The sequence below is a fragment of the Roseobacter sp. MED193 genome (assembly GCF_000152965.1).
Classification (GTDB): Bacteria; Pseudomonadota; Alphaproteobacteria; order Rhodobacterales; family Rhodobacteraceae; genus Pseudophaeobacter.
Genome location: NZ_AANB01000005.1, coordinates 57,672 through 114,274, shown reverse-complemented (window position 1 = coordinate 114,274; position 56,603 = coordinate 57,672). Strand labels below are relative to the sequence as shown.

Annotated in this window: 55 protein-coding genes (2 of these 55 cut by a window edge); 33 read left to right on the top strand and 22 right to left on the bottom strand. The window is 57.1% G+C overall.

Annotation, left to right across the window (positions count from 1 at the left end; genetic code table 11):
* The 6 genes in view from MED193_RS00515 to nqrF are tightly spaced (at most 13 nt apart) and all read left to right on the top strand, a layout consistent with a single transcriptional unit that may run on beyond the window.
* Nucleotides 1-611, top strand: partial view of a Na(+)-translocating NADH-quinone reductase subunit A gene (locus tag MED193_RS00515; protein ID WP_009807654.1) — the 3' portion only. The gene continues 727 nt to the left of window position 1, outside the view; 611 of the gene's 1,338 nt are visible here — the last part of the coding sequence; the start codon falls outside the window, past its left edge; it ends in the stop codon at nucleotides 609-611.
* Between the two features lie 4 nt (nucleotides 612-615).
* Nucleotides 616-1,815 (top strand): NADH:ubiquinone reductase (Na(+)-transporting) subunit B, encoded by a 1,200-nt coding sequence (locus MED193_RS00510; protein ID WP_009807653.1) that lies wholly within the window; start codon nucleotides 616-618, stop codon nucleotides 1,813-1,815.
* Nucleotides 1,808-2,614: a Na(+)-translocating NADH-quinone reductase subunit C gene (locus MED193_RS00505; protein ID WP_009807652.1), complete on the top strand. Its 807-nt coding sequence runs from the start codon at nucleotides 1,808-1,810 to the stop codon at nucleotides 2,612-2,614. Before MED193_RS00510 ends, MED193_RS00505 begins: the two co-directional genes overlap by 8 nt.
* On the top strand, nucleotides 2,614-3,267 hold the full coding sequence (locus tag MED193_RS00500; RefSeq protein ID WP_009807651.1) for an NADH:ubiquinone reductase (Na(+)-transporting) subunit D: 654 nt from the start codon (nucleotides 2,614-2,616) through the stop codon (nucleotides 3,265-3,267). The genes MED193_RS00505 and MED193_RS00500 overlap by 1 nt, the downstream gene beginning before the upstream one ends.
* Entirely contained in the window at nucleotides 3,267-3,875 is a 609-nt protein-coding gene (gene nqrE / locus MED193_RS00495) for an NADH:ubiquinone reductase (Na(+)-transporting) subunit E (RefSeq protein ID WP_009807650.1), read from the top strand. The genes MED193_RS00500 and nqrE overlap by 1 nt, the downstream gene beginning before the upstream one ends.
* Nucleotides 3,876-3,888: 13 nt before the next feature.
* Nucleotides 3,889-5,112 (top strand): NADH:ubiquinone reductase (Na(+)-transporting) subunit F, encoded by a 1,224-nt coding sequence (nqrF, locus tag MED193_RS00490; protein WP_009807649.1) that lies wholly within the window; start codon nucleotides 3,889-3,891, stop codon nucleotides 5,110-5,112.
* Nucleotides 5,113-5,200: 88 nt separating this feature from the next.
* Here nqrF and MED193_RS00485 read toward each other — a convergent pair whose 3' ends face one another.
* From MED193_RS00485 to MED193_RS00475, 3 genes are read right to left on the bottom strand one after another with little or no spacing between them, the layout of a single operon-like run.
* Nucleotides 5,201-5,878, bottom strand: a complete 678-nt coding sequence (locus tag MED193_RS00485; protein ID WP_009807648.1) for a GntR family transcriptional regulator — start codon at nucleotides 5,876-5,878, stop codon at nucleotides 5,201-5,203.
* Complete coding sequence (locus MED193_RS00480; RefSeq protein WP_009807647.1) at nucleotides 5,875-6,906, bottom strand: Gfo/Idh/MocA family protein; 1,032 nt, start codon at nucleotides 6,904-6,906, stop codon at nucleotides 5,875-5,877. The genes MED193_RS00485 and MED193_RS00480 overlap by 4 nt, the downstream gene beginning before the upstream one ends.
* Nucleotides 6,903-8,000, bottom strand: a complete 1,098-nt coding sequence (locus MED193_RS00475; protein WP_009807646.1) for an isocitrate/isopropylmalate dehydrogenase family protein — start codon at nucleotides 7,998-8,000, stop codon at nucleotides 6,903-6,905. Before MED193_RS00475 ends, MED193_RS00480 begins: the two co-directional genes overlap by 4 nt.
* Nucleotides 8,001-8,132: 132 nt before the next feature.
* On the opposite strand from MED193_RS00475, the gene MED193_RS00470 reads away from it, so the two are divergent.
* The 7 genes from MED193_RS00470 (at nucleotide 8,133) to MED193_RS00440 (ending at nucleotide 14,571) form a co-directional block, all read left to right on the top strand.
* Nucleotides 8,133-9,152 (top strand): tripartite tricarboxylate transporter substrate binding protein, encoded by a 1,020-nt coding sequence (locus tag MED193_RS00470; RefSeq protein ID WP_009807645.1) that lies wholly within the window; start codon nucleotides 8,133-8,135, stop codon nucleotides 9,150-9,152.
* A gap of 66 nt (nucleotides 9,153-9,218) precedes the next feature.
* Nucleotides 9,219-10,097, top strand: a complete 879-nt coding sequence (locus MED193_RS00465) for a hypothetical protein (RefSeq protein WP_009807644.1) — start codon at nucleotides 9,219-9,221, stop codon at nucleotides 10,095-10,097.
* Nucleotides 10,097-11,608: a tripartite tricarboxylate transporter permease gene (locus tag MED193_RS00460; protein WP_009807643.1), complete on the top strand. Its 1,512-nt coding sequence runs from the start codon at nucleotides 10,097-10,099 to the stop codon at nucleotides 11,606-11,608. Before MED193_RS00465 ends, MED193_RS00460 begins: the two co-directional genes overlap by 1 nt.
* On the top strand, nucleotides 11,608-11,889 hold the full coding sequence (locus tag MED193_RS00455; RefSeq protein ID WP_009807642.1) for a putative quinol monooxygenase: 282 nt from the start codon (nucleotides 11,608-11,610) through the stop codon (nucleotides 11,887-11,889). Before MED193_RS00460 ends, MED193_RS00455 begins: the two co-directional genes overlap by 1 nt.
* On the top strand, nucleotides 11,886-12,704 hold the full coding sequence (locus MED193_RS00450) for an N-acyl homoserine lactonase family protein (RefSeq protein WP_009807641.1): 819 nt from the start codon (nucleotides 11,886-11,888) through the stop codon (nucleotides 12,702-12,704). Before MED193_RS00455 ends, MED193_RS00450 begins: the two co-directional genes overlap by 4 nt.
* Nucleotides 12,701-13,930, top strand: coding sequence for a 3-oxo-tetronate kinase (gene otnK / locus MED193_RS00445; RefSeq protein ID WP_009807640.1), 1,230 nt, complete (start codon nucleotides 12,701-12,703; stop codon nucleotides 13,928-13,930). The genes MED193_RS00450 and otnK overlap by 4 nt, the downstream gene beginning before the upstream one ends.
* A complete protein-coding gene (locus MED193_RS00440) occupies nucleotides 13,927-14,571 on the top strand; it encodes an aldolase (protein ID WP_009807639.1) in 645 nt (214 codons plus the stop codon). The genes otnK and MED193_RS00440 overlap by 4 nt, the downstream gene beginning before the upstream one ends.
* Nucleotides 14,572-14,607: 36 nt before the next feature.
* Here MED193_RS00440 and MED193_RS00435 read toward each other — a convergent pair whose 3' ends face one another.
* Entirely contained in the window at nucleotides 14,608-15,048 is a 441-nt protein-coding gene (locus MED193_RS00435) for a MarR family winged helix-turn-helix transcriptional regulator (protein ID WP_009807638.1), read from the bottom strand.
* Between the two features lie 168 nt (nucleotides 15,049-15,216).
* On the opposite strand from MED193_RS00435, the gene MED193_RS00430 reads away from it, so the two are divergent.
* Nucleotides 15,217-17,130, top strand: coding sequence for an FAD-dependent monooxygenase (locus tag MED193_RS00430; RefSeq protein WP_009807637.1), 1,914 nt, complete (start codon nucleotides 15,217-15,219; stop codon nucleotides 17,128-17,130).
* Nucleotides 17,131-17,178: 48 nt separating this feature from the next.
* Here MED193_RS00430 and MED193_RS00425 read toward each other — a convergent pair whose 3' ends face one another.
* The 6 genes from MED193_RS00425 to MED193_RS00400 all read right to left on the bottom strand — a co-directional run bounded on the left by MED193_RS00425 (nucleotide 17,179) and on the right by MED193_RS00400 (nucleotide 24,262).
* The gene (locus MED193_RS00425) at nucleotides 17,179-18,153 is read right to left on the bottom strand and encodes a GDP-L-fucose synthase (RefSeq protein ID WP_009807636.1); all 975 of its coding nucleotides are present in this window, start codon (nucleotides 18,151-18,153) and stop codon (nucleotides 17,179-17,181) included.
* Between the two features lie 5 nt (nucleotides 18,154-18,158).
* The gene (gmd, locus tag MED193_RS00420; RefSeq protein ID WP_009807635.1) at nucleotides 18,159-19,277 is read right to left on the bottom strand and encodes a GDP-mannose 4,6-dehydratase; all 1,119 of its coding nucleotides are present in this window, start codon (nucleotides 19,275-19,277) and stop codon (nucleotides 18,159-18,161) included.
* Nucleotides 19,278-19,298: 21 nt separating this feature from the next.
* Nucleotides 19,299-20,525 carry a glycosyltransferase family 4 protein gene (locus tag MED193_RS00415; RefSeq protein WP_009807634.1) on the bottom strand — a complete coding sequence of 409 codons (1,227 nt, stop codon included), beginning with the start codon at nucleotides 20,523-20,525 and terminating at the stop codon, nucleotides 19,299-19,301.
* Between the two features lie 77 nt (nucleotides 20,526-20,602).
* Nucleotides 20,603-21,769, bottom strand: coding sequence for a nucleotide sugar dehydrogenase (locus tag MED193_RS00410; RefSeq protein WP_009807633.1), 1,167 nt, complete (start codon nucleotides 21,767-21,769; stop codon nucleotides 20,603-20,605).
* Between the two features lie 163 nt (nucleotides 21,770-21,932).
* A complete protein-coding gene (locus MED193_RS00405; RefSeq protein ID WP_009807632.1) occupies nucleotides 21,933-23,369 on the bottom strand; it encodes a mannose-1-phosphate guanylyltransferase/mannose-6-phosphate isomerase in 1,437 nt (478 codons plus the stop codon).
* 407 nt (nucleotides 23,370-23,776) lie between these two features.
* The gene (locus tag MED193_RS00400) at nucleotides 23,777-24,262 is read right to left on the bottom strand and encodes a hypothetical protein (RefSeq protein WP_009807631.1); all 486 of its coding nucleotides are present in this window, start codon (nucleotides 24,260-24,262) and stop codon (nucleotides 23,777-23,779) included.
* A gap of 375 nt (nucleotides 24,263-24,637) precedes the next feature.
* On the opposite strand from MED193_RS00400, the gene MED193_RS00395 reads away from it, so the two are divergent.
* Both MED193_RS00395 and MED193_RS00390 read left to right on the top strand, forming a co-directional pair.
* Complete coding sequence (locus MED193_RS00395) at nucleotides 24,638-25,687, top strand: UDP binding domain-containing protein (RefSeq protein ID WP_009807630.1); 1,050 nt, start codon at nucleotides 24,638-24,640, stop codon at nucleotides 25,685-25,687.
* Between the two features lie 172 nt (nucleotides 25,688-25,859).
* The gene (locus MED193_RS00390; protein ID WP_039965602.1) at nucleotides 25,860-26,729 is read left to right on the top strand and encodes an aldose 1-epimerase family protein; all 870 of its coding nucleotides are present in this window, start codon (nucleotides 25,860-25,862) and stop codon (nucleotides 26,727-26,729) included.
* Nucleotides 26,730-26,818: 89 nt separating this feature from the next.
* Here the strand turns inward: MED193_RS00390 and MED193_RS00385 are convergent, their stop codons facing one another.
* Complete coding sequence (locus MED193_RS00385; RefSeq protein ID WP_009807628.1) at nucleotides 26,819-28,171, bottom strand: hypothetical protein; 1,353 nt, start codon at nucleotides 28,169-28,171, stop codon at nucleotides 26,819-26,821.
* Nucleotides 28,171-28,434, bottom strand: a complete 264-nt coding sequence (locus MED193_RS00380) for a hypothetical protein (protein ID WP_009807627.1) — start codon at nucleotides 28,432-28,434, stop codon at nucleotides 28,171-28,173. Before MED193_RS00380 ends, MED193_RS00385 begins: the two co-directional genes overlap by 1 nt.
* Before the next feature lie 412 nt (nucleotides 28,435-28,846).
* Between MED193_RS00380 and MED193_RS00375 the strand changes: the two genes are divergently transcribed.
* Genes MED193_RS00375 through MED193_RS00355 form a run of 5 tightly spaced genes read left to right on the top strand, consistent with a single transcriptional unit; the run spans nucleotide 28,847 to nucleotide 33,986 of the window.
* Nucleotides 28,847-29,833: a 3-oxoacyl-[acyl-carrier-protein] synthase III C-terminal domain-containing protein gene (locus MED193_RS00375; protein WP_009807626.1), complete on the top strand. Its 987-nt coding sequence runs from the start codon at nucleotides 28,847-28,849 to the stop codon at nucleotides 29,831-29,833.
* 1 nt (nucleotide 29,834) lies between these two features.
* Nucleotides 29,835-30,809: an NAD(P)-dependent oxidoreductase gene (locus MED193_RS00370; protein WP_009807625.1), complete on the top strand. Its 975-nt coding sequence runs from the start codon at nucleotides 29,835-29,837 to the stop codon at nucleotides 30,807-30,809.
* Nucleotides 30,806-31,630 carry an MBL fold metallo-hydrolase gene (locus MED193_RS00365; protein ID WP_009807624.1) on the top strand — a complete coding sequence of 275 codons (825 nt, stop codon included), beginning with the start codon at nucleotides 30,806-30,808 and terminating at the stop codon, nucleotides 31,628-31,630. Before MED193_RS00370 ends, MED193_RS00365 begins: the two co-directional genes overlap by 4 nt.
* Nucleotides 31,627-32,892 (top strand): F390 synthetase-related protein, encoded by a 1,266-nt coding sequence (locus MED193_RS00360; RefSeq protein ID WP_009807623.1) that lies wholly within the window; start codon nucleotides 31,627-31,629, stop codon nucleotides 32,890-32,892. Before MED193_RS00365 ends, MED193_RS00360 begins: the two co-directional genes overlap by 4 nt.
* The gene (locus tag MED193_RS00355) at nucleotides 32,865-33,986 is read left to right on the top strand and encodes a GNAT family N-acetyltransferase (protein WP_009807622.1); all 1,122 of its coding nucleotides are present in this window, start codon (nucleotides 32,865-32,867) and stop codon (nucleotides 33,984-33,986) included. Before MED193_RS00360 ends, MED193_RS00355 begins: the two co-directional genes overlap by 28 nt.
* A gap of 17 nt (nucleotides 33,987-34,003) precedes the next feature.
* On the opposite strand, the gene MED193_RS00350 is transcribed toward MED193_RS00355, so the two are convergent.
* Nucleotides 34,004-35,173, bottom strand: a complete 1,170-nt coding sequence (locus tag MED193_RS00350) for an ATP-grasp domain-containing protein (RefSeq protein WP_009807621.1) — start codon at nucleotides 35,171-35,173, stop codon at nucleotides 34,004-34,006.
* Nucleotides 35,174-35,417: 244 nt separating this feature from the next.
* The gene (locus tag MED193_RS00345) at nucleotides 35,418-36,293 is read right to left on the bottom strand and encodes a LysR family transcriptional regulator (protein WP_009807620.1); all 876 of its coding nucleotides are present in this window, start codon (nucleotides 36,291-36,293) and stop codon (nucleotides 35,418-35,420) included.
* Nucleotides 36,294-36,416: 123 nt separating this feature from the next.
* Here MED193_RS00345 and MED193_RS00340 point away from each other — a divergent pair, with 123 nt between their 5' ends.
* A complete protein-coding gene (locus tag MED193_RS00340) occupies nucleotides 36,417-37,103 on the top strand; it encodes a type 1 glutamine amidotransferase domain-containing protein (protein WP_009807619.1) in 687 nt (228 codons plus the stop codon).
* 55 nt (nucleotides 37,104-37,158) lie between these two features.
* Here MED193_RS00340 and MED193_RS00335 read toward each other — a convergent pair whose 3' ends face one another.
* The gene (locus MED193_RS00335; protein WP_039965655.1) at nucleotides 37,159-39,036 is read right to left on the bottom strand and encodes an acyl-CoA synthetase; all 1,878 of its coding nucleotides are present in this window, start codon (nucleotides 39,034-39,036) and stop codon (nucleotides 37,159-37,161) included.
* 325 nt (nucleotides 39,037-39,361) lie between these two features.
* On the opposite strand from MED193_RS00335, the gene MED193_RS00330 reads away from it, so the two are divergent.
* The 5 genes from MED193_RS00330 (at nucleotide 39,362) to glnT (ending at nucleotide 44,507) form a co-directional block, all read left to right on the top strand.
* Nucleotides 39,362-40,027: an XRE family transcriptional regulator gene (locus MED193_RS00330; RefSeq protein WP_009807617.1), complete on the top strand. Its 666-nt coding sequence runs from the start codon at nucleotides 39,362-39,364 to the stop codon at nucleotides 40,025-40,027.
* 184 nt (nucleotides 40,028-40,211) lie between these two features.
* Nucleotides 40,212-41,102: a glutamine amidotransferase family protein gene (locus MED193_RS00325; protein ID WP_009807616.1), complete on the top strand. Its 891-nt coding sequence runs from the start codon at nucleotides 40,212-40,214 to the stop codon at nucleotides 41,100-41,102.
* A 3-nt stretch (nucleotides 41,103-41,105) separates the two neighbouring features.
* Nucleotides 41,106-41,792, top strand: coding sequence for a protein GlxC (locus tag MED193_RS00320; protein ID WP_198133838.1), 687 nt, complete (start codon nucleotides 41,106-41,108; stop codon nucleotides 41,790-41,792).
* 12 nt (nucleotides 41,793-41,804) lie between these two features.
* On the top strand, nucleotides 41,805-43,130 hold the full coding sequence (locus tag MED193_RS00315; protein WP_009807614.1) for an FMN-binding glutamate synthase family protein: 1,326 nt from the start codon (nucleotides 41,805-41,807) through the stop codon (nucleotides 43,128-43,130).
* Between the two features lie 57 nt (nucleotides 43,131-43,187).
* Nucleotides 43,188-44,507: a type III glutamate--ammonia ligase gene (glnT, locus tag MED193_RS00310; protein ID WP_009807613.1), complete on the top strand. Its 1,320-nt coding sequence runs from the start codon at nucleotides 43,188-43,190 to the stop codon at nucleotides 44,505-44,507.
* Between the two features lie 154 nt (nucleotides 44,508-44,661).
* Here the strand turns inward: glnT and MED193_RS00305 are convergent, their stop codons facing one another.
* Nucleotides 44,662-45,705 (bottom strand): OmpA family protein, encoded by a 1,044-nt coding sequence (locus tag MED193_RS00305; RefSeq protein ID WP_009807612.1) that lies wholly within the window; start codon nucleotides 45,703-45,705, stop codon nucleotides 44,662-44,664.
* 181 nt (nucleotides 45,706-45,886) lie between these two features.
* Here MED193_RS00305 and MED193_RS00300 point away from each other — a divergent pair, with 181 nt between their 5' ends.
* Entirely contained in the window at nucleotides 45,887-47,398 is a 1,512-nt protein-coding gene (locus MED193_RS00300) for a caspase family protein (protein WP_009807611.1), read from the top strand.
* A 154-nt stretch (nucleotides 47,399-47,552) separates the two neighbouring features.
* Here the strand turns inward: MED193_RS00300 and MED193_RS00295 are convergent, their stop codons facing one another.
* The 6 genes from MED193_RS00295 to MED193_RS00270 form a co-directional block, all read right to left on the bottom strand.
* On the bottom strand, nucleotides 47,553-49,151 hold the full coding sequence (locus MED193_RS00295; protein ID WP_009807610.1) for a DUF4384 domain-containing protein: 1,599 nt from the start codon (nucleotides 49,149-49,151) through the stop codon (nucleotides 47,553-47,555).
* Nucleotides 49,148-49,573 (bottom strand): biopolymer transporter ExbD, encoded by a 426-nt coding sequence (locus MED193_RS00290; protein WP_009807609.1) that lies wholly within the window; start codon nucleotides 49,571-49,573, stop codon nucleotides 49,148-49,150. Before MED193_RS00290 ends, MED193_RS00295 begins: the two co-directional genes overlap by 4 nt.
* A complete protein-coding gene (locus MED193_RS00285) occupies nucleotides 49,570-49,980 on the bottom strand; it encodes a biopolymer transporter ExbD (protein ID WP_009807608.1) in 411 nt (136 codons plus the stop codon). Before MED193_RS00285 ends, MED193_RS00290 begins: the two co-directional genes overlap by 4 nt.
* Nucleotides 49,981-49,998: 18 nt before the next feature.
* Nucleotides 49,999-50,616 (bottom strand): MotA/TolQ/ExbB proton channel family protein, encoded by a 618-nt coding sequence (locus tag MED193_RS00280; RefSeq protein WP_009807607.1) that lies wholly within the window; start codon nucleotides 50,614-50,616, stop codon nucleotides 49,999-50,001.
* Between the two features lie 2 nt (nucleotides 50,617-50,618).
* Nucleotides 50,619-51,062, bottom strand: a complete 444-nt coding sequence (locus tag MED193_RS00275; RefSeq protein ID WP_009807606.1) for a hypothetical protein — start codon at nucleotides 51,060-51,062, stop codon at nucleotides 50,619-50,621.
* An 80-nt stretch (nucleotides 51,063-51,142) separates the two neighbouring features.
* Nucleotides 51,143-51,991 (bottom strand): hypothetical protein, encoded by an 849-nt coding sequence (locus MED193_RS00270; protein WP_039965595.1) that lies wholly within the window; start codon nucleotides 51,989-51,991, stop codon nucleotides 51,143-51,145.
* Nucleotides 51,992-52,167: 176 nt separating this feature from the next.
* On the opposite strand from MED193_RS00270, the gene tssA reads away from it, so the two are divergent.
* The 5 genes from tssA to MED193_RS00245 form a co-directional block, all read left to right on the top strand.
* Nucleotides 52,168-53,211, top strand: a complete 1,044-nt coding sequence (gene tssA / locus MED193_RS00265) for a type VI secretion system protein TssA (protein WP_009807604.1) — start codon at nucleotides 52,168-52,170, stop codon at nucleotides 53,209-53,211.
* Nucleotides 53,212-53,294: 83 nt separating this feature from the next.
* Nucleotides 53,295-53,813, top strand: coding sequence for a type VI secretion system contractile sheath small subunit (gene tssB, locus MED193_RS00260; RefSeq protein WP_009807603.1), 519 nt, complete (start codon nucleotides 53,295-53,297; stop codon nucleotides 53,811-53,813).
* A gap of 11 nt (nucleotides 53,814-53,824) precedes the next feature.
* Nucleotides 53,825-55,321, top strand: coding sequence for a type VI secretion system contractile sheath large subunit (gene tssC / locus MED193_RS00255; RefSeq protein ID WP_009807602.1), 1,497 nt, complete (start codon nucleotides 53,825-53,827; stop codon nucleotides 55,319-55,321).
* A 55-nt stretch (nucleotides 55,322-55,376) separates the two neighbouring features.
* On the top strand, nucleotides 55,377-55,880 hold the full coding sequence (locus MED193_RS00250) for a type VI secretion system tube protein Hcp (RefSeq protein ID WP_039965592.1): 504 nt from the start codon (nucleotides 55,377-55,379) through the stop codon (nucleotides 55,878-55,880).
* An 82-nt stretch (nucleotides 55,881-55,962) separates the two neighbouring features.
* Nucleotides 55,963-56,603: the 5' portion of a type VI secretion system accessory protein TagJ gene (locus tag MED193_RS00245; protein ID WP_009807600.1), read on the top strand. It continues 163 nt past the right edge of the window; the window shows 641 of its 804 coding nt (coding positions 1-641); it begins with the start codon at nucleotides 55,963-55,965; its stop codon lies off the right edge, out of view.

The window sequence follows — 56,603 nt, the reverse complement described above, 5'->3', positions numbered from 1 at the left end:
TGATCGCCATTGGCCGTCTGCTGAAAACGGGTGTGGTGAGTGGCGAACGTATTGTGGCCCTCACGGGCCCATTGGTGAGCAAGCCACGTCTGGTCCGCACCAGCGTTGGGGCGTCGATGGCGGAGCTGCTGGCTGGTGAGCTCGACAGTGCTGCGGCACCACGGATGATTTCCGGTTCGATCCTGTCGGGACGTGCAGGCGAAGGGGCCGATGGCTACCTGGGTCGCTACGCGCGTCAGATCACCGTGATCGAAGAAGATCACAAGCAAATCCCCATGGGCTGGATCCGCCCCATGGCGAGCAAATATGCGGTGCAGCCGGTGCTTGGCTCATTGTTCTCCAAAAAGCTCTATGCGCTGACATCGAACCTCAACGGCGGGCGTCGCGCCATGGTGCCTACCGGCACCTTTGAGCAGCTGATGCCGCAGGACTATCTGCCAACGCAGCTTTTGCGTGCGTTGCTGGTAATGGATACCGATCAGGCCCAAGCGCTGGGTGCGCTGGAACTGGACGAAGAAGATCTCGGGCTGGTCGGCTTTGCCTGCCCGGCAAAATACGAATACGGACTGGCGCTGCGCGACAGTCTGACGAAGATCGAAAAGGAGGGATAGTCTCTTGGGTCTCCGTAACTTTTTTGACCGCATCGAGCCGAACTTTACCAAGGGCGGCAAGTGGGAGAAACTGTTCCCCATCTATGAGATGGTGGAAAGCTTCCTCTACACACCAAAGACGGTCACTACCGCTGCACCTCATGCGCGGTCCTATATCGATATGAAGCGGATCATGACCTATGTGGTCATCGCGACGATCCCCTGTATTCTGTTTGGCCTGTATAACACGGGGCTTCAGGTTAACACCGCCATTGGTACCTATGGTGCCTCCGGCTGGCGTGCGGCTGTGATCGAGGCGCTTGGCATTGGGTTCAATCCTGAAAACCCGCTGGGCAATATGCTGCATGGTCTGCTGTATTTCCTGCCCATCTATATCACCACTTTGGTTGTTGGTGGTATTTTTGAGGTGATCTTTGCCACGGTGCGCGGCCATGAAGTCAACGAGGGCTTCTTGGTGACTTCGATGCTTTATGCGCTGATCGTGCCGGTCAGCATTCCATTGTGGCAAGTGGGCCTGGGCATCGCCTTTGGCGTTGTCATTGGCAAAGAGGTCTTTGGCGGCACTGGCAAGAACTTCCTCAACCCGGCGCTGACGGGCCGGGCCTTCCTGTATTTTGCCTATCCGGCCTATATGTCGGGCGATAGCATCTGGACGCCCGTGGATGGCTTTTCCGGCGCGACGGCGCTTTCGGTTTCCGCGTCGCAGGGCTTTGATCAGCTGGCGGCCAACGGGATTGAGTGGATGGATGCCTTTGTCGGCACGATCCAGGGCTCCTTTGGCGAGACCTCTACGATTGCCTGCCTCATCGGTCTGGCCTTTCTGTTGATCACCAAGATCGCCAACTGGCGTCTGATCGTTGGCTGTATGGCGGGCATGGTGGGTTTCTCGCTGCTGCTCAACACCATCGGCTCGGACAGTAACCCGATGTTCGCGATGCCTTGGTATTGGCATCTGGTCACCGGTGGTTTTGCCTTTGGCATGGTCTTTATGGTTACCGAGCCGGTCTCGGCCAGCCACACCAATCTGGGCCGTTACATCTATGGCGCGCTGATTGGCTTCATGGTGGTGATGATCCGGGTGATCAACCCGGCCTTCCCAGAAGGCATGATGCTGGCCATCCTGTTCGGCAACGTCTTTGCGCCGCTGATCGACTATTTTGTCGTGCAGGCCAATATCAAACGGAGAGCGAAGCGTCATGTCTGAGCAAACCAAAAAAGGCGCTCTCCAGCGCTTCCTTGAGGCCTCGCCGGATTCCACTGGCAAAACCCTGTTTGTCGCCGTGGCGCTTTGTCTCTGTGCCTCGATGATTGTTTCGGCGGCGGCCGTGGCCCTGCGTCCGACGCAGGAGGCCAACAAGCTGAAGGACAAGCAGATCAACATTCTGCAGGTCGCAGGTCTTTATGAACCTGGTGTCAACGTGACAGAGGCCTTTAACGCATCCTTCGAGCCACGCATTCTGGAGCTGGCCACTGGTCAGTTTAACGATGACTTCGATGTGGCCAGTTTTGATGATCGCGCCTCAGCGGATGATCCGGCGACTTCGATTGCGCTGGAGGATGACCCAGCCTCGATTGGGCGTCAGTCAAAATATATGACTGTCTACCTGCTGAAAGACGATGCAGGCGAGATCGACAAGGTGATCCTGCCGCTGCATGGCTATGGTCTGTGGTCAACGCTCTATGGCTTTATCGCCGTGGAAGAAAACGCCAATGACATCTTTGGCCTGCAGTTCTACAGCCATGCCGAGACCCCCGGTCTGGGTGCTGAGGTGGACAACCCCCGCTGGAAGGCGCTGTGGAATGGCAAACGTCTGACCGATGAGGCAGGTGAATTGCAGATCACTGTCGCCAAAACTACGACCGCTGCTGGCAAAGAGTTCCATGTGGATGCCCTGTCAGGTGCGACGCTGACCTCTGTGGGTGTCGACAATCTGGTGCGCTTCTGGATGGGCGAAACCGGCTATGCGCCTTTCCTTGCCAATCTCAAAGCAGGAGATATCTGATGTCCCAGACACGTAGGGAAATGCTGCTCGACCCGCTGGTCGACAATAACCCGATCACCCTGCAGGTGCTTGGCATCTGTTCTGCCCTGGCGGTGACCTCTTCGCTCAAGGTGGCGCTGGTGATGACCATCGCGGTGACCTTGGTGACGGCGTTTTCGTCCATGTTCATCTCGGTGCTGCGCAACCAGATCCCCAGCTCGATCCGGATTATCGTGCAGATGGTGATCATCGCCTCGCTGGTGATCCTGGTGGATCAGGTGCTCAAGGCCTATGCCTTTGAGATCTCAAAAACCCTGTCGGTTTTTGTTGGCCTGATCATTACCAACTGTATCGTCATGGGCCGCGCCGAAGCCTTTGCCATGAAGAACCCGCCCGTGGCCTCCTTCATCGACGGCATTGGCAACGGCTTGGGCTATGGTCTGATCCTGATGCTGGTGGGCTTTGTCCGCGAGCTCTTCGGCTCTGGCTCGCTGTTTGGCGTCACCATTCTGGAAACCGTGAACAACGGTGGCTGGTATGTGCCAAACGGGATGCTGTTGCTGCCGCCTTCGGCCTTTTTCATCATCGGTCTTTTGATCTGGGCCTTCCGGACCTGGAAACCAGATCAGGTGGAAGAGCGTGAACATAAAATTCAAGTTGTAGAGGCCCACTGATGGAAGCGCTCCTCTCCCTCGCGGTCAAGGCGATCTTTGTTGAGAACCTGGCCCTCTCCTTCTTCCTCGGCATGTGTACCTTCATCGCTGTCTCCAAGAAGATCTCGACTGCTATCGGTCTGGGCATTTCGGTGATGATCGTGCAGGCTATCACCGTGCCTGCCAACAACCTGATCCTGACCTACCTGCTGGCGCCCGGCGCGCTGGCCTGGGCCGGTTTCCCGGATGTGGATCTGACCTTCCTTGGTCTGATTTCCTATATTGGCGTCATCGCGGCCTTGGTGCAGATCCTCGAGATGGTTTTGGATAAATACTTCCCGCCACTGTACAACGCGCTGGGGATCTTCCTGCCGCTGATCACCGTGAACTGCGCCATCCTGGGTGGCTCGTTGTTTATGGTGGAGCGCGACTATGGTTTTGCCGAGGCGGCGACCTATGGTCTGTCTTCGGGCTTTGGCTGGGCACTGGCGATTACCGCCATGGCCGGTGTGCGCGAAAAGCTGAAATATTCTGACATTCCTGATGGTTTGCAGGGGCTTGGCATCACTTTCATCACTGCGGGATTGATGGCGCTGGCCTTCATGTCCTTCAGTGGCGTGAAACTGTAAGGGGGCTGACACAATGGCTACTTTTGGACTTGGCATTGTCCTCTTCACCCTGATTGTTCTGGCGCTTGTCAGCATCATTATCGCGGCCCGTTCCAAGCTGGTGTCGACCGGCAATGTGAACATCACCATCAACGGCGAGAAAACCATCTCGGTGCCTGCAGGTGGTAAACTGTTGCAGACGCTGGCGGCGGAAAAGCTGTTTGTACCTTCGGCCTGTGGCGGCGGCGGCACCTGTGCCCAGTGTCGGGTCAAGGTGCATTCTGGTGGCGGATCTATTCTGCCGACTGAGGAAGGCCATATCACCAAGCGTGAGGCCAGCTGCGGCGACCGTTTGTCCTGTCAGGTTGCGGTCAAACAGGACATGGAAGTGGAAGTGCCCGAAGAAGTGTTCGGCGTTAAAAAGTGGGAATGCACCGTGCGTTCTAATGAGAACGTCGCCACCTTCATCAAGGCCCTGGTGCTGGATCTGCCCGAAGGCGAGGATGTGAATTTCCGCGCTGGTGGCTACATCCAGATCGAAGCCCCGGCCCATGCGCTGAAATACACGGACTTTGACATCGAGGAAGAGTACCGCGAGGACTGGGACCGCTTTAACCTCTGGCAGTATGAGTCGGTGGTGGATGAGCCCGTTGAACGTGCCTATTCCATGGCGAACTACCCGGATGAAAAGGGCATGATCATGCTCAACGTTCGGGTGGCCTCGCCGCCTCCCGGTTCCGAGGGCATCCCCGCTGGTCTGATGTCGAGCTATATCTTCAACCTGAAGCCCGGTGACAAGGTTACGATCTCTGGTCCCTTTGGCGAATTCTTTGCCCGCGACACGCAAAAAGAGATGGTCTTCATCGGTGGGGGCGCCGGTATGGCGCCGATGCGCAGCCATATTTTTGACCAGCTCAAGCGCCTGGAAAACCGGGATCGCAAGATCAGCTTCTGGTACGGTGCGCGGTCCAAGAAAGAGATGTTCTTTGTCGAGGACTTCGACACGCTCGCGAAAGAGTTCGATAACTTCGACTGGCATGTCGCCCTGTCAGACGCGATGCCCGAAGACGACTGGGAAGGCTATACCGGCTTTATTCATAACGTGCTGTTTGAGGAATACCTCAAGAACCACCCGGCCCCTGAAGACTGTGAATTCTACATGTGTGGTCCGCCCATCATGAACCAATCGGTGATCAACATGCTGGTGGATCTTGGTGTGGACCGCGAAGATATCATGCTGGATGATTTTGGCGGTTAAGCCGCTGTGATGTGCAATTAGAAAAGGCGGCTCCTGTTTTAGGGGCCGCCTTCTTTGTTTTCTGTGATCTCGCCTTGGGGCAGGAGTGTCAGACGCTCAGCAGGCGGTGCTTTTGCAATAGATCCAGCATCATCTGTTTGGCGTTCTGCCGATGGGACCGGTGGACCTCCCCGGCGCGTTTCGCATCCCCGGCTTTGATGGCCTCATAGACCTGGCGGTGGTCCTCGTTGGATTGCACTGGCATATCCCGCATGAACAGGGTGACGGCGCGCGCGCGGCGCACCTGGTCGTTCATCATCTCAAAAATCGCCGTGACCCTAGAATTGCCACCCAACCGAACCAGTTCGCGGTGGAAAGCGTCGTCAGATTGGGCCCATTGTTCTAGATCCCCTGCGGAAACGGCCAGCTCCATACTCTCGATCGCATTGGTGAGGGTCTGCAAGCTCTTGTCTGTAAGCCTCTTCTCTGCGGCGCTGCGGGCGGCAAGGCATTCCAGTTCGGTCAAGACATCGTAGATTTCAGCCATGTCATCCGGTGACACAGGCAGGATGCGCACCCCTTTGCGCGGTCGAAGCTCCAGCAACCCCTGGCTCTCCAGCATCAGCGCAGCCTCACGTACGGGGGTACGTGACACGCCCAGACGGGACGCCATTTCGCTTTCCAAATGATCAGATCCAGGGGCAAGCTCGCCAGAAAAGATCATGTCACGCAGGGCCTGATAGGCCCGTTGCGAATTGGATGGCGGTTTCTCCGATAGAGGTGTCACTCTGTCTCCAAACTTATCTTTCTGCCTGTCTGCGCGGAGTGATAAACCGCTTCTTCGATTTCGATGACACGCAGATAACTGGCGGCTTCGTTTTCAAAGTCACCTGCGCCAAGAAGGCCAGAAATGACGTGGGACTGCAAGTGGTGAACACAATCGCCGCCAAATCCGTCCCAGGTGTCCGGGGCCAGAAGGCAGATTTGATTTTGGGCCCCAAAGCGGCGCAAATGCAGCGCGCCATCGCCGGTGAGCGTAATGCTGCCTTCCGTGCCCTCCAACAGGGCTTCGCCCATGGTGCGGCGGTGGTTTTCAGCGGCGTGATCCAGGGAACGGTTGCCGTCAAATAGCGCGCGTACGCCGCCGGGATGCTCTGAGAGAATATAGCCTGCATCTTCCCCAGCGATCACAGGGTTCACCTGCCGCAGATCTGCATAGATGGCTATGGGGTCGCCCAACAGGTAGCGAAAAGTATCTATCCAGTGCACCGCGGTCTCATGCACCAGGAACCGTTCCATTGTTTGAAAATAGGGCTGGCGCGCAAGATAGGCCTTTGGCCCCTGTCCGTCACCAGGGCGTAGTCGAAAGGTCAGCTGCTGGACGGTTCCAATATCGCTGCGCATCAGCGCTTGCTTCATTGCGCGGTACCAGGGCTGAAACCGAAAGTTCTCATGCACAATAATCCGGGCCCCCTGGGCCTTGGCCAGAGAGACCATTTCGCGGGCCTCTGAAAGATCCCGACAAAAGGGTTTTTGACAGATCATGGTTTTTACCCCAGCAGCCAGCGCCATCCGGATGCACGCCGCATGCGCAACGGGCGGCAAGATGATGTCGAGCAGATCCGGGGCAGTTTCCACCAACATCTGCGCCAGATCGTCATAGGCTGCCAGACCGGTCGCGCGGGCCTTTTCGATGCCTCGGTTGCAGGAGCCCACCAGGGTAACATTTTCCATCCGGGCCCAACTTGCGTAGTGGAACTGGCTGAAATAGCCAGCCCCAACGCAGGCAACTTTTATAGGTGAAGCAGAGGTCATGCGGGCGCCATCGCCAAGAGCGCTTCGACCGCGCTGGCCGCATCTTTGGTACTGGCTGAGCCGCCCAGGTCTCTGGTTAGAATTTGACCACTGGCAACGACGCTCTCGACTGCCTCGCGCAGGCGCTGGCCATCGGTTCGCAGCGCGTCATTGTCGTGTTTTATGCCCAGCCACTCCAGCATCATCGCCGCTGATAGGATCATGGCGAAAGGGTTGGCCACGCCTTGACCGGCAATATCCGGGGCAGATCCATGGCAGGGCTGAAACACGGCGTGGTCTAACCCGATATCGGCAGAAGGAGCTAAACCCAGCCCGCCCATCAACCCGGCACCTAGGTCGGAAAGAATGTCACCAAACATGTTTTCGGTGACCAGAACGTCAAAGTCCCAGGGCTTTTGCACCATCCACAAAGCAGTGGCATCAACATAGGCGTGATCTGCCGTCAGATCTGGGTGCTTTGCCGCTTCGGCGTCGTAGATCTCGCGGAAAAAGGCAAAGGCGCGGAACACATTGGCCTTGTCTACGCAGGTCACGCGCCCCTGGCCACGGCCGGCGGTTTGGCGTTGTTTGGCCAGATTAAAGCTGAACTCGAACAGCTTTTCTGAGATCTCGCGGGTGATGAGCAGGGTCTCACGGGCCTCGTCTTTTGTGACTTCGCCGCAGCCCTGGGTGTGGAAGAGACCCTCGGTGCTTTCCCGTACCAAGACAAAGTCGATCTCCTTACCTGCCGGCATTTTCAACGGCGTCAACTGGCCTGGGCGGACCGTTACCGGGCGTACGCCAGCAAAAAGCGTCAGCGCCTTGCGCAGATCAATCTGCGGTGAAATCTCGGTGCCATCCTCATAGCGCACGTCGGGCAGTCCCATGGCTGAGAGCAGAATCGCATCTGCGTTTTGGGCGATCCGCATGGAGGTCTCAGGCAGAGATTCTCCGGTTTTTGCGTAATGCGCGGCCCCTGCGGGAGCCTCGGCGAAACTGAGGTCATAGCCCGTGGAAACCTCTGACATGAGACGCAGGATTTTTACCGTGGGCCCTGTGATTTCGGGGCCGATGCCGTCGCCTGAAAATACTGCGATCTCGAAAGTGTTGGCCATGGTCACGCGTTCCTTTTCTTACCTCTTTGGCTGATTTCGCTGCAGAGATCTATTAATAAATTTGACAAGCATTTATTAATGCATACGTAAAAAGATGCAATAGGAAACGCATTGAGTCTGGGAGGACATGATATGGAACTCAAATTTGGTAGAACGCTTGGTCTGGCGGCGCTGCTTGGCGGCTATGCTGTAGGGCTGGCCGGCGGTGTGTCAGCGCAGGACTATCCCTACCGTGACATTACAGCTGCGGTGGTCTGGGGGGCAGGTGGCGGCACCGACACCATTAACCGCATGATCATGGCAGAGATGGAAAAGCACCTGCCGGTATCGATCAATGTGACCAACCAGACTGGCGGTGTCGCGGGGTCCAACGGCATGGTCTATGTGATGAACCAGCCCGATGATGGCTATACGTTGGTGGGCCTGTCGGAATCCAACGTGACAGCGGCAGTCCAGGGGGGCTGGGACAAGAAATTCGACTATTGGTATCCCTTTATCGTTGGCGGCTCGCCGGATCTGATCTCGGTGCCTGCGACTTCTCCCTATTCAACAATCCAAGAATTGGTCGATGCGGCCAAGGCCGCGCCAGGGACCATTCCTGCAGCGGCCTCCGGTGCGGGATCGATCCACCATCTAAATCTCTTGGCGATCCAGAATGGTGCCGGAGTTGAGTTCAAATTCGTCCCCTACAAGGGCTCTGCCCCCGGTCAAGAAGCCGCCATTGCGGGCGAAGTACAGTTGGTTGTGACCTCACTGGCGGAGCAGGCGGCTCTGATCCAGGGGGGGCAGTTGAAGCCCTTGGCGATGCTGACTCCTGAGAGTGCTCAGATCGCTGGCATGACAGTTCCCTCGGCCTTCTCATCCTATGAAGGTCTCGACAAATACCTGCCTTTGAAACAGGCCATTGGCTTTGCCGTGCATAGTTCGGCCAGCGCCGATGTGAAGGCGGCCCTGGGCGCTGCCTTTGAAAAAGCAATGTCGGGTGATGCCGTTGCGGAATGGGCCGCTGCTAACAACTACGATGTCGGGGGGCAATATGGCGACGAGGCCAGCAAGATCTTTTCTACGCTGGAAGCCAATTTTGCCTACACCCTGAAAGATCTGGGCGCGACCACCGTAGATCCGGCCTCTTTGGGTATTGAAAAACCCTAGCCCGACAGATCCGCAGAAGCAGGAGAGGACGTGGCTCTGCCGCGTCCTTTCTAATAGGCGCCCGGATTGGGTTTTGAACAGGTGAAAGATGGGAATGCGACGGTGGTCAAGGACAACAGCGAAAACGAAATAAAACCGGCTCTATCTCGGGCCAAACCACAGGCACCTGACAGGGTTTCGGATGGGGTGGTCGGAATTGAGGCGGAGCAGTTGGCGGTTTTGCGGGCGCGTGATTTCTGGGCGTCCTTAGCGCTTCTTTTGCTGTCGTTGTTTTTTCTGTGGCGCACCTCCCTCATTCCGCTTTGGGGTGAAAATCGGGCAGGGGTGCAGGGGGGTGATTGGTACAACTCCGCAGCGCTTGTGCCGCTTGGCATTTTCAGTGCCTTGTTGGTGCTCTCGTTGGTTCTGATGCGGATCGCGGTCACAGCAGGCGGAGCGAAGCGGGCGCTCAGCTCTGTGGGGATCGGGTGGAACCGGACCGAGGCGTTGCGGTTCACAACGATCAGCGTGGTCCTTTTCTTCTATATCGCGGGCCTGGTGCCACGTGTCGATTTTGTCATTGGATCAGGGCTTTTGATCACCGCACTGATCTACGGGTATCACGGAGGGCATCCGCGACGCATGATAGTGGCGGCGGGGGTTGTGGCCTTGGCCGGAGGCTATGCGATGATGATGCATCTGCCGCGTGCGGAGTGGCGGTTGCATGATGATGATTGGCTAACATTGGCTCTGTGGCTGGGGTTGACGCTTTGGGTGCTGATCCTTGGCCGGGGCGATCCTGTGGCGCGGGCCATCCCGGCGATTGCCCTCGTTGCGCCGCTGGTGCTGGTCTGCGCCATGGCCTTTGGGTTTCGCCAGAATGTGCCAAACCGTGGCGGGCTGATCTTCAAAACCATTGAATACCACTACTACGTGACCCTCAAACCGTTGTGGAGCCGGACCTGATGGAGTTTGTATTTTCACAGCTTGCAGGATTTGGCGGCGCTTTTGCAGCCCTGGTGGCCGACCCCTGGACCTATGTCTACCTGGTGACATCAGTTTTCCTTGGCATCACCATTGGCGCTTTGCCGGGACTGACTGCGACCCTCGCTGTCACCATCCTGACGGGCTTCTTTGGCAATAAGATCCCACTGGATTACTCCCTGATTGCCCTGTTGGGTGCCTATGTCGGTGCCATATATGGCGGTTCATATCCGTCGATCCTGCTAAATATTCCTGGCACGGCTGCCTCGGCCGCGACGGCGATGGATGGCCACCCGTTGGCCAAGGCCGGTCGTGGTGGTGAGGCGCTGGGGCTGACCACAACAGCCTCCTTTATTGGCACCTTGATTGGCACAGCTGCGCTGTTGATCTTTGTTTGGGTGCTGCTCTTGGTGTCAAAGAATATCGCCAGCCCGGAAAAGGCTTTGCTTGCGCTCTTTGGTATTTTGCTCTCAGGCACACTGATGTCCGAGGATCTTGTGATCAAGGGCTGGATTGCTGGCCTTATCGGGTTGGCCATGGCCATGGTGGGGATGGATCCTTTGCTCTCTGAGCCGCGCTACACGTTTGGCTGGTCCTATATGTTGTCTGGTTTTCAGGTGGTGCCGGTTCTCATGGGGGCCTTTGCCGTGCCGCAGATCATCGAAGGCCTGCGTCATATCGAAGTGGGAAAAATTGTCGCATTGCAGGGGCGCATTTTGCCAAACCTTGCCACAGTGCGCCGCCATATGCCGACCATCACCCGATCCGGGGTGATCGGCACCGGTATCGGGGCGCTGCCAGGTGTGGGCGAAGACGTGGCGGGCTGGGTTTCCTACGGTGTTGGCAAGACAGTCTCCAAGGATGGCAAGAACTTTGGTAAAGGCTCGCTCGAAGGGTTACTATCTTCTGAGACCGCCAATAACGCCTGCATCGGCGGCGCGCTGATCCCGCTATTGGTACTGGGCATTCCCGGCTCACCGCCAGCAGCCGCCTTGATGGGGGCCTTCAAGATCAACAACATTATTCCAGGGCCAACGATCGACCCCAATATCATTCTGCGGGTGGTGGCGATCATGGTGCTGGCCTCTTTGACCATGTGGATCCTGGGGCTGTTCACCGCGCGGGTGTTTATCAAGATCCTGCGCATCCCGCAGACCGTGTTCCTACCGGTGGTCATGGTGCTGACGGCGATTGGGTCGTTCTCTGTGGGCGGGGGTATCAATGATCTGTATCTGATGCTGGGGGTCGGATTTGTGGCCTATTTCATGAACCTGATGAAATACCCAATTGCGCCGTTGGTGATTGGCGTCATCCTTGGAGGGTTGTTTGATGAAACCTTCCGTCGATCGTTGTTCTTGGCCGACGGCAGCCTTGCAGGCTTTGTTTCGCGCCCAGGCGCTGCCACCCTGCTGTCACTCAATATCGCGCTGATAACGGCGCAATTTCCAGCAATGCGTCGGATCTTTGCCCGCCTGCGCCGAAAGGAAACATAATGTATGCTGTCTGTGTGACATTCAAAATTAGACCCGGCCAGATGGATCAATTCCTACCGCAAATGGTTGAGAATGCCCGCACGTCGCGCGCCTTAGAACCGGGCTGCCAGCAGTTTGATATCTGCCGGGCGGGGGACATGATCTTCCTCTATGAGATCTACGATGATCACGCCGCCTTTGAGGCGCATCTGGCCAGCCCCCATTTCCGGAGGTTTGAAGTCGGTACCGCTGATATGATTGCCGAAAAACAGGTGCAGTTCTTTGATGAGGTGATCCGATGACAGGGCTTATGATCGGGGCGTTGACCTGGGAGGTCCATGCAATCAAATATGCTGACCGCAATGCCCGTAGGCGTGCGGATAGCTTTCTGTTTGACGACAATCACGATGCGCCGCACGCCATGGATTTTTTCATGTGGCTACTGCGATGCGGCGATCGAGTGATCCTGGTGGATACCGGCTATGACCATGCTGAGGCGGCCCAGCGGGGTCGCCCGATCCGGTTGGATCCGCGTGAAGCCCTGGACCCATTGGGTATAACGCCAGAGGATATCACCGAGGTAATCGTCACCCATCTGCATTATGACCACGCAGGCGGGCTGGCGCTGTTTCCCAACGCGCATCTGCATCTGCAAGAGGCAGAGATGGCCTTTGCCACTGGCCCTTGTATGTGTCACGACACGTTGAAAGCGCCCTTTACGGCCAGCCATATCTGCGAGGCGGTGACCCGGCTGTATCGCGGCAAGCTCAGCTTTCATGCGGGCGACAGTCAGATTGCTGACGGGGTTACGGTGCATTGCATCGGCGGTCATTCGCGCGGGCTGCAATGCGTGCGGGTGCGCACCGCGGCTGGCTGGCTGGTGCTGGCCTCGGACGCAGCGCATTATTATGAGAATGTCACCGCGCGCAAACCCTTCCCTATCGTGGTGGATTTGCAGAATATGCTCGATGGTTTTGCCAGGCTTGAGCAACTAGCCTCTTCGCCTAACCTTATCATCCCCGGCCACGATCCATTGGTGCGCCAACTGTTCCCACGGGGCGTGGCGGATCATATCACCCGTCTCGACCAGGGTCCGATTTCGGAGATTTCTTCATGAAGCTTGGCGTTATCGCTGATGATTTTACGGGCGCATCTGACATTGCGCTGACCATCGCAGAGGCGGGTCTCTCGGTGGCGCAGTTTATTGGAGTCCCTGGGGCGCCTGCACCTGCTGATCTGGGGGCGGGCGTCGTCGCCTTGAAATCGCGCACTGCCCCGGTGGCGGAGGCGATCCAGAGCAGTCTTGCCGCCTGCGAGTGGTTGCTGGCCCAAGGGGCGGAACAGATCATCTTTAAGGTTTGTTCGACTTTCGATAGCACGCCCAAAGGCAATATCGGCCCGGTTCTACAGGCTCTGGCGGAACGATTGGGCGCGCAATCCGTGATTGTTTGTCCGGCGTTTCCTGAAAATGGCCGCTCAGTCTATCAGGGGCATTTGTTTGTGAATGATGTGCTGCTGAGTGAAAGCGGCATGCAGGACCACCCGCTTACCCCGATGACGGACCCGGATTTGCGCCGGGTTCTGGCTGTTCAGACTGACTGGCAGGTTTCCCATATCCCATCGAAGGTAGTAATGCAGGGGGGCGGTGCTATTCGGGCGGCGCTGCCTGCGTTGCCGCGCATGGTGGTTGTTGATGCCATCACCGAGGCGGACCTTTTGCAGATTGGCGCTGCCGCAAAGGGCGCTAAGCTGCTTTGTGGTGGCTCTGGGATTGCGCTGGGATTGCCGCTGAATTTTGGCGCTAAACCGGCCCAGCCAGACTGGACGCCAATAACCGGGGGCGGAGTGGTCATCTCAGGATCCTGTTCCCAGGCCACGCGGAGGCAGGTCGCAGCCTATGCGGCGGACAATCCCTGCTTTGAAGTCAGCGCTGAGGCGATCGTAAATGGGGAAATCACCGTTGCTGGGCTGGCGGAGTGGGTCTTGGGGCAGCGGTGCGCGCCATTGGTCTATTCCTCGGCGAATCCGATCGTGGTTCGCCAGGCGCAGGAGGGCCTGGGGGCAGAGCTGGCGGCAAGCGCGATTGAAGGGCTGTTTGCGGAGCTGGCGGCAGAATTGGCGGCACGCGGGATTGCCCGGATCGTTGTTGCGGGTGGTGAGACCTCCGGCGCTGTCGTCAAGGGGCTGAAGGCGCGCGCCTTGGTAATCGGGCCTCGGATTGCTGCTGGTGTGCCTTTGCTGCGGATGTCTGATCAATCCGTGGCCCTGGCCCTAAAATCAGGAAATTTTGGCGGTGAGGCGTTTTTTGGCGATGCCTTGGCCCAGATGGAGGGCAAGGCATGAGCGAGGAGACAAGGGCGCGAGAAGACATCTGCCGGATCGCCAAGTCTATGTTTGACCGTGGGCTGACCTGTGGCGCTTCGGGCAACATTTCACAACGGCTGTCGGATGGCACCTATCTGGTGACGCCAACGGGTTCTTCGATGGGGTTCCTCGACCCAGGTCGGATCTCGCATATGGATGCGCAGATGCGTCACATTGGGGGCGACCAGCCAACCAAAGAGATTCCGTTACACAGCGCCTTTTATGAGACCCGGGCGCAGACTGGTGCGGTTGTGCACCTGCATTCCACGCATTCCGTTGCACTGTCGATGTTGCCGGATACGGATCCAGACAATGTATTGCCACCGATGACTCCCTACGGGATCATGCGCTTGGGAAAAGTACAGTTGTTACCGTTTTTCCTGCCTGGCGATGATCGCATGGGGGAGGCGGTGCGCGGACTGGCTGGGAAACGCTCGGCGGTTTTATTGGCCAATCACGGGCCGGTTGTTGCTGGCAAAGATCTTTGGGCAGCAGCCCATGCGATTGAAGAGCTGGAAGAAACAGCTAAGCTCGCACTTTTGACACAGGGCCTGCAGCCAAAGATGCTTAGCGATGCGCAGGTACAGGCGATTGTTAAAAAGTTTGACGTCGACTGGTAGGGCGCTGACACAATCAGGCGGCAGTCCTGTCACGCGCTAACTGGCGTCATCAGTGGCAACCTTCCCGAGCGCTTTGCGCGCCAAGGACAAAAAGGCGGAGCGTTCTTCACCTGTCAGCATCTCCAGCATTTCACCCTGCATGTGTTCAACCAAGGGCAGGACATCTTGAAAGAGCGCAAGTCCTTGATCCGTGAGGTGGACCTCGCGGGCACGGCGGTCACGTGTGCTGACGCTACGACGGACATACCCCTTTTGCTCCAAACGGTCGATGACGCCACCAATGGTGGCCCGGTCATAGGCGATCCTGGCGGCTACACCGGCTTGGTCGATCCCCGGATATGACGCAATTGCGTCCATGGCCGCAAACTGAACTGGGGTGAGATCGACGCCGGTTTCTTGCATGCGCTTTGCAAAAATATGGGTGGAGGCCTGGTTCAACCGCCGTATCAGGTGACCTGCCATGTTCTGAACTTTCATTTGCCGGTCCCTTTGTAATTCTGCCTCGATGATTTCTGTTTAATACAGCCCGGCTGGCGATAGTAGGTAGTATACATACTAATTTCTTGACTCAAAATAGTAAGTATAGTTACTAATAGTGCTGTAAGGGCCCCGACAGGTCTGGTTGAACAATGAAGGAGGAGTGGCATGCAGTTCTACAAAGAGGGTTTTCGCGGTGGCGACCCGGATGTGAAATCAGCAGTGCCAGGATGGCGCGTGCGGGATTCCTTTGCAGCTTTGCCTTCGGAGGTGGATGTTTTGATCGCAGGCTGTGGCCCGGCAGGGTTGTGCCTTGCGGCACAGCTGGCACAATTCCCAGAAATCAAGACAATGATCGTAGAGCCAAAACCCGGGCCAATTGAGAAGGGGCAGGCGGATGGCATCAATACCCGCACAATGGAGATGTTTCAGGCCTTTGGCTTTGGTGAGACGGTCAAGCGGGAAAGCTATTGGGTGAACCAAACAGCTTTCTGGGCGCCTGATCCGCAGAACCAGGGGCATATCAGTCGCATTGGCCGCGTGCAGGATGTGCCCGAGGGGTCCTCTGAGATGCCGCATGCGCTGATCAACCAGGCCAGGGTGCATGAGCTGTTTCTAGACGTGATGAAAAACGCCCCAACCCGGCTGGAGCCAGATTACTCTTGGGGGGTGAAGGATCTGGTGATTGACCCGAGTACCGAGGACCATCCGGTAACCGTTACCTTGGAAAATACTGGCATCAATGCTGGTGAAACCAAAACGGTACGTGCGAACTATGTGGTGGGCTGCGACGGGGCGCGTTCCAAAGTGCGCACTGCAATTGGCGGAGAACTGCACGGCGATGCAGCCCATCAAGCCTGGGGTGTGATGGATATTTTGGCCAATACCGACTTTCCTGATGTACGTCAGAAATGTCTTATCAGCTCCGCCACAGAAGGAAACATCCTGATCTTGCCCCGTGAGGGGGGCTATCTGTTTCGGATGTATGTCGAACTGGACAAGCTGAACCCCAATGAACGGGTCTCAAGCCGGAATTTCACAGCTGACCATATGATTGCGGCGGCCAACAGAATTATGCAGCCCTACGCCATCGACGTGAAAGAGGTGGTGTGGTGGTCCATCTACGAAATCGGTCACCGGCTAACAGATAGGTTTGATGATGTGGCTGAAGGGATGGATCGAAATCCGCGGGTCTTTACCGCTGGCGATGCCTGCCACACCCATAGCCCAAAGGCTGGGCAGGGGATGAATGTTTCGATGCAGGATAGCTTTAATCTGGGCTGGAAACTTGTGCAGGTGCTGCAGGGGCGTTCTGACCCTCACCTTCTGCGCAGTTACTCGGCTGAGCGCTGGAAAGAGGCAAAGCGGTTGATTGAGACGGATCACCAGTGGGCACGGATTATGTCGGCACCCCCGGGAGAGTCCGAGCTGGACAGCGGGGATATGCCACGGTTCCAAAAACAGTTCATCGAAAATCTCGAGTTCACCGGTGGGCTTGCTGTGAAATACCTGCCTTCGGCACTGACGGGTCCTGACCAGTTTCAGGCCTTGGCACCTAGGTTTGAAATCGGGCGCCGGTTTCATTCCGCGCCAGTGGTTCGGGTTGCAGATGCCATGCAGATGCAGCTGGGCCATGTGGCCGAGGCCGATGGGCGTTGGCGGATTTATGCCTTTGCGGGAGAGGACAGCGCGGCGGGCTCCGATCTCTATCGGCTGTGCACGTGGCTGATGGAGGATCCTGACTCGGTGGTGCAGAAATACCGTGGTCAGGATGAGGATATTGATGCGGTGATAGATCTGCGCGCTATCTTTCAGCAAAGTTTTGATGCGCTGTTAGATCAGGAATTGCCTGAAATTTTGAAACCGCGCACCGGCAAGCTGGGCCTGCAGGACCATGAAAAGGTCTTTGGCGTTGATCACAAAGACGCGGGGGACATTTTTGAGATACGTGGCGTTGACCGTAAAAAGGGCTGCATGGTTGTGGTGCGCCCTGATCAGTATGTTGCCCATGTTTTGCCGCTGACTGCCCATGAGGCGCTGAGCAGTTTTTTCGAGGGCGTCTTTAAGCCGCGCAGCGACTAAGAAAGGCGTTTGCGCGCTGGTTCAGACCCAAGGGTCCTGTGCAGTAAATCACTTACTGCGCAGGTTTTTGGTGTCTTGCTTTAGGAACCATTGATAGGTTTCGGCAATACCGTCGTTCAGCTCGATGGAGGCCTTCCAGCCCAGGCGTTCCAACCGGGTCACATCCATCAGTTTGCGGGGCGTGCCGTCAGGTTTGCTGGGATCGGTCAGGATCTCGCCCTCAAATCCGGTGACCTGGGCCACCAGCTGTGCCAGTTCCAGAATCGAGATATCGGTGCCGCAGCCCACATTGATATGGCTCAGCATCTCTTGTGTCTCGCTTGCATAGGTCGCTTGGGGCAGATCCAGCACAAACAGCGCCGCTGCAGCCATGTCATCCACATGCAGGAATTCGCGGCGCGGCGCACCGCTGCCCCAGATGGTGACACTGGCGTCCCCATTCAGCTTGGCCAGGTGGAAACGACGGATAAGAGCTGGCAAAACATGGGAGTTATCGGGGTGGAAATTATCTCCGGGCCCATAGAGATTGGTGGGCATCACCGAGCGATAGTCCACGCCATATTGGCGATTGTAGCTCTCGCAGAGCTTGATGCCGGCGATCTTGGCAATGGCATAGGGCTCGTTTGTGGGCTCCAGAACCCCTGTGAGCAGGGCATCCTCGGCCATCGGTTGGGCCGCCAGTTTTGGATAGATGCAAGAGGATCCCAGCTGCAAAAGCTGTTTCACCCCGGCCTCATAGGCGGCGTGGATGACATTGCATTCCATCATCAGGTTTTCATAGATGAACTGCGCAGGGTAGGAATTGTTGGCCACAATGCCCCCCACCTTGGCCGCTGCCAGAATAACCTGATCGGGGCCTTCGGCCTGCATAAAGCTCTGCACCTGCTGCTGATTGGTCAGGTCCAGCTCGGCGCTGGTGCGGGTCACCAGCTGCAGATCCTCCCCGCCAGCCCGGCGCGCCTCAAGCTGGCGCAGGATTGCGCCCCCCACCATGCCGCGGTGACCAGCCACATAGATCTTCATCTCGGCTACCCCTCCACACTCACGGGCAGGTCCATGCCATGTTCTTTGAGCAGGGCATGGCGGCGCGCGGTTTTCAGGTCTTCGCGGACCATTTCTGCGCACATCTCTTCGGTGGTGATTTCGGGCACCCAGCCCAGTTTTTCCTTGGCCTTGGTGGGGTCCCCCAGCAGGGTTTCAACCTCGGCAGGGCGGAAATAGCGTGGATCAATCCGCAGCACCACATCGCCCGGTTTCAGGGCCGGCGCCATATCGCCTTCAATCGCCGCAACCGTGGCGATCTCATCCAGACCTGTGCCGCTAAATTCCAGGCTGATGCCCAGCTCAGCTGCGGACCAGGTGATGAACTGGCGCACCGAATATTGCACGCCGGTGGCGATGACAAAATCATCCGGTGCGTCCTGCTGCAGCATCATCCACTGCATGCGCACGTAATCCTTGGCATGACCCCAGTCGCGCAGCGCGTCGATATTGCCCATGTAGAGACAATCCTCGAGACCCTGGGCGATATTGGCCAGTCCACGGGTGATCTTGCGGGTCACAAATGTCTCGCCGCGGCGCGGGCTCTCGTGGTTGAACAGGATGCCGTTGCAGGCATACATGCCATAGGCTTCACGGTAGTTTACCGTGATCCAATAGGCGTACATCTTGGCCACCGCATAGGGGCTGCGCGGATGAAACGGCGTGGTCTCGCGCTGCGGGATCTCCTGCACCAACCCATAGAGCTCCGAGGTGGAGGCCTGATAGAACCGGGTCTTTTTCTCCAGGCCTAGGAACCGAATGGCCTCCAGCAGGCGCAGCGTGCCCATGGCATCGACATCTGCGGTATATTCCGGGCTCTCGAAGGAGACCGCCACATGGCTTTGGGCGCCTAAGTTATAGACCTCGTCCGGCTCAACCTCCTGCAGGATACGGGTGAGGTTGGACGTGTCGGTCAGATCGCCGTAATGCAGTTTGAAATTGGCGTGATCCACATGGGGATCTTGATAGATGTGATCTACCCGCTGGGTATTAAACGAGGAAGCCCGGCGCTTAATGCCGTGCACCTCATAGCCTTTTTCCAGCAGGAACTCCGCCAGATAGGATCCGTCCTGGCCGGTCACACCGGTGATAAGCGCTTTTTTCATTATTTTAACTTCCAAATTTCTCTACGCGGCCCTTTGGTGGGCTTTACTCAACATGATCTGTTCGTACCGGCTCAAGATGGTCTCTCGATTCATGTTCTTTTGAACAAACTGACGACCAGATTCACCCATCTTCTGTTGACGTGGAATATCCGACAGCAGTGCCTCTACTTCCTGACATAACTTTGCTTCATCCTCAGGATAAACACAAATGCCAGCTCCAGAATCCTGTGCGAGTACATCTAGGGGGCTGTTTTTTTCGGCGATGCAAACAAAAGGGCGCCCAGCAGACATAACTGAAAACAACTTCGACGGCAGCGCATAATTTGCTACGTTTAGGGCTTGGGGAACAAGGTGCACGTTTGCGCTTTGTAGGGAGGCCATGAAGGCGTCGGATGGAGCGAGCTCCAGGAATTGAGCACTGGTTATTCCACGCTTTTGCACCTCTTCTTCGATCCTAGGCCGCTCAGAACCGCCGCCTCTCATCACGATTTCCACGGCCGGGAGGGTCGAAGAAATATGAGAAAGCAGAGGCAGCAACTGATCCAAGTTTTGTTTCTTGCCAAAGTTTCCAGAATACATAACGCGCACTGGGCCTGCATCGTCGATGGGCGCTATGTCAGCGACCTGCGACCAGATGGGCAATACGTCGATTGGTTTGCGGCATCCAATGTCGATGATCTCATTTTTCATGCCTTCGGTTAGAACGATGACATGGTCTGCAAAGTTTAACCCGATCCGCTCTACCATGCGCATGATTTTGAGCATGATGGGTTTTGAGGTGATGCCAAGGGAATGTGCGAGGCCACTCTCAATGTCATGCACGATAGCAATAAGAGGGGCCCCAGATCTCATTTTCAGGACTTTGGCACCATAAAGGGTCAGGACACTGGGGATATAGGCGTAGATGGCTTCCGCATCACTATACGATCCTTTGATCGCATGTGTGAGACAGGACTTCAGATAGCGCAGATCGTTTTTCAGCCGGTCTTTGAAGCCGCCTTTTCCACGCGGGCTAACCGCGACACGTTCAATCTTGATTTTTTCGTGGGTTTCAAAATCACGTTCACCTCCGGCCCAGGCCTTGAAGGGTTCAATGCTCGGATAATGCGGGCGAAAGGTAAGTGCAGAAACGTCATAACCTTTGTGTGAAAGATATTGGGCCAGCTCACGGCTATAGGGCGCAGAGCCTATTTCTTCAGGCCAGAAATAGGGGGACAGATAAAGTATGTTTTTCTTTTTTCGGGTCATTGAGTTTTGGCGGCCAATATTGTTGGTGGAAAGAAATGATACGATCAGTTTTCGTTGATAGTGAGCTTCTTTTGTGCCTAATCCCCGCCAAAAAGATCTCTGGTAAAGACCTTGGCCGCTACGTCCTGAATTTCATCTGTCATTCGGTTGGCCACGATGAGATCAGACTGACTCTTAAACGTAGAAAGGTCGCGAATTACTCGGCTGTGGAAGAAATGATCCTCTTCCATAACAGGCTCATAGATAATGACCTCAATACCTTTCGCCTTTAACCGCTTCATAATGCCTTGGATTGAGGATTGCCGAAAATTGTCTGATCCTGCTTTCATGACCAACCGGTGAATTCCGACTACCTTTGGACCGCGCATCAGAATCTGATCGCTGAGAAAATCCTTGCGGGTGCGGTTGGCGTCCACAATTGCACGGATGAGATTTTGCGGTACGTGGTTGTAATTCGCAAGGAGCTGCTTGGTATCCTTGGGTAAGCAATAACCGCCATAGCCAAACGAGGGATTGTTATAGTGATCACCAATCCGAGGGTCGAGGCTGATTCCTTGGATGATCTGACGGCTGTCCATGCTGCCCGCCATGGCATAGCTGTCCAACTCGTTGAAAAACGCCACCCGCATGGCAAGATAGGTATTCGCGAAAAGCTTGATGGCCTCGGCTTCATTCGGGTCAGTGAAGAGGATCTCGACATCTTCATCTTCGGCGCCATCAAGCAACAGCTCCGCAAAAACCCGAGCGCGTTCGGACCGTTCCCCGACAATGATCCGGCTGGGATGGAGGTTGTCATAAAGAGCTTTGCCTTCACGCAGGAACTCTGGGGAAAAGATCACCTGATCTGTCCCTAACCGGGCACGCAGGTCGCGCACATATCCCACAGGGATTGTCGACTTAATGACGATGGTGGCCTGCGGGTTGATCTGAATGACCTCGGCCACGACTGCCTCAACGCTGGAGGTATCAAAAGAGTTGGTCTGTGCGTCATAATTCGTTGGCGTCGCTACGATGACATAGTCAGCCCCGCCGTAGGCCTCAGCGCTATTTGTTGTTGCGCTGAGTTGCAGGTCCCGCGTTGCTAAGAAGTCTTCCAACTCCTGGTCAACAATGGGGCTTTGGTTCGAGTTGACCATTGCAACCCGGCCCTCGTCGATATCAACGGAGACAACCGCATGCCTCTGTGCCAGCAAAACCGCGTTGGAAAGCCCGACATAGCCAATTCCGGCAACTGCAATTTTCATAGTTAGCGCCTTGTATTATGTGATCTATCCGCGCCAGTGCTCTGTGAACAATCGCAGCGCAAAAAAAATGGGAAACCGGCCCCTAAAACCGTATGGTAAAACTGCAGCAGACAATTGTGTAGCCAATGTCCCGCGCCCCAAAACGACCTCTTTCGCTCATCTTTCAGCTCCTAGCATATTTGTCCTCATATCGGACGATGTCGTCTTCGCCGACATAGGCGCCGGTTTGGACTTCGATCAGTACCATGGGGACTTTGCCGGGGTTTTCCATGCGGTGGACGCAGCCAAGTGGCAGGTAGACCGACTGGTTTTCGGTCACCAGCTTGACCTCGTCATCAATGGTCACCCGTGCGGTGCCCTCAACCACGATCCAGTGTTCCGAGCGGTGGAAATGGCTTTGCAGCGACAGGCTGGCGCCGGGGTGGACCAGGATCCGTTTGACCTGGAACCGGTCGCCCACCACCAGGCTCTCAAACCAGCCCCAGGGGCGGTGATCCTTGGGGAAGGCGGTGGCCTGGGCCGCGCCCTTTTCCTTGAGCGCCGCAACCGCCAGTTTCACGTCCTGGGCGCGGGATTTATCCGCCACCAGAACCGCGTCATTCATCGCCACGGCCATGATGCCGTCCAATCCGATGCCGACGACCTCCAGCCGGTCGCTGTCTGAGCGCAGCAGGCTGTCGGTGCAGTCAATCGCGGTGGCCTCTCCGCTGGTCACCACACCGTTTTCGTCCGGACCCGCTTCGCGCCAGACCGCGTCCCAGCCGCCCAGATCGGACCAGGCCGCATCAAAAGGCACCACCGAGAGGTTCTGGGCATGCTCCATCACCGCATAGTCGACCGAGATATCATCCGCCTGTGACCAGGGGTTTGGTGCCAGCCGCAAAAAGCCAAGATCGGTCTGTGCCTGATCCAGCGCGGCCTCTACGGGCGCCATCAACTCGGTGGCATGGGCCTGGAATGCGGCAATGATGTCTTTGGCGGCAAACAGAAAAATCCCGGCGTTCCATTTGAAATTACCGGCAGCCAGCATATCGCTGGCACGAAGGGTATCGGGTTTTTCCACAAACTGTTTGAGCCGCACCGGGCGGCCCGTTGCATCCGGCATCTCAGCCAGTTCCAGATAGCCATAGGCGGTTTCCGGATGGGTCGGGGTGATGCCAAAGGTGACCAGCTGGCCCTCGGCCACCGCCTGCAGCCCCTGATTGAGCGCGGCGTGGAAGGCTGCCACATCCGGAACCACGTGATCCGAGGGGGCGACCAGCAGAATGGCCTCGGGGTCCTGGGCCTGGGCATTCAGCGCGGCGGCCAGAACCGCGGGGGCGGTATTGCGCCCTTCGGGTTCGATCAAAATGGCGCCGGGATCAATGCCAACCGCCTGCAACTGTTCGGTGACGATAAAGCGAAAATCGGAGTTGGTCAGCACCATGGGGGCGGTAAATCCAACGCCATGCCCCTGATCCGTCAGCCGTTTTGCCGAGGCCTGAAACAGGGTCTCCTCGCCCATCAGCGGGACAAATTGTTTCGGATAGCTCTTGCGCGACAGAGGCCACAACCGGGTGCCAGAGCCTCCGCAAAGCAGAATGGGGATAATATCGGTCACAAGAAATACTCGGCTACACAAAAGGTGCAATTATGTCTTGGTACCGGAGCTTTAGCTTCTAAACAAGATGATGGGCCGCTTTGTCGTTAAAATTTCGTTTTCGTTGGGCCAGTTGAATGAATATTGAGCAGGGAATTTTGGTTGGCAGTAGGTTCAGCCCAAACTTTGATAACCCTAATTGACGGATGCCGCTGTGAGATTCGCCCAAGCTTGGCGTGTCCGAACACCGCCAGATTGCCACAAGGACTGTGGCAATCTGTCTAGCGCGGAAGGTGTCGCCACAACTTTTTGACACATGCGCTTGGTTCTGTACCGCAGGATTTAAGCGGTGTTCAGACCATCCCTGCATCCTGCCATTTGGTGTTGTATTGCAGGTGAGCAACCTAGTGCGAAGCGGCAATCAAGCATCAGGCGCAGGATTTTACGCCCATGCGGATCAGCTCTGACCCCTTAATCTTGTAGACACCTGAAATCCGGTGGCGCCCTTCGCGCATGAACCAATCCCGCAGTTGTGTCGGATAATGGTTTGCCATCACCTGTGAAAAATACTCGAACTTTTGCGGTGCAAGCCGCCTGCCGCTCTTGGAGGGGCCGTGAAAGCCAAAGGTGGTATTGGGATTGACACAGGTACCTGACAGTCCAAGGAACATGGTGCAGGTCGAGTAACAAATGTTGCCGCGTATCTGAACGCGAGTGCCATTGCGCTGGAGATTGCCGAGCTCAATCAGGCGGTCGTGCAGATAACCGCCTCGGTCATTGCCAACAACATAGGTGGCACGTTGGGCAGCCTTGGCAGTTTCCAATGGGAGCAGCAGTGCGGACAGGCCCAAGGTTGCCACAGTTACAATCTTGCGCAGGCTAGGTTTCGAAACGGCAGAGTTGAGGAACGACATGGTCAGATCTCCGATGCAGAAAGAGGCTTCGAAGTCTGGATAGGAAGGCGAGGGGTCGTGCTTGGGGTTAAAGGTGTGGCGAAAATGCGGAGCTTATTGCTAGTTTTCTGGTAATAAATGTTAAATTATATTAATAGCTTGAGCTCATGCTTTAACGAACAGCAGCGTCTCGCGCCCTTGCAGGGCTGGGTTCTTCTCGCCCTGCCATTAATATATCGTGCCTGTCGCTCTGCCCCCGCCAGCGCTGCCAAATGAAACACCGCGTCTATTGATCTGCCCAGTTCTTAACGATTTGGTTTGTCTTAACGATCTGGCTTGGCGGAACATTTCGATTACACACCAGGCCGCATAGAGGTAGAGCATTGTGGGTGTGGAATGAAAATTGCCGTCTTACTGGCGCAGAACCATCAGGTGACGGCAGTGGATGTTGCAAAAGAGCGGGTCGATATGATCAACGCCCTCAAATGCCCTATTGTTGATGCTGAGCTGGAGACCTTTCTTTCAGACAAACCCCTGAAATTACGAGCAACCTTGGACGCTGAGGCGGCCTATAGCGATGCAGAGTTTGTGATCATCGCGACGCCAACCGACTATGATACCGACACAAATTATTTTGATACATCCAGTGTTGAGGCGGTGATTGATCAGGTGTCGGCGGTGAACCCGGCAGCCACGATTGTTATCAAATCGACGATTCCAGTCGGATTTGTGCAACGGCTGCGTGCTGAACGGGGCATCAACACCCTGATGTTCTCGCCAGAGTTCCTGCGCGAAGGCCAGGCGCTCTATGACAATCTTCATCCTTCACGGATCATTGTTGGCTCGCAAAGCGAGGCCGAGGCGATCAAGCTCTTTGCCAATACCTATCTTGCCATGCGGGTGGCGTTCTTTAACGAGCTGGACAGTTATGCCATGGCGGGCGGCATGGAGGCGCGCCAGATCATCGCGGGCACTGGCCACGATCCCCGGATCGGCAATCATTACAACAACCCCTTCTTTGGCTATGGCGGTTACTGCCTGCCCAAGGACACCAAACAGCTATTGGCGAACTATTCCGAGGTGCCACAGAACCTCATCCGCGCCATTGTGGATGCCAACCATACCCGTAAGGACTTTCTCGCCGATCAGATTATTGCCAAGGCGCCCAATGTGGTGGGCATCTACCGTCTGGTTATGAAGGCAGGATCGGACAATTTCCGCCGGTCTTCCATCCAGGGCATCATGAAACGGATCAAGGCCAAGGGGATCAAGGTTGTGGTCTTTGAACCTGTCTTGCAGCAGGATGATTTCTTCGGCTCAGCAGTGGTGCGCGACCTGGAGACCTTTAAACAGGTATCGGATGTGATTGTTGCAAACCGGTTGACGGATGAAATCCGCGATGTTGAAAGTAAAATCTTCACCCGCGACTTGTCAGGCACCGATTAGAAGGAAGGGTTTCAAATCTGGTTGGTCCTGGGATTAGGTGGGGTGAAATTCGAGATGTGGCCCAGCAGACTTTCGCTGGGCTGCAAAGCAATGGATTTAGGTTGGGGAATGCCCCAGAACTGAATTTGGGCGCCTATTTATCAATGATTCTCATCTGTCAGGATTCTAAACCATGACGTCTTCGTGCTGTTTGTTGACCAATGAAGCTCTTAGCCTTGCGGTCGCCCCTCTGGGGGCCGAAATGCAGTATCTTCGGACAGGTTCCGGTGAAGATCTTCTTTGGCATGGGGATGCTGCCTTCTGGTCTGGGCGGGCGCCTGTGCTGTTCCCCATCGTCGGGCGGGCAGTGGATGATTTAATCGCTGTCGGGGATCACACTGCTGCCATGCCGCAGCATGGATTTGCCCGACGCCAAGTGTTTGCCTTAGAAGAACAGACTGAAACCTCCTGCCGTCATGTGCTCAAAGAAAGCCCTGAAAGCCTGGCGCTCTATCCGTTCTCCTTTGTTTTGCAGGTGACGCATGAACTTGACGGTAACAGGCTGCATGTGACGGCTGAGGTGCAAAACACCGATCAGCGGGTCATGCCATTTGGCTTTGGCTTTCACCCTGCATTTTGCTGGCCACTTCCGAAGAGCGACCAGAAAACCCACAGCATTTCACTGGCATCGGGTGGCAACCCCAACAGGGTTGGATTGCAGGATGGCCTGTTGCGCCCGCAGCCTGTTGCTGGCCCGTTTTCTGATGGGGAGTTGGAACTTCATGAGGCGCTTTTCAAAGACGGAGCCCTTGTCTTTCCTCACGGTGCAGAGTCCCTGCGCTATGGGCCGCCAGATGGACCAAGCCTGGAATTTCAGTTTCACAATCTCCCAGATTTGGCGCTATGGCGTCCACCAGGCGCGCCCTTTTTGTGCATCGAACCCTGGCACGGCACGGCGTCTTATCTTGGCGATGGCCCTCAAATTGCGCGGCGTCCGAATAGTATCGATTTGCAGCCCGGCCTGGCAGTTCAGTTTGGCTATTCGGTGACAGTTCATGTCTAGCTGTCGTTAGGTGGCGAATTCCGGTCAGTGCGCTTTGTTGCCACTTGCACGAACTGTCTGAACATCTGGCGGTTGTTCGCTTTGGCAACTCAGGCCGTAGCCTCCAGAAGGGTGGAGCTGGTCAGCGCCTCGGGCCAGAGGCAAAACTCAGTGATTGTGCCCGTTCCTGGAGAAAAGAACTCCATAGGTGCAGCCATGAGGCTCGGCAGGCCACCATGCGCCACTTTTCCAGTGGAGACCCCATTGTAAAAGCCTTCAATATCGGTTGCGGTCAGGACAGCGGCAACTGAGAAGGGAACTTCCACCCCCGGCGAATATGCATCGGGTGCAGAAAGCGCCGAATTGGCGACACCGTCCTTTTGGGTGAAGGCGATGAATTGCCCGGTGCGCGCATCGACCGTATTGAGCTGGAGCCGGATTCGGTCGATGCTATCTGCCTGCCAGAGCAGCATGCGAACCTGGGGGTTAAGCCCTACGTCTGCGTAGCTCATGGTTCCCTTCATTACGAAGGTCAGTGCCTCGGGCATGACCCCGCCAAAGGCGGAGGACAGCAGAGATGGGTTGATCTGCAAGCTCTCAGAGGCGGTAGAAACCGGAGCGGTTTCGGTCTTGATATAGTTCTTTGGACAGCGGCCCGCATTCACCTGAATGGCCGTGCATCGGTGGTCCCCCGTCCAATGAGGTCCACCATTGCCGTTCACCCCATTATGTGCTGGAAACACCTGAATTTTTGCTTCGTTGAGCCCTATCCCAGTGGCATCAAAAGAGAACCAAGCAAGCCAATAATCGCCACAGTCCTGAACCTTTCGCTCAATGATTGTAGACCCCCACATGCCAATAATTCCACCGCCTGTTTCAGCGTTGAACGAAATACCATTAAACTGGGTAACGCCTCCAGCGGAATAGGTGGCGCGAATACCAAAAGCATTTACCTTGGTCCTAGACTTAGCAACCTTCACCTGACAGCAAAATTCACCATCTCCGATGGCCCCAATGTTCTGGCTTATCTGCCCAAAGGTGTCTGTCTGATCGGATAGGGCAAATGAGGGGCTTCCACCAAGAGTGCCCTGCGGTGTTACGGTGATATTGTTGTCGAGTGACCAGCTGCGCAGGTCGTCGCTGTAGCTTGCCAGGTTCGTCCGCACCTCTGAGCAGACAGCAATGCCAGCAGGTGCCAGTTTGCCATCCCTCCAGACGTGGTGCCCGGTGCGCGGCTCGCCGGCCAGCACCTTGACCCAATGCCCCAGGGCATTCAACTTCCAAGCGGCAGAGAGCCGCGAGAAGGTGAACAGGCCGTCAAAACCCACAGACCGCCCGCCAACGCCATAGACCCCTGCCACTGTATCCGCGATCACAGCAGGGGCCTTGCCGCCGAGACTGTAGCGCGCCAGGAGGGCGGGTTGCATGCCACGCACCCCCAGTCCCAAGCCAAGACCAGGCATCAGAGCCACCCGACTACGGTTGCCGTAGTCCCTGTCGCTTCGATGCCGATAGCGGAGAATTGCAAAGTCTCCCCGGCAGAGACGGAATAGGTGATCACCACACCTTTCGCGTCTCGCATGGAGATATCGCCTGAGGACACAACCCGTAGCACCCGGGGGCGTGTCGGAAGATCGACACCATCCGTCGGCACAATAGCGAAATGCTCTGTTGCGGGGCTGGTCAAGCTGCGGCTCATGGCGGAAAAAGGATCATTCGGGGGCATGGTACGACCTCATACTCAGGTGGATTATCCGGCCCAACTAAGAGCCGTATGGGTTCAGGGTCTCGACGCTTGTGGCGCGTGTTTCATAGGTGCGGCTCCAGCCCTGGGGCGGCGCGCTAAATGCGTCAGAACTCCGGATTACCGGTGATAAGAAGAAAAGAGAGATAACCACGACAGGGTTGAAAACACTTTGCAGCGACGTGCGCAGATGCGGCAACCCAATCTGGGCCCCGGTCAAAAGTGCCGACCAGTGGCAAAGGCCAATGAAGGGGGCGCACTCGTAGGGGGCAGCCTGCCACGCTTTAGCCCCTGTGTGGCATTTGTCATGTTGTTTTCAATGGCGGGATTCCAGCATTTCAAAACAAGGGGTGGTCCCATATGTTCCTGAAAGCGATTGGCTAATGGAGTTCCTTTGAACACTTTTATTCTTGGCACAGGACGGGCTTTGCCGCTTCATTGCGCGCAGAGCACTGACCTTGACATCAAATGGTCCGCAGGGGGGCGTATTGCGGCGAGTGGCGTCCGCAGGCGCCACCACTGCACGGATGAGAGCCAGATTGATCTTGCCGTATTGGCCTGTCAGCGCGCATTGGAAAATGCGGGGTGCAAGATTGGTGAGATCGACTTGATAATCTCAGGGGCCTCCGTCGCCTATCAACCCATTCCAGCGATGGCTCCGTTGATCATGCGCGGCCTCGGGATGGAGGACGGATCTGCGGCAGCGTTTGACGTCAACAGCACCTGCCTGAGTTTTGTGACGGGTCTGGACATGGCCGCCCGCATGATTTGTGGCGGGGCCGCAAAAACTGCATTGGTTGTCTCGTCAGAAATCGCCTCCCGAGCGCTCCCGTGGAGCACGCAGCCTGAAACTGCCGCATTTTTTGGGGATGGCGCTGGCGCTGCCGTGATTGGCGCCGCTTCATCAGGGAGTGCTGCCGCAATCAAAGCAATAAGGCTGCGCAGCTATCCGTCTGCGTATGAGGCCTGCGGGATTGGGGCGGGGGGCACGCGTTTTGATTTCAACATCGATCGTGAGGCCTTTGCTGAGCATTCCAAATTCAACATGGACGGCAAAGCGCTTTTCCGGCTCACGACCCAGCATTTCAACGGTTTTGTTGATGCGCTCTTGCGCGAAGCGGGGTGGGATCACAGTGATGTGGATCTTATCGTGCCGCATCAGGCCAGCCCCGGCGCTCTTGATCACATGATCCGCCAAACAGGCTGGCCGCGCGAAAAGGTGGTCCGCATCGTAGAGGACTACGGCAATCAGATTGCCGCCTCGATCCCCTTTGCATTTGATATCGCACGCGAGCAAGGCCGTGTGCCTGCCGGGAGCAAAGTCCTGTTTTTAGGCACCTCTGCCGGGGTGAGTCTGGGCGGCGCGGCGGTGGTGACCTGAGATGGCCGCACGCGTTCTTGTGACTGGCGCCACCGGTTTTCTGGGCGGCGCGGTGCTGCGTCGGCTTGGGGACAATGGCGTCGGACAGGGGCGCAACCCTTCTCACTGTGCGGCATTGGATGCCGCAGGGATCAATGTCGTTAATTGGACCCTGCCCGGTGCGGCCCCCCAAAGCCCGCAGTTGGCACAGGTGGATACGATTGTGCATTGTGCCGGGCTCTCGTCCCCCTTTGGCCGCGCCGAGGCCTTTCATGCGGCAAACGTACTTGGCACAGCGTCAGTCCTGAATTTCGCGCGGCTGCAGGGGGTTAAGCGATTTGTCTTTATCTCCAGCCCATCGATCTATTTTGCCCTCAGCGATCAGCTGGATGTGCCCGAGGATATGCCTTTGCCGCCTGCTTTCACCCCCTATGCTCAAAGCAAGATTGCCGCAGAGCAGCTGGTGAGAGCGGCACCAGAGGTGGGGCCGATCATCCTACGCCCACGCGGCATATATGGCCGCGGAGACAGCGCCCTCTTGCCACGATTGCTCAAAGCCACAACGACACGCGCCTTGCCGCGTTTTCGCCAAGGGCAGGCGCGGATTGACCTGACCTATATCGATGATGTTGTAGACGCGGTTATGAGCGCGATCAGTGCCAAGCAGCTCCAGGAAGGGCGGGCCTTCAATATCTCGGGCGGCGAAGTGCTTCCGATCAGTGAGATTGTCGAAAGTGTCTGCGAGCGGGCGGGCATTGTGCCGCGCTGGCGGGATATGCCGCTTGCGCCGACATTGTTTGCCGCCCGTGTGGCCGAAACCCTGGCACTGATGCGCCGTGACCCACGCGAACCGGTGGTGTCTCGCTATAGTTTGGGTCTATTTGCCTATCAGCAGAGCCTTGATATTTCGCGTGCGCGAGATGGTCTTGGCTGGGCGCCTCGGGTCGCTTTTGCTGAGGGGCTGGACCGTGTGTTTGATCAAGGGGAGGCGGGGTGAGGCCGGTTTTTGCCAATAGTGCCTGGGTCGCGGCCCCAGAGCGGTTGATCCTGCGCAATGGGCGTTGGCGGCGGCGGTGGCTTCAGGTGCGTTATGGTCTGTTTATCCACCCCAAAGCAGGACCAACACTGATTGATACCGGCTATACCAGCCATAGTCTCAACACTTCGTCGCGCACATTGGCGTTGCGCAGCTATGCTGGCATATTGGCACCTCGCCTAGTTGTTCAAGAACAGGCTGGACCGTTCCTGACACAGTTTGGGCTGACCGCTGTTGATATCTCGCGGGTGATCGTCACGCATTTTCACGCTGATCATGTCTCTGGCCTTGCGGCTTTCCCAAACGCCCGCTTTATTGCCAGCGGTGCAGCCTGGGCGCAGGTGCAAGGTAATAGCGCCTTGCAAAACCTGCGGCATGGGGTCTTTGCCGAGCTTATTCCTGGTGATTTCGGAACTCGGCTTGAGGTGGTCGAGAAATGCGCCAGCCAAAAGATCGCCCATTTACCGGATGGGCATGATATTTTTGGGGATGGCAGTGTCTTGGCGGTGCCTCTGCCCGGTCATGCACATGGGCATTTCGGGCTGTTGTTTGGCCAGCTTGAGGTGCCATTTCTCTATGCCACAGATACGCAATGGGTTGGTGAAGCACTATTGCCGGGCGGGAGGCCGCGCCTCTTCCCGCGCCTGATTTCTGACAGTTTTTCCGAGGTCGTGCGCAGCAGTGAACAGGTTTCTGCCTTCCAAAAGGCCGGAGGCGAAGTTCTCTTGTGCCACGATACCGCGCCATCGCAGTTTGATTTTGCACAGGGGGCTGAGCTGTGATCGCCCGGCTAAATGCGCCTATTAGTTTTCTCTCTACCCGATATCTATCGCGCCCTGGGCTGACCCGTGCCCGTTTTTTGCAGCACCAAGAACGGGCTCTGGGCAAATGGTTGCACCGTGCCGTCCCAAAGGTGCCTGCCTTCGTAGATGCTCCCCCCCATTTGTCGATCTTGCCAGTAATGGATAAGGCGCAGCTGATGGCAAATTTTGCGCAGTACAATAGCCAAGGCATTTCAGCTGATCAGGTACGTGGGGCGCTGAAGAGCGGGGATCAGATAGGTGCACTGACCGTCGGGGCCAGCACCGGAACAAGTGGCAATCAGGGACTATTTGTTATCTCTGATGCTGAGCGATTTCGCTGGTTGGGCAGCATCCTTGCCAAAACGATGGCGGATCTGTTGTGGCACAAACAGCGTGTGGCCATCCTATTGCCGCGGGGCACGGGGCTCTATGACAGTGCCAACCAAATCCAGCGGCTCCAGTTGCGGTTTTTTGATGTGACCCGAGGACCGGATGCTTGGCGCGCAGAGCTGGAAGCTTTTGATCCTACGGTTATTGTCGCCGCGCCCAAAGTGCTGCGGGCCATGGCTGAAGAGAAGTTCAGCCTGCGTCCCTTGCGGGTGTTCTCTGCCGCTGAAACGCTTGACCCTCTTGATCGCCCTGTCATCGAGGCAGCATTCGGGCGCGGACTTGGACAGATCTACATGGCGACCGAAGGATTGTTGGGCACTACCTGCCGCCACGGGCGGCTGCATCTGGCCGAGGACTCTGTGCATTTTGAATTTGAGCCAGTGGGCGATGGCTTGGTCACGCCGCTGATCTCTTCATTTCGTCGTGGGACACAGATCCTCGCCCGTTATCGGATGAATGATTTGTTGCGGCTGGACCCCGAGCCCTGTTCCTGTGGCACGCCCTTGCAAGCCGTGACGGAGATCGTTGGGCGGATGGATGATTGTTTTCATTTGCATGGGGCAAGGGGGCTGCAAATGCTGACCCCTGATGTGCTGCGCAATGCGGTGGTCATGGCGGATCACAGAATTTCCGATTTTCGTGTCATTCAGACCGGACCGCGGACTGTGGAACTTGCGTTGCCCGCAGACCTGCCACCGGGCGCAGGGCTGGCGGCTAGACATGGGCTGCAGTCCTTGTTTGACGCGCGCGGTCTGCATGCAAAAATCGCGTTGACCTATGGCCCACTGCCCTTGGATGTGAGCCGAAAACTGAGGCGTGTCGAATGTCGCGCCCAATCGGTAAAGCCGTGATGGAGCAGCCATCACAGCCTCTGGATGCTTTTGTTGAGTGTTTCGCGCGCCACCCGAGTGAGGCGCTGATCCGCAACCTGCAAACACGGGTTGCGCGGCTGGATGTGAGGGGGCAGGCCTTTCCGATCACGGTCAATGACGGGGGTCTGCCGGGCAATTGCTACATCTGCAATCCAGTTACTGGCTATATCGATTATGCCTTGGAAGAGACCCGTAATTTTGCGCCCAACCCGTTGTTGCGCAAATCCCTGATCACCATGATAAGAGCGGCGGCTGTTGTCGTACGCGCTAGTGGCCTGGACCGTGCGGTGCATGTGAATAATTGGCTGTTTTCCACCAACCCTGCCCCGGTTGTTACACGAGACATGGCGGCAGCCCTGCGTGATCAACTGGCGGCGCAGTTTCCAGGCCATGCCATCCTTTTGCGTTCCCTGAATACCTACTCTGACCAAAGCGCGCTGACCGCATTGGTGCAGGAGGGATTCCAGTTGTTGCCATCCCGCCAGATTTATCTCTTTGACGCAACAGCGCCCATGGGCCTGAACCCGGATATGGAAAAGGATCTGGCCTTGCTGCGTAAAACACCCTTTGAGGAGGTCGACAATGAAGGCTTTACCCAGGCCGACTATCCAGCCTGCATAGGGCTCTATGAACAGCTCTATCTTGAAAAATACACCCCTCTTAACCCGCAGTATACGCCTGCCTTTCTCGAGATGGCGCATCAGTCGGGCATTTTGAGATTGAAAGGACTGCGCGATGCTGACGGGCAGCTCGTCGCTATTGGGGGGCGGTTTCAATATGGGCGCACGCTGACGCAGCCGTTGGTGGGCTATGATACCAGGCGCCCACAAAAAGAGGGGCTGTACCGTATGATCACGGCGATGGCGAAGCGCGATGCACTGGCGGAGGGGCTTCTGTTTAACATGAGTGCGGGGGCGGCGGGCTTTAAACGCAACAGAGGCGCGATTCCTGCGATCGAATATAGTGCCGTCTATACCCGTCATTTGTCGCGCAGGCGTCGCATCGCGACAGGCATAATTGGATCGGTCCTGTCGCGTGTTGGGGTGCCCCTTTTGAAAAGGTTCGAGCTGTAACCAAGGCGGTTGCCGCATTACGAAAGGACGCTTTGTTCCGCACCATTCCATTCAATGCCCCAGGTAGAGGCGCGCTCGAGGCTGATCTTATGACGCAGGGCGATGCCCGCGAATTCTGCCAAGGCGCTTAGCTGCGCCCCATATCCGACCCTGTCTGAGGGCCAGCGCATGACATCCCCTGCGCTGCGCAAGGCGTTTAAGAATACCGGCCTTTGATCAGGGTTCAGCATCATTGGCAATCCATAAAGCCAAAGAGCAAGGGGCAGCGTTAGGGGCGCTGTTACATCAGGTTCGACCTCGTGGTTTTCCCCAAAAAGGGCCTCGCAGAACGCGGTCCCTTTTGAGAAGAAATGTAAACCGCTGGTGGCGCGTGGGTTGCATTCCAAGGGCAAGAGCCGCCCGTGCGCTGTCTGTACGACGTCAAAGGATATCTGTCCGGTCCAGTTTGTTGCTGAAACGATCCGTTCAACAAAGGCGCGCAGTGGTGCAGTTTCCTCTGGGGTAAAACAGACCGCTGCGCCCACTCCCGCACGGACCAGACCGCGATAAGCGCTCAGCGCCACCAGATGGCCAGCGCGGGCAATGGCGTAGATACAGAGTTCCGTTCCATCAACATATTCCTGTGCAACCCAGGGATTTTGAGCCGTGGGGCGAAGCCGCTGGAGTTTTGGTGCTTTTGGCTTGATGAGAACCTGAGATCCAAACCGGGACCAGACCGGTTTGAACACCAGGTTCTGGGCGTTTTGCACATGAAGGGCGAGCTCTCGCTGTGTCGTGACCAGCTGGGTTTGTGGTGTTGGCAGGCCCAAGCCCTCACACAGACGGATGAAATGGTATTTGTTGTGGACCTGAGAGAGCTTCGCCAGTTTTGGCGCAAAAAGCCGAGCATTGGGGGGTCTGCGTTGCCAAAGTGCGCCTAGATGCAAGACCTCTTCACAGGTTGGAATGACGAGGGTGATGCCTCTTTCTTCTATGATATCATGCAGGGCGTCACCTGCCGCCTCTGGCTCTGTGCTAAATGGCGGTATCCGGTAATAGGGGATATTCATTTGGCTGGCCGCGGCGAGAGGATGCTTCACGTGATCCAGCAAGGACACGCCATGCCCTGCGTCGTTAAGCAACCTTGCCAGATGCAGCGCGACGGGTGCGCGTGCTCCGGTGATTAACACGGATGGTTTTGCATTCATCGTCGGGACGTCACTTTACCTTAGCGAAATAGGGCTGGATCGTATTGAATTATACTGAGTTTGAAATGGGTAGCTGAAGTTTCGCTGTTGCCAGAAGTAGAGCCTGTCAAGTTGAAGGCTAAGATATGTCTTGGCAAGCTGCTAGGTTCGCCATTCAATAACCGGGTGGGTCAGTTTCAAAAGAAGACACCCTTCCATGCTGGAAGAGTGCAATAAACCCCACCCTGCTACACATGATCAGAGATCACTTGTTGTCCAGCCCAGCTATCAGGTGGTCTATTGCGGCGCGCACGCGTGTTGGCATGTGTTGACGCTCTGGATAGACAAGCCAATGAGATCGCGTGGTGTCGACGAATTCAGGCAAGATCTCCACGAGCGTGCCCGCCTGAATCTGAGACACAACATTGCTGGCGGGCGTATAGATCACGCCCAGCCCTTGGACAGCTGCTTCACGCGCTGCGACGATACTGTTGGCGCGTACCCGCCCGGACACGCGGAGTTCGATGTTCGTTTTCTGGTCAGGGTCACTGAAGCGCCAAAGATCATTGTTGATCACCAGGCAGGAATGGTCGCGCAACGTGCGGGGATGGTGTGGTGCTGGGTGCCGGTCCAGGTAGGCGGGGGACGCAGCGCAGACCAAGGGGCGGCTGGACAGCTTGCGGGCGATCATGCCACTTTCTGCCAAAACCCCGTATCGAATGGCAAAGTCAAAGCCCTGATCGACAAGATCCACCAGCCGGGTTTCAAAATCCATTTCCAGCGTGATTTTTGGGTGTTGCGCCGCGAATTGCACCAGTAAAGGCGCCACCTGCTCTTCGACAAATGGCCCAGCCCCTGACATGCGAATGGGACCGGCCAAATCAGCGTGGGTGCTGATGGCCGTCTGGTTGGCCTCCTGCAGCCCTTCGATTACCCGTTGCACCTGTTGGTGATAGCGCTGGCCGATGTCGCTGAGCTGCACCACCCGTGTGGTGCGGTTGAGAAGTTTCACCCCAAGCCGATCTTCTAACGCGCTGACCTGTCGAGACACATGAGAGGTAGAGACACGCAGCCTTTGCGCGGCCTTGGTGAAGCTGCCGCACTCCGCCACGGTTGCAAACTCTAAAATGCCTTCAAACATGGGCCGCCCGTCACCTTATTGTTGCAGTGCTGCAATTATGTTTTGACAATTAGCGGGATAATGAATGCACGGCAACAATGATAGGTCCGTTTCAGCACTGTATTCTGATCAAGGAAAACCGCGATGACCAACTCTGTTCTGGTGGTAGTCACCTCACACGACAAACTGGGCGACACAGGCGAGCCTACCGGCTTCTGGCTGGAAGAACTGGCGGCACCCTATTACCTGTTGCAAGATGCTGGTGTGAAAATCACTCTGGCCTCCCCCAAGGGCGGGCAGCCACCACTGGACCCCAAAAGCGATGATCCGGCCGCAGAAACCGAGGCAACACGGCGCTTTAAGGCGGACGCAGCCGCCAATGCGGCGTTGAGCGAGACGGCCAAACTGTCCGAGGTGAAGGCCGAAGATTATGATGCGGTCTTTTATCCTGGTGGCCACGGTCCGATGTGGGATTTGGTGACAGACACAAACTCGATCGCGTTGATCGAGGCCTTTTGGGCCACAAACAAGCCTGTTGCTGCCGTCTGTCATGCCCCCATCGTGCTGGCCAACACCAAGGACGCAAATGGCGCATATATTGTCAAAGACCGCGCTGTGACAGGTTTCACCAATAGTGAAGAAGACGCCGTTGGCCTGACGGATATCGTACCATTGCTGGTCGAAGACACGCTCATTGACCGCGGAGGCAAGTTCTCCAAAGGCGCCGACTGGGCTCCTTTTGCCAGCCAAGACGGCAATCTGATCACGGGCCAAAACCCTGCCTCGTCTGAGAAAGTGGCGGAGCTGCTGTTGCAGCAACTGCGGGCCTAACGTTCCTCATCTTTCATCGCTGACATGGCCGGAGATTTCCGGCCATGTCCCATGGTTATCCGGGTACGGCTGGGGCGATTTCGATATCTGTCTCGAACAGATAGTTGGCCAAGGCCGCTTCAACCGCTTGTGCCGATGCTTGGGCGTCGCTGGGCAGGGTCACTGTCACGCAAAGCCCGCGTGGACCACCCGTCGCGGCATCCACCTGCGCGTTGGGCAGGTTGAACTCCTCTGTAAGTACTTTGGACACCACCAGTTTTGCTGCGTCACAGCGAAGGCTCGGTTTGAAAATCTTGCCAACCGAGGTCAGTGGAATTGCGTCAATCACCTCTATGATTTTAGGCCAAGCGGGGCGTTCATCGATGGTCTTTTGTGCATGTGCCATAAGTTCTGCAATGCTGACACTGGCCTCTGGGTGCAGCTGCACATAGCACATGGGGAGTTCACCTGCATAGGCATCGGGCAGGCCAACCGCTGCGGCAAGGGCCACATCGGGGTGCGTGCTCAGGGCGTTTTCGATCATGGTTGGATCGATGTTGTGTCCGGATCGAATGATCAGATCTTTGGAGCGACCTGCCACGTAGAGACAGCCATTGGCGTCTTTGTACCCCAGGTCACCTGAGTTCAGCACGCCCTGTGCAAAGACACCGTCATTGTGGGCCGGGTCGCGGTACCCGGGCGAAATATGATCCCCACGGATTGCGATCACACCGATCTCTTCGACATCGCAAACCCCACCCAGGCTTCCATCGGCATTGAGTTTCAACACATCGACCTGCGTATAGGGCAAGGCCCAGCCCACGGAGCCGGAGGTGCCTTTGCCAAATGGTGGGTCAATGCTGATCAGGCCGGAGGCCTCTGTCATCCCGAGAATTTCGTACAGCGTGCATCCTGTGACGTCTTTGAAACTGTTGGCGACGGCTGGTGGCAACAGCGAGGCGCCCGTCATGCCCGCGCGGACGGTGCTGATGTCATTGTCACCCAAAGGTGTTTGCAACACAGCCCCCAGCGCTGTTGGCACGCCGGCCACCAGTGTGACCTTGTGATCGGCGACCAATTGCCAAAAGTTGGCAACCACAGCAGGGTTACGCAATCCCGCCGGTGTTATGACCAGCAGCTCAATACCCGCCATGAAGCCGCTCAAGCCAGCGACGATGGTGCCGGCAACATGAAATAATGGGAAGGTGGCGGTCAAAACATCATCTGGCGTGTAGCCGCACATGACCGCCCCGCCAAAGGCCGCTACCAGCTGACTGCGATGGGTATGCGCCACCAACTTTGGCACGCCTGTGGTGCCGCCAGTATGGAAATAGGCGGCGAGATCATCCCCGCTGCGGGCATCCCCAAATGTCAGGTGATCGTCAGGCTGTTCTGCCATCGCAGTGGCGAAATCAATAATCCCGTCGTCTGCCGCGGCGCCCGGAGGCGACAGGCGCACCAACTGGAGCTCAGGCATTTGCGCCTGTATCACTAGCGCCTTTTCCCAGATGTCCAGTTGCGGGTGGGGTCCCAAAGCCACCAGTATCTTCACCTCCGCGGCCCGGAGCAGTTCGACGATGCTTTCAGGTTGCAGCAGAAAGTTGATGGGAACTGCATATCCCACCGTCTCAGCGCCCCACAGGGTGGCATGGGTTTCCACCAGCGCAGGCAGCATGAAGGCGACACCTGGCGCTGTACCGCCGATCTGTGCAAACAGATTGGCGGCGCGCCGGATCTGTCCCAGCAAGTCCTGATAGCTGACCTGCCGTGGGGTTTCATCTGGCGCGCCGGTCATGAGCATTGTCATCGCTGTGGCGTCTGGGGACCGTGCGGCGCTGTTGATGAACACGTCCAAAATGCTCTGCTCGGGCAAACGTGCCTCAAGCGACATCTCGGTTTCAAAGCGCAAAAGATCACTTTGGGACTTAATCGGATGTGTACCGAAATCTGCCATCATATGCTCCCAGCACATCAGTTAATGTAACATAAAACCTCCGCTAGACAGCCTGCCTTTGCAAGCCCCCAGCACGTGGCGTTACAGGTGAAAGGAACCCGCATGCGCCAGTCTCAACAGGGCACAATGGACTGGTGCGAAGGTCCGGGGAGGGGCCTGTGTTCAAAATTCGCCGGACATTGCGGCCTGCGGGCAGGCTGTGGGATTGGTCGTTGCGTTCCGGCCGCCCTATGGCGATGTTGTTTCAGAATCTTGGCGCCAGTGGGTGAAACGTGCTGGCGGGATTCGACCCGGTCAGATGAACAGTTCAGGATTATCGGCAGCTATGGCAAAGAATTCTCCCAAAACCTCCACCGCCTCGGCTGGGAGAGCGGCCTTGTCTCAAAATCCCCATGCGGTTCGGGAGGTCCGCGAAAAGAACCTGGAGGTCGCCATCGGACGTCAGGTGCGGGAGCTGCGAAAACGGCAGCGCCTGACAGGGGCCAATCTTGCGGAGCTGACGGGGCTGTCCGTCGGGATGCTGTCGAAAATCGAAAATGGCGTGATTTCTCCATCGCTCAATACGCTTCAGGTATTGGCCGACGCCCTTCGGGTGCCTTTGATGCAGTTGTTTTCAGGCTTTGAAGAGGCACGCGGAGCGATGCATGTCAAAGCCGGGCAGGGCGCTGAGATTGAACGCGCAGGCACCCGTGCAGGCCACCAGTACCAGCTGTTGGGACATATCGGATCTAACAATTCGGGTGTCGTGATTGAGCCCTATTTGATCGAGCTGACCACCGAGAGCGACCGGTTCCCGACGTTTCAGCACGAAGGCCTGGAGCTGTTATACATGTTGGAGGGTGCTGTCGACTACCGCCACGGAGATCAGATCTATCACCTGGAGCCAGGGGACAGCTTGCTTTTTGACGCGGATGCACCACACGGTCCCGAAAATCTGGTGTCTCTTCCTGCGCGCTACCTGTCGGTGATTACTTACCCACAACAAAGATGATTTCCTGTGTGCTCAATAGATGTGCGTTGACGGCATTTTTGCCGATCTGTTGAGCAAAATCTTCGATGCGGGCGGAAAGTGTAAGGAAAATTCCCCAGGGGAAAATAATTGCATTTTTAGTAAATAAACTTTCCCTGTAGTCAATTTGTGACGGCATAGAGGCCGAAGCAAATTGGAGAAAGCAATGTGTGGCATCGTAGGGCTGTTCCTGAAAAAGGAAGAACTGCGCCCGCAATTGGGCGACATGCTCACGGAGATGCTCATCACCATGACCGACCGGGGGCCTGATAGCGCCGGGATCGCGATCTATGGCGATGAGACCGAGGGTGTGATCAAGATCACCATTCAATCGGATACGCCAAATGAGGCATTCCTCGGGTTGGACGGGCGCCTGAGCGCTGCGATCAACAAGCCAGTGGGCATAAAAGTGATCAGCACACATGCCGTGCTGACTGTGCCAGCTGACACAGAAACGGCTGCGATTGCTTTTCTTGAGGAGAATGGCCTGCGTATCATGGGGTCGGGCCAGTCGATGGAAATCTACAAAGAGGTCGGTTTGCCCGAGGATGTGGCCGCACGTTTTGACCTGCGGGGCATGGGCGGCAGCCACGGGATTGGCCATACCCGTATGGCCACCGAAAGTGCTGTCACCACAATGGGTGCGCACCCGTTTTCGACCGCCGATGACCAGTGTCTGGTGCACAATGGTTCACTTTCGAACCACAACCAGATGCGCCGCACGCTGGCGCGCAAGGGGGTCTTCACCCGCTCGGAAAACGATACCGAGGTTGGGGCGGCCTATATCTCCTCGCGCGTTGCCGAAGGGGCCACTTTGGGTGAAGCGCTAGAGGGCACGCTGGAGGACCTGGACGGGTTCTTTACCTTCGTGGCGGGCACCAAAGACGGCTTTGGTGTCGTGCGTGACCCGATCGCCTGCAAGCCCGCCGTGATGGCCGAAACCGACGACTATGTTGCTTTTGCCAGCGAATACCGTGCTTTCGCAGATTTACCTGGTATCGATGGGGCCCGTGTCTGGGAACCCGAACCCGCAACCGTCTATTTCTGGGAGCGCTGAACCATGAGTACCACTCTCGACATGGCGCAGCTTGACCTGCGCGCGGTCAACACCAGCCTGCAGGCTGCTGCCAAGGCCCAGGCGAACGATGAATTTGTCATTGAAAACCCCCGTGGCAGCCACGCCATGGCCTGCGGTTTGGATGGCGCGATCCGCGTGACCGTGAACGGCTCGACCGGCTATTACTGTGCAGGCATGAACCAGGAGGCTGAGATCACCGTGACAGGTTCGGCGGGTCCGGGTGTTGCGGAAAACATGATGTCCGGCATCGTTACCATCGAAGGTGACGCCAGCCAATACGCCGGAGCCACCGGCCATGGTGGTCTGCTGAATATCAAAGGCAACGCCTCTTCGCGCTGTGGCATTTCGATGAAAGGCATCGACATCGTGGTGCATGGCAACATTGGCCATATGTCTGCCTTCATGGCGCAAAAAGGCAACCTGGTTGTCCTGGGCGATGCCGGGGACGCCCTGGGGGACAGTCTTTACGAGGCGTGCTTGTTCGTGCGCGGAGAGGTCAAATCCCTTGGCGCCGACTGCATCGAAAAAGAGATGCGCCCAGAACACATAGAGCTGCTGACCGATCTGCTGGCCCGTGCCGGTGCTGACGCGCAACCGCAAGAGTTCAAACGCTATGGCTCAGCGCGCAGGCTTTACAACTTCAACATCGACCACGCCGGCGAATACTGAGGAGAGCGACAGATGGAAAACACCCCAAATACCCTGCCGCGTCAGTCGTGGACCTTCTCAAACGATACCAACTCGGAAATTCGCCGTGCTGCGGATACTGGCATCTATGACATTCGTGGTGGTGGCGCCAAACGCCGGGTGCCGCATTTCGACGATCTGCTGTTCCTCGGCGCCTCTATGAGCCGCTACCCGCTGGAAGGATACCGTGAGAAATGCACCACCAGCGTGACGCTGGGCACACGGTTCGCCAAGAAACCGATCGAGCTGGATATCCCGATCACCATCGCGGGGATGTCCTTTGGCTCGCTTTCCGGCCCGGCAAAAGAGGCCCTGGGCCGTGGCGCCACCATGGCTGGCACCTCGACCACCACAGGCGACGGCGGCATGACCGAGGAAGAGCGCGGCCATTCTGAAAAGCTGGTCTATCAATACCTGCCCAGTCGTTATGGGATGAACCCCGATGACCTGCGTCGCGCCGATGCGATTGAGGTTGTGGTCGGGCAGGGTGCCAAGCCCGGCGGCGGCGGCATGTTGCTGGGCCAGAAGATCACCGAACGCGTTGCTGGGATGCGTTGCCTGCCTGAGGGGATCGACCAGCGTTCAGCCTGCCGTCACCCAGACTGGACCGGCCCCGACGATCTGGAGATCAAGATCCTCGAGCTGCGCGAGATCACCAATTGGGAGAAGCCGATCTATGTCAAGATCGGCGGTGCGCGCCCCTATTACGACACAGCACTTGCCGTGAAGGCTGGGGCCGATGTGGTGGTTCTGGATGGTATGCAGGGCGGCACCGCTGCCACACAGGACGTGTTCATCGAACATGTGGGCCAGCCGACGCTGGCCTGCATTCGCCCCGCCGTTCAGGCCTTGCAGGATCTGGGCATGCACCGCGAAGTCCAGCTGGTGGTCTCCGGTGGCATTCGCACCGGCGCGGATGTGGCCAAGGCCCTGGCGCTCGGGGCTGATGCTGTCTCCATTGGGACTGCCGCGCTTGTTGCGCTGGGGGATAATGACCCCAAGTGGGAGGCCGAATACCAGAAACTGGGCTCCACCACCGGCGCCTATGACGATTGGCACGAAGGCCGCGACCCTGCTGGTATCACCACGCAGGACGCCGATCTGATGGCCCGTCTTGACCCGACCGAGGCCGGTCGGCGCCTGCGCAACTACCTCAATGTGCTGACGCTGGAATGCCAGACGCTGGCGCGCGCCTGCGGCAAAAGCCATGTGCACAACCTCGAACCCGAGGATCTATGTGCGCTGACGATGGAGGCCGCCGCCATGGCCCAGGTGCCGCTGGCAGGCACCAACTGGTACCCCGGAAAACCCGGATTCTGAAACGCCCAGGGGCGGGGAGACTTCCCCGCCTTTCTTTCAATGACAGGGAACGACCAAATGACCGATCTGGCCGCCTTCGCCCAGGAAAAGGGCATCAAGTACTTCATGATTTCATTCACCGATCTTTTCGGTGGACAGCGGGCCAAGCTGGTGCCTGCGCAAGCCATTGCGGATATGCAGGAAGACGGTGCAGGCTTTGCCGGCTTTGCAACCTGGCTGGACATGACACCAGCGCATCCCGACATGCTTGCGGTGCCAGACCCCGAAACTGTCATTCAGCTGCCCTGGAAGCCAGAGGTCGCCTGGGTCGCCGCCAATCCAGTGATGGAGGGCGCAGACGTCGCACAGGCGCCGCGCAATGTGCTGCGCAAACTGGTGGCCGAGGCCGCCGAACTTGGCCTGAACGTAAAAACTGGCATCGAGGCAGAATTTTTCCTGCTGACGCCTGAGGGCGACAAGATTTCAGACCCCGCCGATACGGCTGAAAAACCCTGTTATGACCAACAGGCCGTGATGCGGCGCTATGACGTGATCGCCGAAGTGTGTGATTACATGTTAGAGCTGGGCTGGGGCCCGTACCAGAATGACCATGAGGACGCCAACGGCCAGTTCGAGATGAACTGGGAATTCGACGACGCCCTGAAAACCGCCGACAAGCACAGCTTTTTCAAGTTCATGGTGAAATCTGTCGCTGAAAAACACGGGCTGCGCGCGACCTTCATGCCAAAACCCGTTGAAGGGCTGACCGGCAACGGCTGCCACGCCCATATCTCGGTCTGGGATCTGGCGGGCAAGACAAATGTCTTTGCCACCGACAAGGGCACTGGTCAGACAGGTGAGCTGGGCCTGTCCGAGCAGGGCGCTGCCTTCCTGGGTGGCATTATGAAACACGCAAGCGCGCTGGCGGCGATCACCAATCCGACCGTGAATAGCTACAAGCGTATCAACGCGCCGCGCACCATGTCGGGCGCCACCTGGGCTCCGAATACCGTGACCTGGACCGGCAACAACCGCACGCATATGGTGCGCGTACCGGGGCCTGGCCGTTTTGAGCTGCGCCTGCCTGATGGCGCTGCCAACCCCTACCTGCTGCAGGCCGTGATCATCGCCGCTGGCCTGTCGGGGATCAAAACCAAGGCCGATCCTGGCCCGCGTTACGACATCGACATGTATGCCGAGGGCCACACTGTCACCGACGCGCCCAAACTGCCGCTGAACCTGCTGGACGCGATCCGCTGGTTCGACGAGGACGCCGCGTTGAAGGCAAAGCTGGGCGAGGAATTCTCTGCTTCTTACATCAAGATGAAGATGCAGGAATGGACGTCTTTTGTAACCCATTTCTCCCAATGGGAACGCGATACCACTCTTGATATCTGACCCCAAGGTGAACGGCCCAGGCCCATGGGTCTGTTAGGCCTCTGCGTCAGCGCGGCGGCCCCGACCGGTCACATCGGTTATGGTCGCCTTTGGCAAAATCCAGATCCCCTGTAAGGGGCAGAGTTCTTTGCGACTTAGGGGAAGCTGCCCGCGCTTAGTTCAGGACCTTAAAGGCAATGCGGCGGTTCTTTGCCCGGTTTTGGGCTGAGTTATTGGGAACCAGGGGGGTGGATTCTCCATAGCCCACCGACTGTAGACGGTCCCGCGCAATCCCTTTATCTGACAGGTAGCGGACGACCGAGCTTGCCCGTTTCTGACTGAGACGGGTGTTTGCGGCAGCGCTGCCCTTGTCATCCGTGTGACCCCCGACCTCAATCACCATTGCCGGGCAGCGGCTGATGATATCAAACAGGCTGTCCAGAAAGCTGGTGGAGCGTTGGTCCAGCCGCGAGGTTCCGGGCGCGAAGTTCACACTGCGGCTTTGTGACAGAATGTCAAAACGCCCAATGCAGGCCTCCCGACTGAAATCGCCCGCAGTTTCCAGTGCGGCTGTGGCGCCACTCACCGCTGGCACTGCGGCCAGAACCGGGGTGCCAGGGGCACGGCGATCAAAAGCAAGGTTCAGGTTCACAATGCCCAAAGGAGTGATCGTAACATTTGCCGCCTCCTGAAGCTTGTCTCGCCCTCCCATCAGGTTGAAATCTTCGAGTTGCAGGATGACAGGGTTGAGGGTTGAGATATTGATCCGGTCATTGCTGATCAGGGTGACTGCCACCTCCGCTTCCAGCTCGACCTCGACGCCATGCAGGGAGAGCGTAACCGGTAGGTTGATCACTTTACGCCGCAGGCTGGGCAAATCCTGGAGGGGCACAGGATCAAGAACAGCGGTCACCGTGGCCTCTGGGAAGGTGAAGGTTTCAAAGAACAAAAACCGCATGCGAACATTGCGCAGGTCGATTTTTGTATCAACAGAGTCCAGTGCGATGATCAATTGGGCCACGCCACGCTCGGTGATTTGACCGCTGATGGCAGCAAACTGGCTGGTTTCCGCGATTGTGTCTTTCTTCACCGACAAGAAGGTGATGGCGGAGGCCTCCGGGTCGAGCTGCCAGCCATGCTCAAAAGGGTCCGCCGCCAGCGCAGGCTGCGCGATGAAATAGAATAAGACTAGGAGCGGGCGAAGAAACTGGCGTACCATGGCAAAATACTCATACTAGAAAGATCAATTAGGGTTGCCCCGAAGGTGACTGAAAACTGGGCGCCTGTGACGATTAACGAAAATCCTAGGGTAAAATGCAAGGATTGCGTAGCTTCGGCCTGTAAAAACCTCGATTCTGTGAGGTGTCCCCTTGGGACAGAATATTTGGAGAGTAACTGTTGTGACTGGTTTCTGGGCGAGCTGCCTCTTTCGCATTGTTGTGCTGGTAGCACTGCTGACGGGTGCGGCGCGGGCCTCTGAAGATGACGCGCGTCTCGCGCTGGTCATCGGTAATGCGTCTTATGGAAGTGTATCTGCGCTGGATAATCCGGTGAATGATGCTCAAATGATTTCTCAAACTTTGCAGGGCCTGGGCTTTAGTGTCACCATGGCGGTTGATCTCGGCCAGACAAAGATGAAGCGGGCCATCGCGCAGTTCGGTCGAGACCTGCGCGCGGCCGGGTCAGAGGCCACGGGGCTGTTTTACTACGCGGGCCACGGTGTGCAGAGCTTTGGCAACAACTACCTGCTGCCGGTGGATGTTGCGCTGGCGGATGCTGCTGATCTGGATCTGATGGCGGTTGAAGCGCAGACGGTACTGCGACAGATGGCTTCGGCTCGTAATCGGACCAATCTGGTGATCCTGGATGCCTGTCGGAACAATCCTTTTGAAAATGTGCCTGAACTGAACGAAAGCGGGCTTGCAGAAATGAAAGCCCCAACCGGAACCTTCCTGGCCTATGCCACCGCGCCGGGCGGGGTGGCCTTGGACGGGCAGGGGGAAAACAGTCCCTTTACCCAGGCTGTGGTCGAACAGATCGTGGTGCCGGGGCAGCCGATTGAACAGGCGTTCAAAGAAGTGCGCCGCGCGGTGCTGGCACAGAGTGGGGGACAACAGACACCCTGGGATACCTCCTCTTTGGTGAGCGATTTCATGTTCGTCGAGGCGCCTGAAAGCCCGATTTTGACCGTTGCTGAAACCGAGGAATTGCAGCTCTGGCGCTCGGTCCGGTCCGCGCGGGACCCGGTACAGCTGATGCTGTTCTTGCGGGGCTATCCTGATGGAAGTTTTGCCGATGAGGCCCGCAGGTTGTTGGCAGACGTCATGGCTGAAGAGCTTTCTGTTGGATCTGCTGCACCGAAGGAAACGACCTCAGCTCCGGCTGCTCCGGATGCAACTGAAACAGCCCTGTTCAAAGCGGCGCAAGAAGACGGATCTCTGGCGGGGTATGAAGCCTATTTGCAAAGCTACCCCACTGGAACATATGCTGAAATAGCCACAACGGAAATTGCAGCATTGCAGGCTGGGCAAAGCACAGATCCAGTTGGCGAGGGCGTGGAAAACGACACCGCAGTGGCAACTCCGGAACCCGAAGCTGTGCCGCGCCACAAGGAAGCTGGCCCTGTGACCTTTGTCAGCCCTCTGGAGTCTGACCTGGAGACGATTAGCGGCCGCAGCCTGGCAGAGCTTATTGAACAAACGCCTTTGTTTCCTCCGGTTGAAGGTCTGCCAGAAAGTTACTGGAAAACCCAGACCTGCAGTTCGTGCCATCAATGGACCCAAGAGCGCCTGTGTACCCAGGCCAATACCTATCTGAGCCTGAACATGCAGCGATCTCTGAGCAAACAACACCCTTTTGGTGGTGTGATGAAACGAAGCCTGAAATCCTGGGCTGCGGGGGGATGTCAGTAGTTTGACACCTTAGTCAGAGTGGCATTGGTTCGGTGGGGCTTTGACAGCGGGCATTTCAGGCTGAAAACGGGGGGCTCCCGCCCAAGACCGGTCAATCAAAGATCGACCAATCTCGGTTGGGCCTGGCAGCATGCCCTTGGCATGCTGCAGTGCCTCAGTTTGCCTGAGTTTCCACGAGGAAGTAGACCCATTCCCCCTTGAAATCGGCATCTTCGCCACGTTTCTCTGCGACTTTGCGGCGCAGAAAATCCAGATAGGGAGCAGCAGGTTCGCTGAGAGGGCGGAGGCCCTCATAGAGGGGGGTGGACGCTGCAAAAGCCACGGCGATCTCCTGGCCATAGGGTGGTCCGACGGTAATGCGCAAACCTGGATCTTCGGGTGTCTTTGCGCCAACCCGCTGGGGGCTCTTGGGGGCGGCCAGTTTCAGGGGAATATGCGCATTGGGGCTGAGATGGATAACATCGCCTGCGGCGTCAAAGTAATCGACATAGAGATAGGCCGGATAATCGGGCGCTGTCAGGTCAAAGTAGAGTTGTTCACCGCCGGAATAGCCCAGAACGCGGGCCTGTGCATCGGGCCCAAGCAGCAGCGGGTTGGTAATCTGATCTGTACTTTGTGGCAGACCAACGGAGGAGATCCCGCTGAGCGCGCCACACTGCGGGCGCGGCAACAGCCGCATTTTGTCTGACAGGGCAATATCCCGCCCCATCTGGCCCTGCAGGGCAGCTAAAATCGGCTGGCGCAGGGCGTCTTCGGGCAGATGGCCCCGTAACTCCAGCGTGGCAGTTTCGGGATCAAAGACCACTTGCAGGCGGGAACAGGGCACCGCTGCCAGCAAACCTGCGACACCATCGCGAAGCCCTGCAGCTTGGCTGGTTGGATCGCCAGGTCTGGTGAAGCTTTGAAAGGCTGCGATTGAGGCGGGATCAAGGTCTTTGGTTGCATCGCCCTGAAAGGCCAAGGCGGCGGTAATGGCTTCTGCTTGCGGTTGGCTTTCTGGGGCGTGTTGGGGCGCGGTGGCAGCCTCTGCAAGGGGCTGGGTTGGGGCGATACTGGTCTGTGTCACATGGGCAAGCGCCTGTGGAGAGGTAGCACTGGCATCGGTCGGGTTTTGCGCCGCGGCAGTGACTACATTCGACGCAGGGGTTTGCACCAGAGCTGCGGGCAGTTCGGGGCGTTGGGCTTGCAGGGTTTGAGCCGCTGCCGGGCGCTCTGACAGGGGCTGAGCCTCTACGGGACGGGTCGGGACAGGCTGTGCAAGGGCAGGGCGGGCTGACACGGGCTGGCTGGGAGCGAGGCGCACTGGCGCGGGTTCTCCTGAGGCGACACGGGCGACTGCGGGCTGTGGTTTTGGGATCTGAGAAGAGGTGGTGACGCCTTGGGGCGCTCTGCTGGCGATTTGGTCGCCCTGGCTTGGTGCCGCTGTAACGGGGAGCAGGGCGGGGGAGCTGGGGCGTGCTGAGGTTTCCTGCACTGCCCCAGCGCCTAGGCTATCGCCTTGCGCTGAAATCTGTTTTCCGCGTTCTGGGTTGGCCCTTTGCTCCTGTGCCCGACTGCGTGCAACCTGTTGCGATTCCATCGTCAGGGCGCTTTCCGGACTTGGTTGCTGGACCACAGGGTCAGGCGCCAGAAATGGAATAAGGCCTGCCAGAACCCCAAGATGCGCGGAGGCAGAGGCGGCAATCCCCAGGGCCCAGAGGCTGACACCGGGTGAGCGATTTTCTGGGTCCAAACTATGCGCCGCTGGTTTCACGGGCGCCCACCCGATGCTGCGGACCGTTCCGGTGTCACCACAAGGATGACGTCAAGGATACCCAGGCCCTCTGCTTGGCTGACAAAGGGCAGAACATGGCGCAGATCCGTGTCACGATGGGCATTGATGCGCAGACGCAGGTCAGGGTCCTTGACCAATTCGACAGTCAGTTTAGAGGCAAGGGTTTCAGCGGCAATTGCACGACCATCCAGGGCCAGATCACCCATCGGGGAGATCGCCAAGGTGACACCGCCTGCGGGCATGTCACGACCTGTCTGAGCATGCGGAGGGGCAACGTCAAAGGGGGCAGTGGCATCCATGCGCCCAATCAGCATAAAGAACACCAACAGAAAAAACACCACGTCGATCAATGCGATAATGGTCTCGGATTGAGGCCTGGTGCTGGCGCGTTTTAGCTTCATTGCCGGGCCTCCAGGCGCAAGACGCGCATGTTTTGCATGCCTGCTGTCGCGGCGAGATCCATCACCGTAATCAAAGCCTGAGTAGAGGCGGCTCCTGAGGGCAAAATGACCAGCTGCGTCAGGGGATCTTTGGCCAGGGCCTGATCCAGAACCCGGTTCAGATCTCGGGGGGACAGCGTTTCGCCGCGCAGACTAGGCTGACCATCCGCCTGTATGCGGATCATCAGGCGCACATCAGGCGCACTGTCAGACCTGGCGCTGCCTTCACCGGGGCGCAGGGCTGGGATCATATCGAGGTTGAGATAGGTTGATGTCACCATGAAGAACACCAAAAGGATCAACATCACGTCGATCATCGGCACCAACGAGATCAGGGCCTGGGGGCGGGCGCGACGGTTGAGCACCATCAGGATATGCTCCTGCCGTTATCTGGCATGATCCGCCAACATCAACTGGCCGACAGCGCTTTCTATCAGCATTGCGGCGTGATCAATGCGGGCAGAAAACAGCCCCGCCGCAATGGCCGCAGGAATAGCGACAACCAGGCCAGCAGCGGTGGTGAGCAAGGCCTGCCAGATCCCCCCGGCCAGCACCGAGGCATTGGCGGCACCCTGTGCCAGTTCCAACTCCTGAAACGATTGGATCATACCCAAAACGGTGCCCAGCAACCCCAGCAGCGGAGAGACCATCGCGATGAGCTCCAACAGCCGGATCAGCCCATTCATGCCTTGGATTTCTTCATTGCCGCGTCGCTCCAGTTCAGAGGTCAGCACCGGGCCTTTCAGCCCCCCTTGCATCGCGCTCATGGCGAAATGCAGGATCCTGTCAGCAGGAGATTTTCCCGATGCAACCTTGGCCTGAGCTCCGTGTTTATCGCCGCCCCGCCAAAGCTCAATCGCGGCCTGGCGTTGGTCTTTGCCCGAGGTCACCGGCCAAAGCTGCGCCAGCTTCACCGCGATCAGGGTGAGCGAGAGCAGCGAGATCACCGCCAAGAGCGCGATGATCGGCCCTCCGGTGGTGAGGTTTTGCAAAATTGCTCCCATTGTTATTTCACCAGTTTGGCACTGGCGCGCGAGCCCAGAGTAAGGATCGCAAAACAATCCATTTCAGCCTCGTTTTGTGGCTGGCAGGCGGTCACATCATGGAGCAGGATCTCTGAGATATTGCTGCAGGAAATCTCAGGAACCTCAAACAGTTTCAAGGTTGTACGCTGGACCGGTAGGGGGGAGGCATCCACCGAGAGCAACCGGTCGATAACGCCCTGACCATCCAGAATGGCCAGCGACATTTCAAAGCCGGCAAAGCTTTTTCCTGTTTGATTGCGAAACAGGAAAAAGGCGCGACACCCGCCGCTGTCGATCTCTTCCATCTTGTTCAGCTCGACCAAAAGCGGCCCGGTTTCGGCTCTGCTGAACTGCGGAAGCATGACCAGCAGGACAATGGCTAAACTACGGCTCATGACGGAAAGAAAAGAGGAGGTGAAGGGCATCGCGGTCTCCGGGTTTGCAAGGGATCTGTGTTAAGTCTCAATCTTATCTATGTGTTCCGGTGGCTTGGGCCTGGGGGTGATCAAACCAAAGAGGTCAGGGCCTTTTCGATCTTGTCCATCGCGTCTCGGGCACCGTTCAAATCACGTTGTTTCAACAATCTTGCGGCTTTGTGGATGGCCTGGGTCAACCGATCACGGGCCGGTCCGGGGGCGCGGGCCACATGCGCCTGCAAACCCTGCGCCCGTTTGACCTGCGCCCCAAGTGAGCGCTGATCGGATTCGCGCTGGCCGCGTTTGAGGGTGGTTTCTTCGTCTTCGCGATCCTTGCCCAAAGCGGCCAGGGCGCGTTCTATCACCAGCACCAGGGTTTCGGCTTCTTGCAAGCGCCCCGCATTGATGAGGGAAACGGATTTGCCCAGGGCGCGGTTCAGTTTCAGTTCCAACGGTCCAGGGGCCAGAGCGATTCGCGGTTGAATGCGTTTCAGTCGGCGCTTGAGCGGCTCTATGGCGCTGGCGTCAATTCCCGGCGCGGAAATATCACTGGCATCGGCATTTTGCGCGGCGGCGTCTGTTGCAGAGTCAGGTTTGAGACTGTCGAGCGTATTGCCGCCATCGTCTAGGAACAAAACATTCACTTTGGGACGGTTGGCTTTCATAAACCGTTTGAGCTGCAACAGCATTTGCGTCGGGGCCTGCTCGCAGGTCATTTCCATCTGGTCACCCTGTACAACATAGGTTCCCCAGAGCACCGGAGGCTTGCCGCCGGCCTGCTTCAGAGGCGCGCGCAGGGTCTCTGGTTTGCTGCCGGGTTGTATCATCATCAAGGGGTCCTTGAGCGGATCCAGACAGAAAGCAAAGCTCGTCCGCCGCTTGGTACCTTCACGTACCATGGCCCGAATTTCGTCACCAGTAACACGGTCTGCACACATGATAACCACTCACAAAAAGGTGCAAAAACAATTGACTTTAAGATGGCGATAAGGCTCACTCCACGTCAAGTTATTGTTTTGTGAGTGGCGCACCTGGGGTCGCTGCATGTCTGTACGTTGATATGGTATGTGGTTTTCCAGATGGCGCTTGACCTGATTATTGGGGGGTCAGTCGTATGGATTTGGCTGTGTTATTACAGTCCATGGAGGAGGACGCCCCGAGTGGCGATAACCTCGTGTATGACCCGGCCTTTGCCGAAATGGAGCGTGCGGCTCAGCCCAGCAAAGATGACAGTGGCCAAACCAATCCACCGGATTATCCTACAGTAGAAGAAAAGGCGCTTGAGGTCCTTGAACGTAGCCACGAGCTGCGCGCTGCAGTGTTTTTGGCGGAGGCTTTGCTGCTACGCGGCGAGCTGGTGAGTTTTGCAGATGTGACCAGCTATATGCGCGGCTGTCTGGAGCAGTTCTGGGAGACCTGCCACCCGGAACTGGATGAGGACGACGGCGATCCGATCATGCGGATCAATGCGGTGCAGGGTCTGTGCGGTCAACCGGATGGCATGGCGGGTCCATCTGCGGTCTATAGTGCTGTGCGCCGCGTGCATCTGAGCGACAGTCGCAACTTTGGTCGGTTCTCCGTGCGCGATATCGAAATCGCCGAGGGGCAGATGAGCGCGCCTGAGGATATGGATACGATCCCGGATCAAGCCTCTATCGCTGCCGCCTTCCAGGACAGCGATGATGACTTTATCGCGGCACGTCTGGCAGCGGTTGAGCTGGCAGAGGAAAACATCAGGGCAATCTCGGATGTGTTCTCAGAACAGACACCGGGGCAGGGGCCGGAACTGGACCCTCTGGTGAAACTGCTGCGCCAAATGGCAAAGCGGCTGCGGGACTATGGTAATCTGGGTGATAGCAGTGTGGCTGAGGACAGTGACGCTGCCGAGGAAACAGAGGCGGTCGAGGCTGCACCTGCCGCGGGCGGTGTTGCACGGGTTGCAGCCCCCGGTGCCATTAATTCGCCCACGGATGTGGCGAACACTCTGGATCGCATTATCGCTTATTATCAGCGGGAAGAACCCTCTAGTCCGCTACCGCTGCTGTTGGAGCGGGCCAAGCGGCTGGTGGGGGCCGACTTCCTCACGATTGTGAATGATATGGCGCCGCGTGGGCTGGAGAATGTTCAGCTGATCGGTGGCCTGGAGGACGACGACTAGGGGGAGGCAAGGTGCTTTTCGTCCTGGGGTGATCCGGGAACAGGGGTCTTTGTCCAGTTAGATTACGAGTTAAGGAGAGCTAGATGGCTGGAAGTGCACAAAAATTTGTTGGCCGCAATCGGGCGCCACGGGTCCAGATCGAATATGATGTGGAACTTTACGGCGCTGAAAAGAAGGTTCAGCTGCCCTTTGTCATGGGTGTTCTGGCTGATCTGACCGGGAAATCCGAGGTTGAGCAACCCTCTGTTGCGGATCGCAAGTTTCTCGAGATCGATGTCGATAACTTTGACAAACGGATGAAATCCATGGCCCCGCGCGCGGCCTTTACCGTGCCCAATACGCTGACCGGCGAAGGCAATATGGCGGTGGATATCACCTTTGAAAGCATGGATGATTTCAAACCTGCTGCCATCGCTGCCAAGGTTGCGCCGCTCAAAGAGCTGTTGGATGCCCGCACCCAGCTCAGCAACCTGATGACCTATATGGATGGCAAGACCGGTGCTGAGGATCTTATCACCAAAATCATGCAGGATCCCAGCCTGCTGAAAACCCTGGCAGCCCAGCCCAAACCCGGCGGTGACGCCGGTGGTGAGACGGAATAAGGAGGGATAAAATGGCAGACGAAGCACTCCAAACCGAAGCCGCCCCGGCAGAAGCCGCATTTGGCTCCAGCGAATTTGCAAACCTGTTGCAAAAGGAATTCCGTCCCAAGTCGGATCAGGCGAAGACCGCCGTCGAAAGCGCGGTGAAAACCCTGGCGGAACAGGCGCTGGCAAATACCGGTCTGATCTCTGATGACGCGCTGCGCTCCATTGAGAGCATCGTCGCTGAGATCGACAAAAAGCTGACCGAACAGGTCAATCTGATCCTGCACAACAAAGAGTTCCAGCAACTCGAGAGTGCCTGGCGCGGGTTGCACTATCTGGTGAACAACACCGAAACCGACGAGATGCTGAAGATCCGGGTGATCCCGATCACCAAAAAGGAACTGGGCAAGAGTCTGGCCAAATACAAAGGCACGGCGATGGATCAATCGCCGATCTTCAAAAAGCTCTATACCGAAGAATTCAGCCAGTTGGGGGGTGAGCCCTACGGCTCCCTTGTGGCAGATTTCCACTTTGATCATTCGCCGCCGGATATTGAACTTCTGGGTGAGATGTCCAAGATCGCAGCAGCAGCCCATGCGCCCTTGATCACTGGGGCAGAGCCTTCGCTGTTCCAGATGGACAGCTGGTCCGAGCTGTCGAACCCGCGCGACTTGACCAAGATCTTCCAAACACCGGAATACGCTGCTTGGCGGTCCCTGCGGGAAAGCGAAGACTCAAAATATGTTGGTCTCGCGATGCCGCGCTTCCTGGGGCGGATGCCCTATGGGTCCAAGACGGACCCAGTAGATGAATTTGCCTTTGAGGAAGACACCACCGGTGCTGAGAGCGATAAGTATTCCTGGGTCAATGCCGCCTACGGCATGGCCACGAATATCACCCGTTCCTTCAAATCCTATGGCTGGTGTTCGCGCATTCGTGGTGTGGAAAGTGGCGGTACGCTGGAACAGCTGCCCTCGCATACTTTCCCAACAACGGACGGCGGCGTGGATCAGAAATGCCCCACGGAGATTGCCATCGATGATCGCCGCGAGGCAGAGCTTGCCAAGAATGGCATGATGCCGCTTTTGCATCGCAAAAACACCGATGTGGCGACATTCATGGGCGCGCAATCCCTGCACAAGCCCACCGAATATGACGACCCGGATGCAACGGCGAACGCTAATCTCGGCGCGCGTTTGCCCTATCTTTTTGCCACCTGCCGGTTTGCCCACTACCTGAAATGTATGGTGCGCGATAAGGTCGGGTCGTTCAAAAGCCGTCAGGACATGGAATCCTGGCTGCAGAACTGGATCAACAATTACGTTGATTTTAATGCCGATATCTCTTCGGAGAATGAAAAGGCGCGCAAACCTCTGGCGGCTGCGGAAGTCGTGGTCGAAGAGGTCGAGGGCAATCCGGGTTATTACAGCTCAAAATTCTTTCTGCGCCCGCACTATCAGCTAGAGGGCCTTTCGGTTTCTCTGCGACTGGTGTCGAAACTGCCTTCGGAAAAAGGGGGCTAACAACCACTCCTGCCTCTGAATTTGTCAATGAGTTAAGTTTTGAAAGGATAGCAAAATGGCTGCTAGCATGTTTGTGGAAATCTCGGATATCGAGGGTGATGCCACAGAAGACAAACACAAGAAATGGATCGTCATTCAATCGGCGAACTGGAATGTTGAACGCGCTGTTGAGATGACAGATCTTGGATCGACACAGCGGATGCATGCCAATTCCAACTTTGGCAAGATCGAACTGACCTCCCAGATGGGCAAGGCTTCTAACGAGCTGGCGAAATCTGTGGCGAACGGGACTGTGCGCCCCGAAATCATCATGCATTGGTGTCGTTCGGGGGATGCACAGGCTGAGGGTCTGCTGGAATATTCCATCTGGAAGCTGAAGGACGTTGTGATCGACAGCTATTCGATTTCCGCCAGCGAGGATGGCATTCCGGAGGAGACATGGTCACTGGCCTATGCCGCGATAGAGCATACCTATAAGTCCACCAACCAAAAAACGGGCAAGTTGGAAAATCCGATTGTTTTCCAATGGAACGTTCAAACCGGCAAGTTCGAATATTGATTTGCACCACCCCGGGCGTGGCATCACGCCCGGGGTTTTTATTGTTTTGTTATGACATGTTTGACATGGCGGAGTTTTGCCCATGACCCCAGAAGAGCATTTGCGCGCCGGTGATCCGGAGCAGGCTCTCGCAGCGCTGCAAGAGCAGGTCCGCGCCGACCCCTCTAACGCCAAACTGCGGATATTCCTGTTTCAGCTGCTCTGTATCCTGGGGGATTGGAAACGCGCTGTTGCGCAGCTGCGGTTGAGCGCTGAATTGGACGCAGGTGCCACGGTCATGGCGCAGGCCTACCGCGAGGCGATCCTCTGTGAAGTCTACCGTGAAAAGGTTTTCAAGGGCGAAAAAGACCCGCTGATCCTGGGTGAGCCAGAGGCCTGGCTGGCGCAGTTGATCGAGGCGCAAAAAATGCTGGCGCAGGGGAATACGGATCAAGCGACTGCCCTGCGTGAAGCAGCCTATGAGGCAGCGCCAACAACAGCGGGCACCGTGAACGGCACCGCGTTTGATTGGATTGCCGATGCTGACATGCGTCTTGGGCCGGTGCTTGAGGTGATCCTTAACGGGCGCTATTTCTGGCTCCCCTTTACGCAGATTCAAAGTCTCGAAATCGATGCGCCTTCGGATCTGCGCGATACTGTCTGGATGGCGGGCACATTGACCCTGGCCAATGAGGGCGCGCTGGCGGTTCTGATCCCGACGCGCTACCCGGGCAGCGAAAAGGC

Coding starts and splice junctions, on each gene's coding strand:
- MED193_RS00505 (WP_009807652.1), top strand. CDS start 1,808: ATGTCTGAGCAAACCAAAAAAGGCGCTCTCCAGCGCTTCCTTGAGGCC.
- MED193_RS00500 (WP_009807651.1), top strand. CDS start 2,614: ATGTCCCAGACACGTAGGGAAATGCTGCTCGACCCGCTGGTCGACAAT.
- nqrE (WP_009807650.1), top strand. CDS start 3,267: ATGGAAGCGCTCCTCTCCCTCGCGGTCAAGGCGATCTTTGTTGAGAAC.
- nqrF (WP_009807649.1), top strand. CDS start 3,889: ATGGCTACTTTTGGACTTGGCATTGTCCTCTTCACCCTGATTGTTCTG.
- MED193_RS00480 (WP_009807647.1), bottom strand. CDS start 6,906: ATGACCTCTGCTTCACCTATAAAAGTTGCCTGCGTTGGGGCTGGCTAT.
- MED193_RS00475 (WP_009807646.1), bottom strand. CDS start 8,000: ATGGCCAACACTTTCGAGATCGCAGTATTTTCAGGCGACGGCATCGGC.
- MED193_RS00470 (WP_009807645.1), top strand. CDS start 8,133: ATGGAACTCAAATTTGGTAGAACGCTTGGTCTGGCGGCGCTGCTTGGC.
- MED193_RS00460 (WP_009807643.1), top strand. CDS start 10,097: ATGGAGTTTGTATTTTCACAGCTTGCAGGATTTGGCGGCGCTTTTGCA.
- MED193_RS00455 (WP_009807642.1), top strand. CDS start 11,608: ATGTATGCTGTCTGTGTGACATTCAAAATTAGACCCGGCCAGATGGAT.
- MED193_RS00450 (WP_009807641.1), top strand. CDS start 11,886: ATGACAGGGCTTATGATCGGGGCGTTGACCTGGGAGGTCCATGCAATC.
- otnK (WP_009807640.1), top strand. CDS start 12,701: ATGAAGCTTGGCGTTATCGCTGATGATTTTACGGGCGCATCTGACATT.
- MED193_RS00440 (WP_009807639.1), top strand. CDS start 13,927: ATGAGCGAGGAGACAAGGGCGCGAGAAGACATCTGCCGGATCGCCAAG.
- MED193_RS00435 (WP_009807638.1), bottom strand. CDS start 15,048: ATGAAAGTTCAGAACATGGCAGGTCACCTGATACGGCGGTTGAACCAG.
- MED193_RS00430 (WP_009807637.1), top strand. CDS start 15,217: ATGCAGTTCTACAAAGAGGGTTTTCGCGGTGGCGACCCGGATGTGAAA.
- MED193_RS00425 (WP_009807636.1), bottom strand. CDS start 18,153: ATGAAGATCTATGTGGCTGGTCACCGCGGCATGGTGGGGGGCGCAATC.
- gmd (WP_009807635.1), bottom strand. CDS start 19,277: ATGAAAAAAGCGCTTATCACCGGTGTGACCGGCCAGGACGGATCCTAT.
- MED193_RS00415 (WP_009807634.1), bottom strand. CDS start 20,525: ATGACCCGAAAAAAGAAAAACATACTTTATCTGTCCCCCTATTTCTGG.
- MED193_RS00410 (WP_009807633.1), bottom strand. CDS start 21,769: ATGAAAATTGCAGTTGCCGGAATTGGCTATGTCGGGCTTTCCAACGCG.
- MED193_RS00400 (WP_009807631.1), bottom strand. CDS start 24,262: ATGTCGTTCCTCAACTCTGCCGTTTCGAAACCTAGCCTGCGCAAGATT.
- MED193_RS00395 (WP_009807630.1), top strand. CDS start 24,638: ATGAAAATTGCCGTCTTACTGGCGCAGAACCATCAGGTGACGGCAGTG.
- MED193_RS00390 (WP_039965602.1), top strand. CDS start 25,860: ATGACGTCTTCGTGCTGTTTGTTGACCAATGAAGCTCTTAGCCTTGCG.
- MED193_RS00385 (WP_009807628.1), bottom strand. CDS start 28,171: ATGCCTGGTCTTGGCTTGGGACTGGGGGTGCGTGGCATGCAACCCGCC.
- MED193_RS00380 (WP_009807627.1), bottom strand. CDS start 28,434: ATGCCCCCGAATGATCCTTTTTCCGCCATGAGCCGCAGCTTGACCAGC.
- MED193_RS00370 (WP_009807625.1), top strand. CDS start 29,835: ATGGCCGCACGCGTTCTTGTGACTGGCGCCACCGGTTTTCTGGGCGGC.
- MED193_RS00355 (WP_009807622.1), top strand. CDS start 32,865: ATGTCGCGCCCAATCGGTAAAGCCGTGATGGAGCAGCCATCACAGCCT.
- MED193_RS00350 (WP_009807621.1), bottom strand. CDS start 35,173: ATGAATGCAAAACCATCCGTGTTAATCACCGGAGCACGCGCACCCGTC.
- MED193_RS00345 (WP_009807620.1), bottom strand. CDS start 36,293: ATGTTTGAAGGCATTTTAGAGTTTGCAACCGTGGCGGAGTGCGGCAGC.
- MED193_RS00340 (WP_009807619.1), top strand. CDS start 36,417: ATGACCAACTCTGTTCTGGTGGTAGTCACCTCACACGACAAACTGGGC.
- MED193_RS00335 (WP_039965655.1), bottom strand. CDS start 39,036: ATGGCAGATTTCGGTACACATCCGATTAAGTCCCAAAGTGATCTTTTG.
- MED193_RS00330 (WP_009807617.1), top strand. CDS start 39,362: ATGGCAAAGAATTCTCCCAAAACCTCCACCGCCTCGGCTGGGAGAGCG.
- MED193_RS00325 (WP_009807616.1), top strand. CDS start 40,212: ATGTGTGGCATCGTAGGGCTGTTCCTGAAAAAGGAAGAACTGCGCCCG.
- MED193_RS00320 (WP_198133838.1), top strand. CDS start 41,106: ATGAGTACCACTCTCGACATGGCGCAGCTTGACCTGCGCGCGGTCAAC.
- MED193_RS00315 (WP_009807614.1), top strand. CDS start 41,805: ATGGAAAACACCCCAAATACCCTGCCGCGTCAGTCGTGGACCTTCTCA.
- glnT (WP_009807613.1), top strand. CDS start 43,188: ATGACCGATCTGGCCGCCTTCGCCCAGGAAAAGGGCATCAAGTACTTC.
- MED193_RS00305 (WP_009807612.1), bottom strand. CDS start 45,705: ATGGTACGCCAGTTTCTTCGCCCGCTCCTAGTCTTATTCTATTTCATC.
- MED193_RS00290 (WP_009807609.1), bottom strand. CDS start 49,573: ATGAAGCTAAAACGCGCCAGCACCAGGCCTCAATCCGAGACCATTATC.
- MED193_RS00285 (WP_009807608.1), bottom strand. CDS start 49,980: ATGGTGCTCAACCGTCGCGCCCGCCCCCAGGCCCTGATCTCGTTGGTG.
- MED193_RS00280 (WP_009807607.1), bottom strand. CDS start 50,616: ATGGGAGCAATTTTGCAAAACCTCACCACCGGAGGGCCGATCATCGCG.
- MED193_RS00275 (WP_009807606.1), bottom strand. CDS start 51,062: ATGCCCTTCACCTCCTCTTTTCTTTCCGTCATGAGCCGTAGTTTAGCC.
- MED193_RS00270 (WP_039965595.1), bottom strand. CDS start 51,991: ATGTGTGCAGACCGTGTTACTGGTGACGAAATTCGGGCCATGGTACGT.
- tssA (WP_009807604.1), top strand. CDS start 52,168: ATGGATTTGGCTGTGTTATTACAGTCCATGGAGGAGGACGCCCCGAGT.
- tssB (WP_009807603.1), top strand. CDS start 53,295: ATGGCTGGAAGTGCACAAAAATTTGTTGGCCGCAATCGGGCGCCACGG.
- tssC (WP_009807602.1), top strand. CDS start 53,825: ATGGCAGACGAAGCACTCCAAACCGAAGCCGCCCCGGCAGAAGCCGCA.
- MED193_RS00250 (WP_039965592.1), top strand. CDS start 55,377: ATGGCTGCTAGCATGTTTGTGGAAATCTCGGATATCGAGGGTGATGCC.